This window comes from Sphingopyxis sp. EU05-FHT14B03 (assembly GCF_058790875.1).
On sequence record NZ_JBYTDC010000003.1, the window covers coordinates 497,102 to 552,327 of the forward strand.

At 66.5% G+C, this 55,226-nt stretch carries 56 protein-coding genes (1 of these 56 cut by a window edge); 27 read left to right on the plus strand and 29 right to left on the minus strand.

Annotation, left to right across the window (positions count from 1 at the left end; translation table 11 throughout):
- The 4 genes from AC3WS4_RS18955 to AC3WS4_RS18970 form a co-directional block, all read right to left on the minus strand.
- Positions 1-33 carry the beginning of a gamma carbonic anhydrase family protein gene (locus AC3WS4_RS18955; RefSeq protein WP_187142193.1) on the minus strand. It extends 525 nt beyond the left edge of the window, so 33 of the gene's 558 nt are visible here — the first part of the coding sequence; the start codon lies at positions 31-33; its stop codon lies beyond the left edge, outside the window.
- Positions 30-2,279 (minus strand): spermidine synthase, encoded by a 2,250-nt coding sequence (locus tag AC3WS4_RS18960; RefSeq protein WP_492737383.1) that lies wholly within the window; start codon positions 2,277-2,279, stop codon positions 30-32. Before AC3WS4_RS18960 ends, AC3WS4_RS18955 begins: the two co-directional genes overlap by 4 nt.
- A gap of 61 nt (positions 2,280-2,340) precedes the next feature.
- Positions 2,341-3,339 carry a porphobilinogen synthase gene (hemB, locus tag AC3WS4_RS18965; protein WP_492737385.1) on the minus strand — a complete coding sequence of 333 codons (999 nt, stop codon included), beginning with the start codon at positions 3,337-3,339 and terminating at the stop codon, positions 2,341-2,343.
- Positions 3,340-3,424: 85 nt separating this feature from the next.
- Positions 3,425-4,984 carry a M23 family metallopeptidase gene (locus tag AC3WS4_RS18970; protein WP_187142204.1) on the minus strand — a complete coding sequence of 520 codons (1,560 nt, stop codon included), beginning with the start codon at positions 4,982-4,984 and terminating at the stop codon, positions 3,425-3,427.
- A gap of 280 nt (positions 4,985-5,264) precedes the next feature.
- On the opposite strand from AC3WS4_RS18970, the gene AC3WS4_RS18975 reads away from it, so the two are divergent.
- From AC3WS4_RS18975 to AC3WS4_RS19000, 6 genes are all read left to right on the plus strand, one after another.
- Entirely contained in the window at positions 5,265-8,042 is a 2,778-nt protein-coding gene (locus AC3WS4_RS18975; protein ID WP_492737389.1) for a helicase-related protein, read from the plus strand.
- Positions 8,043-8,402 (plus strand): RNA-binding S4 domain-containing protein, encoded by a 360-nt coding sequence (locus AC3WS4_RS18980; protein WP_492737391.1) that lies wholly within the window; start codon positions 8,043-8,045, stop codon positions 8,400-8,402.
- Positions 8,403-8,513: 111 nt separating this feature from the next.
- Positions 8,514-8,852 (plus strand): ferredoxin FdxA, encoded by a 339-nt coding sequence (gene fdxA, locus AC3WS4_RS18985; protein WP_056345433.1) that lies wholly within the window; start codon positions 8,514-8,516, stop codon positions 8,850-8,852.
- Between the two features lie 137 nt (positions 8,853-8,989).
- On the plus strand, positions 8,990-9,640 hold the full coding sequence (clpP, locus tag AC3WS4_RS18990) for an ATP-dependent Clp endopeptidase proteolytic subunit ClpP (RefSeq protein WP_056345431.1): 651 nt from the start codon (positions 8,990-8,992) through the stop codon (positions 9,638-9,640).
- Positions 9,641-9,852: 212 nt separating this feature from the next.
- The gene (gene clpX / locus AC3WS4_RS18995) at positions 9,853-11,121 is read left to right on the plus strand and encodes an ATP-dependent Clp protease ATP-binding subunit ClpX (protein ID WP_056345428.1); all 1,269 of its coding nucleotides are present in this window, start codon (positions 9,853-9,855) and stop codon (positions 11,119-11,121) included.
- A gap of 269 nt (positions 11,122-11,390) precedes the next feature.
- On the plus strand, positions 11,391-14,888 hold the full coding sequence (locus tag AC3WS4_RS19000) for a TonB-dependent receptor (protein ID WP_492737395.1): 3,498 nt from the start codon (positions 11,391-11,393) through the stop codon (positions 14,886-14,888).
- A gap of 220 nt (positions 14,889-15,108) precedes the next feature.
- On the opposite strand, the gene AC3WS4_RS19005 is transcribed toward AC3WS4_RS19000, so the two are convergent.
- From AC3WS4_RS19005 to AC3WS4_RS19050, 10 genes are all read right to left on the minus strand, one after another.
- Complete coding sequence (locus tag AC3WS4_RS19005; protein ID WP_492737397.1) at positions 15,109-15,519, minus strand: SufE family protein; 411 nt, start codon at positions 15,517-15,519, stop codon at positions 15,109-15,111.
- A 153-nt stretch (positions 15,520-15,672) separates the two neighbouring features.
- On the minus strand, positions 15,673-15,918 hold the full coding sequence (locus AC3WS4_RS19010; protein WP_492737399.1) for a hypothetical protein: 246 nt from the start codon (positions 15,916-15,918) through the stop codon (positions 15,673-15,675).
- 38 nt (positions 15,919-15,956) lie between these two features.
- Positions 15,957-16,226, minus strand: coding sequence for a hypothetical protein (locus AC3WS4_RS19015; protein WP_492737401.1), 270 nt, complete (start codon positions 16,224-16,226; stop codon positions 15,957-15,959).
- A gap of 22 nt (positions 16,227-16,248) precedes the next feature.
- On the minus strand, positions 16,249-16,521 hold the full coding sequence (locus AC3WS4_RS19020; RefSeq protein WP_056345411.1) for a hypothetical protein: 273 nt from the start codon (positions 16,519-16,521) through the stop codon (positions 16,249-16,251).
- 11 nt (positions 16,522-16,532) lie between these two features.
- Complete coding sequence (locus AC3WS4_RS19025; RefSeq protein ID WP_056345408.1) at positions 16,533-16,850, minus strand: hypothetical protein; 318 nt, start codon at positions 16,848-16,850, stop codon at positions 16,533-16,535.
- Between the two features lie 11 nt (positions 16,851-16,861).
- Entirely contained in the window at positions 16,862-17,161 is a 300-nt protein-coding gene (locus AC3WS4_RS19030; protein ID WP_056345406.1) for a hypothetical protein, read from the minus strand.
- A 30-nt stretch (positions 17,162-17,191) separates the two neighbouring features.
- Positions 17,192-17,572, minus strand: coding sequence for an envelope stress response membrane protein PspC (pspC, locus tag AC3WS4_RS19035; RefSeq protein ID WP_492737403.1), 381 nt, complete (start codon positions 17,570-17,572; stop codon positions 17,192-17,194).
- A 1-nt stretch (position 17,573) separates the two neighbouring features.
- Positions 17,574-17,849 carry an envelope stress response membrane protein PspB gene (gene pspB / locus AC3WS4_RS19040; protein ID WP_056345400.1) on the minus strand — a complete coding sequence of 92 codons (276 nt, stop codon included), beginning with the start codon at positions 17,847-17,849 and terminating at the stop codon, positions 17,574-17,576.
- A 12-nt stretch (positions 17,850-17,861) separates the two neighbouring features.
- Positions 17,862-18,527, minus strand: coding sequence for a phage shock protein PspA (pspA, locus tag AC3WS4_RS19045; protein ID WP_056345397.1), 666 nt, complete (start codon positions 18,525-18,527; stop codon positions 17,862-17,864).
- Positions 18,528-18,620: 93 nt separating this feature from the next.
- On the minus strand, positions 18,621-18,794 hold the full coding sequence (locus AC3WS4_RS19050; RefSeq protein WP_156377605.1) for a hypothetical protein: 174 nt from the start codon (positions 18,792-18,794) through the stop codon (positions 18,621-18,623).
- 174 nt (positions 18,795-18,968) lie between these two features.
- On the opposite strand from AC3WS4_RS19050, the gene pspF reads away from it, so the two are divergent.
- The gene (gene pspF / locus AC3WS4_RS19055) at positions 18,969-19,997 is read left to right on the plus strand and encodes a phage shock protein operon transcriptional activator (RefSeq protein WP_492737406.1); all 1,029 of its coding nucleotides are present in this window, start codon (positions 18,969-18,971) and stop codon (positions 19,995-19,997) included.
- 44 nt (positions 19,998-20,041) lie between these two features.
- Here pspF and AC3WS4_RS19060 read toward each other — a convergent pair whose 3' ends face one another.
- Entirely contained in the window at positions 20,042-20,560 is a 519-nt protein-coding gene (locus tag AC3WS4_RS19060; RefSeq protein WP_492737408.1) for a hypothetical protein, read from the minus strand.
- 318 nt (positions 20,561-20,878) lie between these two features.
- Here AC3WS4_RS19060 and rplU point away from each other — a divergent pair, with 318 nt between their 5' ends.
- From rplU to AC3WS4_RS19075, 3 genes are all read left to right on the plus strand, one after another.
- A complete protein-coding gene (gene rplU, locus AC3WS4_RS19065; protein ID WP_056345388.1) occupies positions 20,879-21,340 on the plus strand; it encodes a 50S ribosomal protein L21 in 462 nt (153 codons plus the stop codon).
- A 48-nt stretch (positions 21,341-21,388) separates the two neighbouring features.
- Complete coding sequence (rpmA, locus tag AC3WS4_RS19070) at positions 21,389-21,658, plus strand: 50S ribosomal protein L27 (RefSeq protein WP_056345384.1); 270 nt, start codon at positions 21,389-21,391, stop codon at positions 21,656-21,658.
- 249 nt (positions 21,659-21,907) lie between these two features.
- The gene (locus tag AC3WS4_RS19075; protein WP_492737411.1) at positions 21,908-22,504 is read left to right on the plus strand and encodes a GNAT family N-acetyltransferase; all 597 of its coding nucleotides are present in this window, start codon (positions 21,908-21,910) and stop codon (positions 22,502-22,504) included.
- 39 nt (positions 22,505-22,543) lie between these two features.
- On the opposite strand, the gene AC3WS4_RS19080 is transcribed toward AC3WS4_RS19075, so the two are convergent.
- Positions 22,544-23,146, minus strand: coding sequence for a DUF937 domain-containing protein (locus tag AC3WS4_RS19080; protein WP_492737413.1), 603 nt, complete (start codon positions 23,144-23,146; stop codon positions 22,544-22,546).
- 179 nt (positions 23,147-23,325) lie between these two features.
- Between AC3WS4_RS19080 and AC3WS4_RS19085 the strand changes: the two genes are divergently transcribed.
- The 3 genes from AC3WS4_RS19085 (at position 23,326) to AC3WS4_RS19095 (ending at position 26,618) form a co-directional block, all read left to right on the plus strand.
- A complete protein-coding gene (locus AC3WS4_RS19085; RefSeq protein WP_492737415.1) occupies positions 23,326-23,721 on the plus strand; it encodes a DUF3597 domain-containing protein in 396 nt (131 codons plus the stop codon).
- A gap of 126 nt (positions 23,722-23,847) precedes the next feature.
- A complete protein-coding gene (locus AC3WS4_RS19090) occupies positions 23,848-25,701 on the plus strand; it encodes a DUF885 domain-containing protein (RefSeq protein WP_492737417.1) in 1,854 nt (617 codons plus the stop codon).
- A complete protein-coding gene (locus AC3WS4_RS19095) occupies positions 25,701-26,618 on the plus strand; it encodes a gliding motility protein GldB-related protein (protein WP_492737419.1) in 918 nt (305 codons plus the stop codon). The genes AC3WS4_RS19090 and AC3WS4_RS19095 overlap by 1 nt, the downstream gene beginning before the upstream one ends.
- A 15-nt stretch (positions 26,619-26,633) precedes the next feature.
- Here AC3WS4_RS19095 and AC3WS4_RS19100 read toward each other — a convergent pair whose 3' ends face one another.
- From AC3WS4_RS19100 to AC3WS4_RS19110, 3 genes are read right to left on the minus strand one after another with little or no spacing between them, the layout of a single operon-like run.
- Positions 26,634-26,990 carry a hypothetical protein gene (locus tag AC3WS4_RS19100; RefSeq protein WP_166943032.1) on the minus strand — a complete coding sequence of 119 codons (357 nt, stop codon included), beginning with the start codon at positions 26,988-26,990 and terminating at the stop codon, positions 26,634-26,636.
- A 38-nt stretch (positions 26,991-27,028) separates the two neighbouring features.
- Positions 27,029-27,481: a hypothetical protein gene (locus AC3WS4_RS19105; protein ID WP_492737421.1), complete on the minus strand. Its 453-nt coding sequence runs from the start codon at positions 27,479-27,481 to the stop codon at positions 27,029-27,031.
- Between the two features lie 48 nt (positions 27,482-27,529).
- A complete protein-coding gene (locus AC3WS4_RS19110; RefSeq protein ID WP_056345355.1) occupies positions 27,530-29,131 on the minus strand; it encodes a phosphoenolpyruvate carboxykinase in 1,602 nt (533 codons plus the stop codon).
- Between the two features lie 280 nt (positions 29,132-29,411).
- Here AC3WS4_RS19110 and AC3WS4_RS19115 point away from each other — a divergent pair, with 280 nt between their 5' ends.
- The 8 genes from AC3WS4_RS19115 to AC3WS4_RS19150 are packed head-to-tail and all read left to right on the plus strand — an operon-like array spanning position 29,412 to position 35,450.
- Positions 29,412-30,122 carry a response regulator transcription factor gene (locus AC3WS4_RS19115; RefSeq protein ID WP_056345351.1) on the plus strand — a complete coding sequence of 237 codons (711 nt, stop codon included), beginning with the start codon at positions 29,412-29,414 and terminating at the stop codon, positions 30,120-30,122.
- The gene (locus tag AC3WS4_RS19120; RefSeq protein WP_492737423.1) at positions 30,106-31,704 is read left to right on the plus strand and encodes a sensor histidine kinase; all 1,599 of its coding nucleotides are present in this window, start codon (positions 30,106-30,108) and stop codon (positions 31,702-31,704) included. The genes AC3WS4_RS19115 and AC3WS4_RS19120 overlap by 17 nt, the downstream gene beginning before the upstream one ends.
- Before the next feature lie 54 nt (positions 31,705-31,758).
- On the plus strand, positions 31,759-32,205 hold the full coding sequence (locus tag AC3WS4_RS19125) for an HPr kinase/phosphorylase (RefSeq protein WP_056345343.1): 447 nt from the start codon (positions 31,759-31,761) through the stop codon (positions 32,203-32,205).
- Complete coding sequence (rapZ, locus tag AC3WS4_RS19130; RefSeq protein WP_056345340.1) at positions 32,202-33,143, plus strand: RNase adapter RapZ; 942 nt, start codon at positions 32,202-32,204, stop codon at positions 33,141-33,143. The genes AC3WS4_RS19125 and rapZ overlap by 4 nt, the downstream gene beginning before the upstream one ends.
- A 38-nt stretch (positions 33,144-33,181) precedes the next feature.
- On the plus strand, positions 33,182-33,586 hold the full coding sequence (locus AC3WS4_RS19135) for a PTS sugar transporter subunit IIA (RefSeq protein ID WP_056347134.1): 405 nt from the start codon (positions 33,182-33,184) through the stop codon (positions 33,584-33,586).
- The gene (locus AC3WS4_RS19140; RefSeq protein WP_056345338.1) at positions 33,583-33,861 is read left to right on the plus strand and encodes an HPr family phosphocarrier protein; all 279 of its coding nucleotides are present in this window, start codon (positions 33,583-33,585) and stop codon (positions 33,859-33,861) included. The genes AC3WS4_RS19135 and AC3WS4_RS19140 overlap by 4 nt, the downstream gene beginning before the upstream one ends.
- Before the next feature lie 4 nt (positions 33,862-33,865).
- A complete protein-coding gene (locus AC3WS4_RS19145; protein ID WP_492737426.1) occupies positions 33,866-34,684 on the plus strand; it encodes a TrmH family RNA methyltransferase in 819 nt (272 codons plus the stop codon).
- Positions 34,685-34,736: 52 nt separating this feature from the next.
- The gene (locus AC3WS4_RS19150) at positions 34,737-35,450 is read left to right on the plus strand and encodes an META domain-containing protein (protein WP_492737428.1); all 714 of its coding nucleotides are present in this window, start codon (positions 34,737-34,739) and stop codon (positions 35,448-35,450) included.
- Positions 35,451-35,575: 125 nt separating this feature from the next.
- Here AC3WS4_RS19150 and AC3WS4_RS19155 read toward each other — a convergent pair whose 3' ends face one another.
- From AC3WS4_RS19155 to AC3WS4_RS19180, 6 genes are all read right to left on the minus strand, one after another.
- A complete protein-coding gene (locus AC3WS4_RS19155; protein ID WP_492737430.1) occupies positions 35,576-36,928 on the minus strand; it encodes a DNA recombination protein RmuC in 1,353 nt (450 codons plus the stop codon).
- Between the two features lie 33 nt (positions 36,929-36,961).
- On the minus strand, positions 36,962-37,381 hold the full coding sequence (locus AC3WS4_RS19160; RefSeq protein WP_492742928.1) for a hypothetical protein: 420 nt from the start codon (positions 37,379-37,381) through the stop codon (positions 36,962-36,964).
- A gap of 38 nt (positions 37,382-37,419) precedes the next feature.
- On the minus strand, positions 37,420-37,938 hold the full coding sequence (locus tag AC3WS4_RS19165) for a PH domain-containing protein (protein ID WP_492737434.1): 519 nt from the start codon (positions 37,936-37,938) through the stop codon (positions 37,420-37,422).
- A gap of 12 nt (positions 37,939-37,950) precedes the next feature.
- A complete protein-coding gene (locus tag AC3WS4_RS19170) occupies positions 37,951-38,523 on the minus strand; it encodes a hypothetical protein (protein WP_492737435.1) in 573 nt (190 codons plus the stop codon).
- Positions 38,520-39,008: a vgr related protein gene (locus AC3WS4_RS19175; RefSeq protein WP_492738072.1), complete on the minus strand. Its 489-nt coding sequence runs from the start codon at positions 39,006-39,008 to the stop codon at positions 38,520-38,522. The genes AC3WS4_RS19170 and AC3WS4_RS19175 overlap by 4 nt, the downstream gene beginning before the upstream one ends.
- A 128-nt stretch (positions 39,009-39,136) precedes the next feature.
- Positions 39,137-39,682, minus strand: coding sequence for a copper chaperone PCu(A)C (locus AC3WS4_RS19180; RefSeq protein ID WP_492737437.1), 546 nt, complete (start codon positions 39,680-39,682; stop codon positions 39,137-39,139).
- Between the two features lie 151 nt (positions 39,683-39,833).
- On the opposite strand from AC3WS4_RS19180, the gene dnaK reads away from it, so the two are divergent.
- Together dnaK and dnaJ are read left to right on the plus strand one after the other, a co-directional pair.
- A complete protein-coding gene (gene dnaK, locus AC3WS4_RS19185; RefSeq protein ID WP_056345316.1) occupies positions 39,834-41,738 on the plus strand; it encodes a molecular chaperone DnaK in 1,905 nt (634 codons plus the stop codon).
- A gap of 59 nt (positions 41,739-41,797) precedes the next feature.
- Positions 41,798-42,910, plus strand: coding sequence for a molecular chaperone DnaJ (dnaJ, locus tag AC3WS4_RS19190; protein WP_492737438.1), 1,113 nt, complete (start codon positions 41,798-41,800; stop codon positions 42,908-42,910).
- Between the two features lie 119 nt (positions 42,911-43,029).
- Here the strand turns inward: dnaJ and AC3WS4_RS19195 are convergent, their stop codons facing one another.
- Positions 43,030-45,342 carry a patatin-like protein gene (locus tag AC3WS4_RS19195; RefSeq protein ID WP_492737440.1) on the minus strand — a complete coding sequence of 771 codons (2,313 nt, stop codon included), beginning with the start codon at positions 45,340-45,342 and terminating at the stop codon, positions 43,030-43,032.
- A gap of 143 nt (positions 45,343-45,485) precedes the next feature.
- Here AC3WS4_RS19195 and AC3WS4_RS19200 point away from each other — a divergent pair, with 143 nt between their 5' ends.
- The 4 genes from AC3WS4_RS19200 to AC3WS4_RS19215 all read left to right on the plus strand — a co-directional run bounded on the left by AC3WS4_RS19200 (position 45,486) and on the right by AC3WS4_RS19215 (position 52,721).
- Complete coding sequence (locus AC3WS4_RS19200) at positions 45,486-47,693, plus strand: TonB-dependent receptor (protein ID WP_492737441.1); 2,208 nt, start codon at positions 45,486-45,488, stop codon at positions 47,691-47,693.
- 4 nt (positions 47,694-47,697) lie between these two features.
- Entirely contained in the window at positions 47,698-48,783 is a 1,086-nt protein-coding gene (locus AC3WS4_RS19205) for a PepSY-associated TM helix domain-containing protein (protein ID WP_492738074.1), read from the plus strand.
- 136 nt (positions 48,784-48,919) lie between these two features.
- Positions 48,920-51,088, plus strand: a complete 2,169-nt coding sequence (locus AC3WS4_RS19210; RefSeq protein WP_492737443.1) for a primosomal protein N' — start codon at positions 48,920-48,922, stop codon at positions 51,086-51,088.
- A gap of 73 nt (positions 51,089-51,161) precedes the next feature.
- Complete coding sequence (locus tag AC3WS4_RS19215; protein WP_492737445.1) at positions 51,162-52,721, plus strand: hypothetical protein; 1,560 nt, start codon at positions 51,162-51,164, stop codon at positions 52,719-52,721.
- Here the strand turns inward: AC3WS4_RS19215 and AC3WS4_RS19220 are convergent.
- From AC3WS4_RS19220 to AC3WS4_RS19230, 3 genes are read right to left on the minus strand one after another with little or no spacing between them, the layout of a single operon-like run.
- Positions 52,715-53,473 carry an isocitrate lyase/PEP mutase family protein gene (locus tag AC3WS4_RS19220; protein ID WP_492737447.1) on the minus strand — a complete coding sequence of 253 codons (759 nt, stop codon included), beginning with the start codon at positions 53,471-53,473 and terminating at the stop codon, positions 52,715-52,717. The genes AC3WS4_RS19215 and AC3WS4_RS19220 overlap by 7 nt on opposite strands.
- Positions 53,473-54,507: a bifunctional DNA-binding transcriptional regulator/O6-methylguanine-DNA methyltransferase Ada gene (gene ada / locus AC3WS4_RS19225; protein WP_492737449.1), complete on the minus strand. Its 1,035-nt coding sequence runs from the start codon at positions 54,505-54,507 to the stop codon at positions 53,473-53,475. Before ada ends, AC3WS4_RS19220 begins: the two co-directional genes overlap by 1 nt.
- A 2-nt stretch (positions 54,508-54,509) precedes the next feature.
- Entirely contained in the window at positions 54,510-54,974 is a 465-nt protein-coding gene (locus AC3WS4_RS19230) for a DUF1203 domain-containing protein (protein WP_492737451.1), read from the minus strand.
- Positions 54,975-55,226: the final 252 nt, after the last annotated feature.

The window sequence follows — 55,226 nt, forward strand, 5'->3', positions numbered from 1 at the left end:
GACCGTGATGATGCTGATGTCGGTTCGAGTCATTCGCTGCGGCCTCCGATGATATTCTTCCAGATCAGGATCGGCAGAGTCGAGGCATAATCATCGGTCCATCGCGCAAATCCCTCGCGTGCCTCGAGCGGTACCCAGACGCCGTTGTCGAACGCTTTTTCGCGCGGACGGATGCCCCCGGTCAACTGCACCATCCGCTGCGGCGTCGCGGTAAAGGCGACCCAGTTCGACCCCGTGAGCGCGCTCGTCGGATCGTCCTGCCCGGCGGTATCCATGCGAATCGCGGCGGTCCACCCCCGCGCCTTGGCTTCAGCCGCGAGCACGGGCTCCAGATCGAAGAACCGGTTCGAGATATGGATGAGCAGCACCCCGTCCGGTTTCAGCGCGCGGGCATAAATGCCGATCGCTTCCTCGGTCAGCAGATGGAGGGGGATCGCATCCGACGAGAAGGCGTCGATCACAAGGATATCGAACTGCGCCGGGGGCCGTTTTTCGATCTGCAGCCGCGCGTCACCGATGACGATCGGCGTGTCGCCCGCGCAGTTCGAAAGGAAGGTAAATTTCGACGGGTCGCGCGCGATGTCGACCATCACCGGGTCGATCTCGAAGATCGTCCATTGCTGGCCGGGCTTGCGATAGCAGGACAGCGTGCCCGCCCCCAGCCCGACGATGCCGACCGCGGCATCGGGGCCGGCAAGTTCGTTGGCCTTGTCGAGCGTCAGCCCGACCCCCGACTGATGGCCATAGTAAGTGGTGGGTTCGATCTCGCGTCCGGGCTCGGTTCGCTGAAGCCCGTGCAGCGTGGTGCCGTGCGCAAGGCGCCGCTGATGATTTTGCGGGTCGTCGGTGACCGTATAGACGCCGAAATAACTGCGCGTCCGCATGCCATGCTCGCCCTTTTCGAGCGTATCGACCCCGCCGACCCCCAGCATCAACAGCGCGAGCGCGGTGACATAGGCCCAGCGCCAGCCGATGACGAGCAGGCCGATGAGCAGGATCAGCCCCGCCCAAAGGCCATTGCTGCCCTGGAAGGTGCCATCCCAGCCCTGCGCCAGATTCCAGCAGGCGAAGGCGGCGACGAGCAGCATGACGATGACGAAGGGCAAAGGCCTCCGGACCTTCAGCCATTCGTTCCACGGCAGGAAGGCGGGCAGCGGCAGCAAGGCGGCCGCCGCGAGCACCAGCAAGGGATGTTCATAAACCCAGTCGAACAGCAACGGCGCAAACAGCGCCGCAAAGAGGCCGCCGACCACGCCGCCCGCCGACATGACGAGATAGAAGAGCGTCAGATGCTGCGGCGCGGGGCGCAGATGGTGGAGATAGTCGTGGAGCGCGGTGGCGACGACGAACAGCATGACGAGGCTCATCAGCGCGACGAGCATCGACCCGCCGCCGGTGCTGAGCAGCGCCTGTCCGCCCGCGATCAGCAGCACCGCGGGCGCGAGCACGCGGAAGGTCTGCTTGAGGGGATCGGCGTTGGAAAAGGCGACCACGAAGCTGAGCAGATAGAGGCCGAGCGGCAGCACCCACAGCAAGGGCATGGCGACGATGTCGGTGGTGAGGTGCGTCGTCGTCGACAGCATCAACCCCGACGGTACGGCGGCGATGAGCAGCCAGTGGAGCTGGCGCCGCAGCGTCGGGCGCGGTTCGTCGGCGACGGGCGCGGTATCGGCGGCCGCGACCGCATGGCTGCGCCAGCGCGCCGCCCCAGCGGCAGCGACGAGCCCGACAAGCAGTGCATAGCCTGCGGTCCAGCCCCAGCTTTGCGCCGCGAGCGGCAGATTGGGTTCGACGAGCGCGGGATAGGAGATCAGCCCCGCAAAGCTGCCGAGGTTCGAGGCGGCGTAGAGATAATAGGGATCGCCCGCACGGGTGTCCGCGGCGAACCAGCGCTGGATCAGCGGCGCCTGCGCCGAGACCGCGAAAAACACCGGGCCGATCGAGGCGAGCAGCAAGAGCGGCACCCACAGCGCCTCTTGCCCCGGCGCCGGCGGCGCGATGGCGGCGATGCCGATCGGCAGCCACAGCGCGGCGAGCAGCAGCAGCGCGACATGGATCATCGCCTGGCGCCGCACCTGGAAGCGACCGAGCCAATGCGCATAGGCATAGCCGCCGAGCAGCAGCGCCTGATAGACCAGCATCGCGCTGTTCCACACCGCCGGGGCGCCGCCCAATTTGGGCAGCACCATGCGCGCGACCATCGGCTGGACCTGGAAGAGAAGGAAGCTGCCGACCAGGATGGTCAGCACAAAAAGCCAGCGCCGCGGTGTTGCCGTCATTGTCGGGTCGGTCCCTTGTTCAAACGGAGAGGCTCAGTCGGAAAGGCCCAGGCGGAGCGGATCATGCGCCAAGCAGTCTCGCCGCGTGGAGCGCATGATAGGTCAGGATGCCCGAGGCGCCGGCGCGGCGAAAGGCGAGCAGGGTTTCGAGGACGAGCGCGTCGCGGTCGCCCGCGCCGGCCGCCGCCGCGGCCTCGATCATCGCATATTCGCCCGACACCTGATAGACGAAGACCGGGACTTCGAAGCGATCTTTCACCGCACGCACGATGTCGAGATAGGGCAGCCCGGGCTTGACCATCACGCTGTCGGCGCCCTCGGCAAGGTCCATTTCGACCTCGCGCAGCGCCTCTTCGGCGTTGGCGGGGTCCATCTGATAGCCCTTTTTGTCGCCCTTCAAGAGGCCGCGCGAGCCGACCGCGTCGCGGAACGGGCCGTAGAAGGCCGAGGCATATTTGGCGGCGTAGCTCATGATCTGGACATGGCCGAAACCCGCGCCCTCGAGGGCGGCGCGGATCGCGCCGATGCGGCCGTCCATCATATCGCTGGGGGCGATGATGTCGGCGCCGGCGCGCGCCTGATTGAGTGCCTGTCCGACAAGCACCTCGACCGTCTCGTCGTTGAGGACGCGGCCATCGTCGTCGACCAGCCCGTCCTGCCCATGGCTGGTATAGGGGTCGAGCGCGACGTCGGTGAGCACGCCGATGGCGTCGCCATGCGCCGCCTTGATCGCGCGCACCGCGCGGCACATGAGATTGTCGGGATTGAGCGCCTCGGCGCCATCCTCGCTGCGCCGGTCGGCCTCGGTATAGGGAAAGAGCGCGAGGCACGGGATACCCGCGGCGATGGCATCGCTTGCGCGTTCGACGATCAGGTCGACCGACCAGCGCGACACGCCGGGCAGGCTGGCGATCGGTTCCTCGACGTCCTCGCCGGCGCAAACGAACAGCGGCCAGATGAGGTTGGCGGGGGTGAGGTGATTTTCGCGCACCATGGCGCGGCTCCATGCGGTGCGGCGGGTCCGGCGCAGGCGGAGGTCGGGAAAGGTGGCGCGAGTCATGGCGCGTGCATAGCGGGGTGATGGCACAGGGCCAATGGATATTGGCTATTAAGGCCCCTCCCCTTCGGGGGGAGGGGTAAGCTGGTCAGATGCCGCCGCCGACGCGTTTCGATGCAACGTCGGACAGGCTCCCGAGCTTCGGCGCTTCGGCCTGCTTCGCTGCCACCGGGGTCAGCGCGGCGCCCGGAGTCACCGCGGTGAGCTGGCGGATACGGGCGCGGAAGTCGGCGAGCGCCTTGCCCTCGAGCTGCGCGCGGGTGACGAAGCTCGCAGTCGCGGGGTTCACCGCGACGCCGTTGCGATAGACTTCGAAATGGAGGTGCGGGCCGGTCGAGAGGCCGGTCGAACCGATATAGCCGATGACCTGGCCGCGGTTGACGCGCTGGCCGGGGCGGACCGCGATGCGGCTCATATGGCCGTAGCCGGTGCCGACGCCGCCGCCATGGCTGAGTTTGACGAAATTGCCGAAGCCGCCATGGCGTCCGGCGATCGAGACGACGCCGTCGCTGACCGCATAGATCGGCGCGCCATAGCCGCCGCCGAAATCGACGCCGCTGTGCATACGCTTGTAACCGAGGATCGGGTGGCGGCGCATGCCGAAGCCCGAGGTCTGGCGGCCGTTGGTCGGGCGGACCATGCCGCCGCGCGTCTCGCCGGCGCCCGATGCCTCAAACCATTGCACCCGGCCGTCGACATTCCATTCGATCATCGACAGCTTCTGCTTTCCGCCGCGCACGAGTCCGGCATAGAGCAATTTGCCGACTTCGCTCTCGCCGGTTTCGGCGCGGCGATAGTCGACGATGATGTCATATTCGTCGCCGGCACGGACATCGCTGGCGACCGAAATCTGTTTGCCGATGACGCGGAGATAGGCCTGGATCGCCTCGGGCGGGGCGCCGGCGGCGCGCGCCGAGCGATAGAGGCTGTCACCGACGCGGCCGCGGATGCGCAGCGGCGTCGCGTCGACCGCGATCGGAATGCGGCGCATGACGAGGCGGCCATCGACGCGCTCCATCTCGATACGCAGGTCGAAGCGTGCACGCATCGCGAGCGCGTCGACCGGGCGCGGCATGGTGCGCGCGGCGCGGCGGCCGAGGATCAGGTCGATGCGCGTGCCCGGTGCGATGTCGGCGAGCGGCACCGCGCCCGACACCTGGCTCGCGAGCGCCTGCGCATCGGCGCTGCCAACGCCCGAGCGTTCGAGCAGGCGCGCGAAGCTGTCGCCGCTGCCCAGCGTGGCGGTGAGTTCGATTTGCGGCCGTTCGGGGGTCTGGGTGAGCGGGCGGACGGCGTCGGTCGCCGCCATGTGCCGCCCGGTGTCGCCGCCGAGCGCGAGCGGTACGATCATCTGCGCCCGGGCTTCGTTGAAATCGGCGGCGGCGAGCGCCGGAGCGCCGCCGGCCTGCAGCGGCTGGATGCCGGGAAAGGTCGAAATGGCGGCGGCGCACAGCGCGGTCAGCGTCGCGAGCCCGCGCCACCATGTCCGCGACCCGATATCGTCGCCGAGGTCGGGCGCGAGGTCGAGATTGGCGAGCCGGTCGCGCCAGCCTTCATGCCATTTGAGGTCGGGGGCGGGGTCGACGACGCCGTTGCGTCCGAAGGATATCGCCTGCGTCATCGACAGCGCGGCGGCATTGCCGGTCATGCCCGCGATGGGTTCGTGACGCTGGAACAAGACTGCAACCCCCACTCGGATCGCCGCTCCCGCCTCCCGCGCGAACGCCGCCGATGTTGTTTCCGACTGCTCGTCTGTAAAGAAAGGTCGTTAAAGTCAATTTAATGGGCCGGGGCACGAAAGCGCTTGCGGCGAGCCGTGGCCGAGGTGGGATATGACGTGAAACAAAAGAAAATGACCTTTCGCGGCGCCATCCGTCGATCCGCTGTTGCACCGCAACGCGGGCCATGCCAGCTTGGCCATTAAGAAAATGTCGTCTCCCGCATCCAGCCCGGTCAAGGCCGTCCTTGGCCCCACCAACACCGGCAAAACCCATTTGGCGGTCGAGCGCCTGACCGCCCATTCGAGCGGCATGATCGGCTTTCCGCTTCGCCTGCTGGCGCGCGAGGTTTACGATCGCGTCGTCCACATCAAGGGGCCGAAGCAGGTCGCGCTGGTCACCGGCGAAGAGCGGATCATGCCGCCCGACGCGCGCTACCTGCTCGGCACGATGGAAGCGCTGCCCATCGAGCGCGACGTCGCCTTCGTCGGCATCGACGAGGCGCAACTTGGCGCCGACCCCGAACGCGGCCATGTCTTCACCGACCGGATGCTGCGCGCGCGCGGCCGCGAGGAGACGATGATCCTGGGGTCGGCGAGCATCCATGGCCTCGTCCGCGACCTGGTGCCCGAGGCCGAGATCATCACCCGGCCGCGTTTTTCGACCTTGAGCTATGCCGGGACGTGCAAGCTGTCGCGGCTGCCCAAACGCTCGGCGGTCGTCGCCTTCTCGGCCGAGGAGGTTTATGCGATCGCCGAGATGCTGCGCCGCTTTTCGGGCGGCGCCGCAGTGGTGATGGGGGCGCTGTCCCCGCGCACCCGCAACGCGCAGGTCGAAATGTTCCAGGCCGGCGAGGTCGACTACCTTGTCGCGACCGACGCGATCGGCATGGGGCTGAACCTCGACGTCCAGCATGTCGCCTTTGCGAGCCTGCAGAAATTCGACGGGCGGCGGCTGCGGCGGCTGACGGTGTCGGAAATGGCGCAGATCGCCGGGCGCGCCGGGCGGCACCAGCAGGACGGGACATTCGGGACCGTCGGCCTGCCGCAGGGCGGCTTCACCCCCGAGGAGATCCACGCGATCGAGGGGCATCATTTCCCGCCGCTGCAGAGCGTCTACTGGCGCGAGCCCAACCCGGGCTATGCGACGCTCGACCAGTTGCTCGCCGACCTCGCGCAGCCGCCGTCGCACCCCCGCCTGCGCGCGGCGCCCGAGGCGGTCGACCTGGCGGTGCTCAAGCATCTGGCGGGAGACATGGAGGTCCGTGCGCGCGGCGGCGATTTCGATGCGGTGGCGCGATTGTGGGACGCCTGCGGCCTGCCCGATTTCGAGCAATTGGGCGCCGAGCATCATAGCCGCACCGTGTTCAAGCTGTGGCAGTGGCGGACGAGCGGCGACGGGATGATCGACCCCGACTGGTTCGCGAAGAAGCTTGCCCGGCTCGACATCGTCGAGGGCGACATCGACCAGCTCGCGAGCCGGATCGCCGCGGTGCGCACGCTCTGTTTCATCGCTCAGCGCGGCGACTGGATCGCCGACGCGGCGGGCTGGACCGCGCAGACCCAAATGCTCGAGACGCGGCTGTCCGACGCGCTGCACGCCGCCCTAGCGCAGCGCTTCGTCGACCGGCGGCTCGCGCTGCTGATCCGCGATGCAGGGCAGCGCCACGCCGCGCTGCCGGTCGCGGTCGGCGCCGACGGCACCGTTGCGGTCGACGGCGAGGCGATCGGGACACTGAAAGGGTTTCAGTTCAAGGTCGATGCGCAGGCGCGTGCGAGCGACCATCGGCTGCTGCTCGCGGCGGCGGAAAAGCATCTGCGCGCCGAGATGGCGCGGCGGGCGACCGCGCTCGCCGAGGGCGAGGATGCGGCGCTGGCGCTGGTCAGCGTGGCGGGCGAGACGCCGCGAATCGCCTGGCACGGCGATGTCGTCGCGACGCTCGCCAAGGGGCCGACTTTGGTCCAGCCGGCGATCCTGATCGAACCGGCGTTGCGCCGGCTCGAAGTGCCGCAGGTGCAGGCGATCGTCGAGCGATTGCAGCGCTTCGTCGCGGCGCAGCTCGCACGCCACGCCGGCCCGCTTGCGGCGATGGGCGAAGCCGCCGGCGACCTGTTCACCCCGCCGCGCACGCGCGCGCTGTTGGCGGCGCTTGTGGATGGTGGCGGCTTTGTTGCGCGCACGGGCGTCGACGAGCAACTCGCCGCGATGAGCACCGAGGAACGCCCGTTGCTGCGCAAGATCGGGCTGACGATCGGCTCGCTCGATCTGTTCCACCCCTTGCTGCTGAAACCCGAGGCGGTGCGCTGGCGCGCCGCCTTGCTCGCCGCGCAGCAGGGTGGGCGCCTGCCCGTGCTGCCGCCGCATGGCGCGGTGTGGCAGAAGGACGGCCCCGTCGTCGGGCTCGGCATCGCGGGGTTCCGCCGCTGCGGCGAAGGCTGGCTGCGCATCGACATGGCCGAGCGCCTGGCGCGCCAGGCGCACGCGGCGCGATTGCAGGCCGAGGCCAAGCCGCCGGCACCGATCGCCGGTGGCGACGAGCATGACGAGAATCATGGCGGACACGAGGTCGCGTCGGCCCCGCCGCCCGCCGGCTTCGCGATCGACCCGGCGCTGGCGACCTCGCTGGGACTCGACACCGGCGCGCGGCGCGGGCTGCTCCAGGCCTTCGGCTTTCGCAGTGTCGGCGAGCCCGAACTCGACCGCTGGCGCTGGTCGGGACATCGCGGCCGCGACAAGAAGCCGCGCCGCAAGCAAGGCCGGCGCCCGCACCCGGCGCGGCCCGACGCGGCGGCGAAGACCGGCCAGCCCGTCGTGGCGCCCGCCAAGCCGCGCAAGGACAAGCGGCACAAGACGGGCAAACCGGGCGGCGCGCCGCCGCCCCCGCCGCCACGGCCGGATCGCCCCGACCGCCCGGCACGACGCGGACCGTCACCGCACAGCCCCTTCGCGGGCCTCGCCGCGATGCTGGCGGATGCGCGGAAGGATTGAATGACCCACCCGAGCGCCACGGGGAGCATCCGGCTCGACAAGCTGCTCTGGTATCTGCGCCTGGCGCGTTCACGCAGTCTGGCGCAAGCGATCGTCGCGGCGGGGCATATACGGCTCGACGGGCGGCGCGTGACGCGCGCCTCGTGCCCGGTCCACGCGGGGCAGGTCCTGGTGCTGCCGGTCGGCGAGCGGATCGAGGTGGTCCGCCTGCTCGCCCTCCCCGACCGCCGCGGCCCCGCATCCGAGGCGCAAGCCTGCTATGTGCGGCTGGGCAGCGACACGTCGGCTATCGGCAACCAATCTATCGACGCGACCAGAAAAGCTGTGCCGTCAAACGGCGGCGGCGCGCCTATCGAGTGAGAGTGATTCGCAACTACCCGAAAGCGTTGACGCGTCGCCGCCGCGCGGCATAGGAGGCGGGGAATCGCAACAAACAGGCGGCGCGATGCCGCCGACCGAGGGAGCCAACCCATGACCTATGTCGTCACCGACGCCTGCATCCGGTGCAAATATATGGACTGCGTCGAGGTGTGCCCCGTCGACTGCTTCTATGAAGGCGAGAATATGCTCGTCATCAACCCGAACGAGTGCATCGACTGCGGCGTGTGCGAACCCGAATGCCCCGCCGAAGCGATCCTGCCCGACACCGAGAGCGGGCTGGAAAAATGGCTGGAAATCAACACCAAGTTCAGCGCCGAATGGCCGAACATCACGGTCAAGAAGGACAGCCCCGCCGACGCCGACGAGTATAAGGGCGTCGAAGGCAAGTTCGAGAAGCTCTTCTCCGCCGAACCCGGCGAAGGCGACTGATTGCGATCCGGGGCGGCACGATGTCCGCCCCTTTTGCCCCCTTGAAACCGTCCTGCTTGGCGCCGATGTAAGGCAGCGGAGGGGCCAGCCCGTCGATTCCTGACGCGGCATCCCGAATAACGAAGGACGAATTTTCCATGATCGACCCGCTCGCCGCCCTGGTTCCCGTCGTCGTCGAGCAGACGAGCCGCGGCGAACGCAGCTTCGACATTTTCTCGCGCCTGCTGCGCGAACGGATCATCTTCGTCACCGGCGAGGTCGAGGATCAGATGGCCTCGCTGATCACCGCCCAGCTGTTGTTCCTCGAATCGGAAAATCCGAAGAAGGACATCTATATGTACATCAACTCGCCGGGCGGTGTGGTCACGGCGGGCATGGCGATTCACGACACGATGCAATATATCCGGCCGCGCGTCGGCACCGTGTGCGTCGGTCAGGCCGCATCGATGGGCAGCTTTCTGCTCGCTGCGGGCGAACCCGGCATGCGCGTCGCGCTGACCAACGCCCGCGTCATGATCCACCAGCCTTCGGGGGGGGCGCGCGGCATGGCGTCGGACATCGAGATCCAGGCCCGCGAGATCCTGCGCATCCGCAAGCGGATGAACGACCTGTATGTGAAGTACACCGGCAAGTCTTTGAAAGACATTGAAAAGGCGATGGACCGCGACACGTTCCTCGAGGCCGAAGAGGCCAAGGAATTCGGCCTCGTCGACCAGGTGTTCGACCGCCGTCCCGGCGCCCCGGGCGACGACGCGCCCAAGGAAGTGAGCGAAGGGCCGACGCCCTGAAATGACACAGGCGAACGGGCGGCAAGGACGTGGTAACCGCGTTTCTTGACGCCCCGTTCGCCGCCAGTCGCTAGCCGGGACATTGTGCCAATGTCACCCAATTGCCATATTGTAATTGGGTTGGCGGGGGCTAGGATGATCGGCGGCGCCTCCAGCGGGGGCGGCGCCAGCATGGGTTTTGCGGCGTTTCGCACGACCCCAAAAGGAATTTTATGACCAAGCTCTCTGGCTCCGACAGCAAGAGCACCCTCTATTGCTCCTTCTGCGGCAAATCGCAGCATGAAGTGCGCAAGCTGATCGCCGGGCCGACCGTCTTCATCTGCGACGAATGCGTCGAGCTGTGCAACGACATCATCCGCGAGGAGATCAAGGGCGGTGTCGCCGCGCGCAAGGACGGCGCGGTGCCGACCCCGCTCGAAATCTGTCAGCATCTCGACAATTATGTCATCGGCCAGAACACCGCCAAGCGCGTGCTGTCGGTCGCGGTGCACAATCACTACAAGCGCCTCGCCAATTCGGGCCGCGGCGACGAGGTCGAACTGGCGAAGTCGAATATCCTGCTCGTCGGTCCGACCGGCAGCGGTAAGACCCTGCTCGCGCAGACGCTCGCGCGCTTCCTCGACGTGCCCTTCACCATGGCCGATGCGACGACGCTGACCGAAGCCGGCTACGTCGGCGAGGATGTCGAGAACATCATCCTCAAGCTGCTCCAGTCGTCCGACTATAATGTCGAAAAGGCGCAGCGCGGCATCGTCTATATCGACGAGATCGACAAGATCAGCCGCAAGGCCGAGAATCCCTCGATCACCCGCGACGTGTCGGGCGAAGGCGTGCAGCAGGCGCTGCTCAAGCTGATGGAAGGCACGACCGCGTCGGTGCCGCCGCAGGGCGGACGCAAGCATCCGCAGCAGGAATTCCTGCAGGTCGACACGACGAACATCTTGTTCATCGCGGGCGGCGCGTTCAGCGGGCTTGAAAAGATCATCGGCGACCGCCTGCAGGGCAAGTCGATCGGTTTCGGCGCGCATGTCGCCGGCCCCGACGAGCGCCGCATGGGCGAAGTGCTGAAGAATATCGAACCCGAGGATCTGCTGAAATTCGGCCTGATCCCCGAATTCGTCGGCCGCCTGCCCGTCATCGCGACGCTCGAGGATCTCGACATCGACGCGCTGGTCAAGATTCTGGGCGAGCCCAAGAATGCGCTGGTGAAGCAGTATCGCAAGCTGTTCGACCTCGAAGAGGTCGTGCTGACCTTCACCGACGACGCGCTGGTCGCGGTCGCCAAAAAGGCGATCGAACGCAAGACCGGCGCGCGCGGGCTGCGCTCGATCGTCGAGGCGATCCTGCTCGACACGATGTTCGACCTGCCCGACCTGACCGACGTGGTCGAGATCGTCGTCGACAAGGATGTCGTCGAGGGCCGCAAGGACCCGGTTCGCGTCTATGCCGACAAAGCGAAAGAGGCCGGCGACGCCGCCTGAGTCGCGGCGCGCGCCGGATCGGCGCGCGCCGACGATGTTGCATTGCAGCAACAGTCACCCGGAAAAACGCACCGCCGCTTGTGGATAAGTCGGAGGGCGCGACGCAAATTAGCGCTTTTTCGTTGCCACGCCCCGCGGCCCGCCGCGCGCGGCTTGCACTGTCACATTTGCTGTCACAATCGTGCCACATGCGGGCTTCAGGGGCGCTCGCAGGTTGAGGCGCGCCCCAAGATCGTGCGCCTGCCGAATGCACACCAAAGGGGACTTTCATGAAACTTCGTTATTCGATCGCCGCTAGCCTGATGGCTATCAGCGTGGCGACCGTCGTCGCCGCGCCTGCGCAGGCGCAGCAGATCACGACCGGCATCCAGGGCCAGGTCAGCGACGACAACGGCGCGCCGGTCAGCGGCGCGACGGTCGTCATCACCGACACCCGCACCGGCGCCGCGCGCACCATCGTTGCCGGTTCGGACGGCCGCTTCACCGCAAGCGGCCTCGTCACCGGCGGACCTTACTCGGTTTCGGCCAATGCCGATGGCTTTGAAGGCCAGTCGCTGAGCGAAATCTATACCACCCTGCAGGGCAACACCGACCTTCGGTTCCAGCTGGCATCGGGCGGCGGCGAGATCGTCGTCACCGGCACCCGCGTCCGCGTGACCCAACTCGCGGTCGGCCCGGGCACCAGCTTCACCACCGAAGTCCTGCAAAGCGCGCCGTCGTTCAACCGCGACATCCGCGACATCATCCGCCTCGATCCGCGCGTCAGCCTCGACCGCGATGACGGCGGCTCGGGCCAGGATCGCGTCTCGTGCCTCGGTGGCAACGACCGCGGCAACGCCTTCACCGTCGACGGCATCAGCCAGGGCGACATCTACGGCCTGAACGACACCGGCTTCTCGTCGCGTTCGTCGACCCCGATCCCGTATGACGCGGTTCGCGAAACGCAGGTCCAGTTCGCCCCGTTCGACGTCGATTACGGCCAGTTCACCGGCTGCGCGATCAACGTCGTCACCAAGTCGGGTACCAACGACTATAAATTCGGCGGCTTCTTCGAATATTCCGACAACGGCATGCGTGGCGATTCACTGCCCGGCATCCCCAAGGTTGCACCGGTCAAGCCCGAGAAGCGCTGGGGCGCCTGGCTCGGCGGCCCGATCATCAAGGATCGCCTGTTCTTCTTCGGCGCCTATGAGCATCAGGAAGCCGGCCAGTCGCAGGACGATGGTCCGACCGGCGCGGGCTACGCCAATCCGCAGACCGGCATCTCGCTCGATCAGTTCAACGCCATCTCGGATGTCCTCAGCGACGTCTATGGCATCGAGACCGGCCCGCTGGTCACCAACCGCCCGTACAAGAACGATCGCTATTTCGGTCGCCTCGACTGGCAGATCAACGACAACCATCGTCTCGAGCTGACCTATCAGCGCCTCGAGGAAGGCTCGACCCGCCCCGACGACCTGTTCACCGGCTCGTCGCCGCAGGCGATCGGCCTGAACACCTTCTATACCAGCGGTACCAAGTCGAACTATTATTCGGGACGCCTCTATTCGCAGTGGACCGACGAATTCTCGACCGAACTGCGCTATTCGCGCTCGGAAGTCCGTGATCGCCAGGATCCGGTCGGCGGCGGCGAAGCCCAATCGGGCAGCCCGATCCCGCGCATCATCGTCGGCATCGACAATGCCACCGGCGCCGATGGCACCATTCTTGCCGGACCCGGCAACTCGCGTTCGGCGAACGACCTGCGCACCAACATCGACCAGTATCGCGCCGTTGCGAAGCTGGTGACCGGCGCGCACACGCTGAAGGTCGGGGCCGAACTCAACCGCGCCGACCTGTTCAACCTGTTCGTCCAGAATGCGACGGGCACGCTGGTGTTCCGCAACATCGACGACCTGCGTGCAGGCCTGCTCTCGCCGGGCGTCCGCCCTGCCGGCGCAAACCCGCTCTGCACGACCGCAACGACCTCGACCACCCCGGTCAACGTGGTCAACGGCTGTACCTTCGGGGCGTTCGGCAACTTCTCGGCCACCGGCGACGTCAACGACGCCGCCGCCCAGTTCACGCGCAGCAACTATTCGATCTTCGCGCAGGACGAATGGGAGATCAGCAGCCAGCTCAACGCCGTGCTCGGCGTGCGCATGGACTGGTACGACGGCGGCCGCCCGGCGCTGAACCCCGTGTTCCAGCAGCGGTACGGCATCCCCAACAACACCAGCTTCAGCAACCTGCCGCCGGTAATCATGCCGCGCCTCGCGCTGACCTATGACTTCGACGATTTCGCGGTGTTCGGCCGGCCGAAGCTGACCGGCGGCGTCGGCATCTTCTCGGGCGGCGACCCGGTCGTTTGGTTCGGCAACGCCTTCCAGAACGATGGCCGCGGCTTCGCGACCGGCACGACGGCCGATACGGCGTGCGGCCTCGCGCCGGGCCAGCAGCTCGACGTGGTCGTCAACGGCCAGTTCACCGGCGTCCCGACCTGCTTCCAGTCGTCGGCCTCGGCAAGCGCCGCGCGCGGTCTGGGCGACACCCAGTCGATCAACCCGAACATCAAGATGCCGACGGTGCTGCGCGCCAACATCGGCTTCACGTCGGAACTGAACCTTGCCCCCTCGGGCTTCTTCAGCGGCTGGAACCTGACGCTCGACTATATCTACAGCAAGTATCGCAATCCGTTCACCATCGTCGACCTGTCGCAGACGGTTAACCCGGCGCTCGGTATCAACGGCTACACGATCGACGGTCGCCCGCTCTATCGCGCGATTGACCCGAACGTCGCGGGCTGTACCGCGAAGCTCGTTGGCCTGAACCCGGGCCCCGTATATCAGAACGTCAACGCAGTCTGCTTCAACACCAGCCGCGACGACGAACTGATGCTGACCAACGCGGGCAGTTTCCGCAGCCATATCGCGTCGTTCATCCTGCAGAAGACCTTCGACGGCGGGCTGTTCACCGAGAACGGCAGTGTCGATTTCAACTTCGGCTACAGCTACACCGACTCGCAGGATCGGCGGAACATGTACAACTCGACGGCCGGGTCGAACTATGACCTGACCGCCGCGTTCGACCGCCAGAACCCCGCCGCATCGCGTGGCTTTTTCAACAGCAAGCACAATATCTCGACGCGCCTCGCGTTCCGCGAAGAATTCTTCGACGATCTGTCGACGCGCTTCGCGATCAGCTTCGTTGCGCGTTCGGGCCGTCCGTACAGCCTGACCTTCGGCGGCAGCGGTCTGTTCAACGACGCGGACTCGGGTTCTAACAACTCGCTGATCTATCTGCCGACGGGGATCAACGATCCGAACATCGCGCCGCAGGTCAGCAGCCCGACCGGAGCCTATGTCAGCGGATCGCGCAACTCGGCGGTTCAGGAACTGGTCGACCTTGCGAGCGGGCTCGGCTGCGCGAAGAAGTATCTCGGCAAGACGATCTCGCGGAACACTTGTTCGAACGACTGGTATTTCGACATGGACCTGTCCTTCTCGCAGGAAATCCCCGGTCCGGGTCGCCTGTTCGGCAAGAACGACAAGCTGAAGCTCTACGCCACGATGGACAACTTCCTGAACTTCCTCGACAACGGCTGGAACGTCCAGCATCGCCGGAACTTCTCGGGTCTGCAGGACATCGCCACGGTCAGCAGCATCGACTCGCAGGGCCGTTACGTTATCACCGGCGCCAACGGGGCGGCGGATTTCGCGGCCGACAACGGCATCAACGTGTCGTCGTCGGTGTGGCGCCTGAAGGTTGGCGTGTCGTACGAATTCTGATCGTACGACCAACGGGAAAAGATCGGGGCGCGGGAGGAAACTCCCGCGCCTTTTTCTTTGGGTGCTTTGCGGTGGAGAGAGGCCGGTCGGCCATTTCCGTTCCCCGGCGAAGGCCGGGGTCCAGAGCGGCGCAAAGGCAGCGTTGCATTATCACGCCCTGGACCCCGGCCTTCGCCGGGGAACGGGACGGATAGGTCCGCCCTCGCCCGCTACGGCTCGCTCAGGCGCCGGCGAGGCGGCGGGCGGTGTCCTGGACGAGCGCGATCATGTTGGGGACGCCCTGGGTGCGGTTCGACGACAGCTGGCGTGTCAGGTCGAAGCGAGCGAGCGCGGCGGTGACGTCCATCGCGGCGACCTCGCCTGCCGGCCGGTCCTGCACCGCGGCGAGGACGAGCGCGACGATGCCCTTGGTGATCGCGGCATTGCTGTCGGCAAGGAAGTGGAGGCGGCCGTCGTCGGAGGGTACGGGGTAGACCCAGACGCTTGCCGAGCAGCCGCGCACCAGCGTCGCGTCGGTCTTGAGGGCATCGGGCATCGCCTCGAGCATGCGGCCGAGGTCGATCAGCAGGCGATAGCGATCGTCGCCGTCGAGAAAGTCATATTCTTCGAAGATGTCGTCGAGGCTGCGCATGGCGGGCCAGTGACAGATTTGGGGAGGTCTGGGAAGGGTGCTTCCCGTCGCCCCCGCGAAGGCGGGGGCCGCAATCGGGCTTGCGCGACCTCTCCCGCCGGCCGTGTCGGGAGGCACGTGACTCCCGGCACCCTTCGCGGGGGCGACGGATCGTTAGAGGTCGACGCCCGCCGCGATCGCTTCGAGCTTGCGCAGCCGTTCCTTGAGGTCGGCGATCTCGATCCGCGATCCGGCGTGCGGGACATGTGCGTCCTGCGCCATCGGAGCGTGGCCGGCGGCGAGTTCCTCGCGCTTGAGCTGGATCCAGTCGCGCCAGCCGCGCAGCGTCACGATGCTGACGATGGTCAGGGCGGTGAGCGCAACCGCCGCAGCGGTGAGGTCGGGGGTGATGAAGGCCATGAGCTTGGCTCCTTTATCGGCGATCGGTTTTTTGGCGATCAGATTTGCGAGCGGTCGCGCAGCCGTTCGATTTCCTCGTCGAGGGTGGCGGCGCGGTTGTTGTCGGTGGCGATGCGTTCGAGCACCTGGATGCGGTCCTTGAGGGTGCGGATCTCGGCCTGCAGCGCCTTGGTCTCGGCGTCGTCCTTGGCACCGCCGACGAAATATTCATTGCCCCGATTGTCGCGGCGGATGCCGTGCTTGGCGCGAATGATGCTGCCGATCGTCACGATGAGGACGATGCCGATAACCATTTCAAAGGGGTTCATGGGGGGATCCTTTCGAATATTTTTAGTTGAGCGGCGCGTCGCGCAGCTTTTCGATTTCGTCCGAGACATCGACGCCCTTGTCGGTGACGATGCGCTCGAGGACGCGAACCCGCTGTTCCAGCCGTTCGGTGTGCGCGGCATATTGCGCCGCCTTTTCAGCCGTCTCGCTGGTGATCGCCTGGAGCTGGCGTTCCTTGAACTTCAGGTGGCGCTCATAGGCGGCAAAACCGATCCCGAAGATCACCGGCAGCCCGACGACGATGAAAAAGAAACCGAGGACAAATCCGCCGCTCATCGTTCAACTCCTCAATTCGCGGGGCGCCGCAGCGCCTCGATCTCGCTCGCCAGCCGACCGCTCTCGTCGGTGACGATGCGCTCGATCACCGCGAGCCGGTCCTTGACCGAACCCAGTTCGGCGCGGAGTTGGGCATTTTCCTGGCTGACCAGTTTGATGCGTTCCATCGCCTCGTCGCCGGTCCTGGGATAGACCGCCTTGCCCCAGCTGTTTTCGAGCGGATAACCGTTCTTGACGCGGAGCCAGGTGGTGAAGACCCAGCCGCCGACCGTCGTGATGCCGATGATGGCGGCGACGGGGGCGATGGCGTTGAGTACATCGAGATTCATGATTTTTCCCCTCAGCGCAGCCGGTCGATCTGATCGGCGAGTTGCGCCGACTGACCATTGGTTTCGGTTGCGATCCGTTCGAGGACCGAGATCCGGTCTTCGAGCCGGACGATCTTCTCGGCGAGCTTGGCATTGTCGCCTTCGAGCAGCGCGATTTTTCGATCAGCGTCGGGGTCGGTTCGATGAACCGTGCCACCCCATTCATTTTCAACCGGATAGCCGTGCTTGGCGCGGGTCCAGGTGGTGAACATCCAGCCGCCGATCGACAAGGCGATGATGGCGAGGACGAAACCGGTACCACCGAAATTCATCTGTCTTCTCCCTGTTGCCGACAATCGCGCTCAGCGCAGGCTGTCGATCTCGTCGGCGAGCCGACGGTTGTGGCTGGTGTAGTAGAGTTCGATGTCGGCGAGCCGGCGATCGATGTCGCGGAAGCGCGAGCGGATGTCGCGGGTCGACGCGGTCGGGTTCGAGCGCACGCCCTGCCAGAACTTCGCTTCCTCGTTCGAGCCATAGAGCGCGAAGGGTTTCGGCGTGCCCATCCAGGCGACCATCCAATATGCGATCAGCGTCCAGGGGAAGCCGCCCATCAGGGTGAGGAGGACGGCACCGACGCGGACCCAGAGGACATCGATCCCGCTGTAATCGGCGATCCCCGAACACACACCGCTCCATTTGGCGTTCTGCTTGTCGAGGTAGAATTTGGTGCGGCTGGCAGACATCTCAGTTCCTCCTGGTCGGGTTTTCGAGTTGCGCCAGATCTTCATCGCTGCGAACCGCGGGGCGGAAATCGGGATGGTCGGCGCTGATGATGCGTTCGACGGTGTGGAGCCGGTTTTCGAGCCGGCGGGCGGTGTCGTAGAGTTCGTCGAGCAGCTGCTCATCTTCTCCGGTCAGCGTCTTGGCCTGTTTCCACTTGGTCACATAGTGGAGGATCAGCCAGGGCAGACCGAGGAAGAGAGTGCCGATGACGATCGGGACGATAATCACTTCTTCCATCGGTCCGGCTCCTTAGTTCTTGCTGGCCTGGGCCGCCTTGAGCGCGGCGAGCTCGTCGGCGACCTTGTCGGCGGCCTGGAGTTCGGCGATCTCTTCGTCGAGCGACTTCTTGTAGCCGAGACCCAGCGCATCGGCACGGCCTTCGGCCTCGTCGACGCGGCGTTCGAGGATTTCGAAGCGCGAGAAGGCGTCTTCGACCCGGTCGCCGTTGGTCATCTCGCGCAGCTTGTAGCGATTCTCGGCGCTTTCGAGGCGGGTCGAGACGTTCGACTGGCGCGCACGCGCTTCGCTGAGCTTCTTCTGCAGCTTGGCGATGTCGTTCTCATAACCCTTGAGCGCGTCGTCGAGTACCGAAATTTCGCTCTTCAGCCGCTCGGCCATGTCGCCGGCCTTCTGCTTTTCGACGAGCGCGGCGGTGGCGAGGTCTTCGCGGTCCTTCGACAGCGCGAGTTCGGCCTTTTCCTTCCAGCTGTCCTGCAGGCTTTCGAGCTTGGTGATGTGGCGGCGCATTTCCTTTTGATCCGCGATGGTGCGGGCGGCGGAAGCGCGGACTTCGACGAGCGTCTCGTTCATCTCGAAGATGATCTGGCGGATCATCTTTTCGGGATCCTCCGCGCGGTCGAGCAGGTCGGTGACGTTGGCGGCGATGATGTCGCGGGTGCGTGAAAAAATACCCATGTGACTAAACTCCTGATCGAAACGTCTTGCGTGTTTAAAAATGCTGGTGCCGGGGCGGGGCAAGGGGGGAGAGTGCCCCGGCACCAGTGCCGGTCAAGCCATCTGGCTGACCGCCGGGGTTGCTGCAGCGGCCGCGATCGCCATCCCGCCCGGGGAAGCGGCGATGCCGAAGGCGACTTGGGGCTGGTCGATCACGCCGACGAGGATCGCCAGAGCGCCGAGCGCGCTGAGCGCGAAGGTGGCGGTTTGGGCAAAAATCGGCTTCATGATCGTCAGTCCCTTTTTCGCTGCACCGGTGCGAGTTGCGCCGGTTCGTATGATGTAATGCAGAGAGCGTGCCAATTGCGGCGAAGGGCGCAAAACAGCCCAACTTCACACTGAAATGCCCTTTCGCGCCGATTTGACTTGCCAATCAGCGGGAAATTTTGCCAATCATTGGGAATGGAACGCGAAAGCCAATTCATCGGCCAGTCGGCGGCCTTTCAGGACTCGGTCGAGCGCGCCAGCCTCGCCGCGTCGCTCGACCGCCCGGTGCTGGTGATCGGCGAGCGCGGTACCGGCAAGGAACTGATCGCCGAACGCCTCCACCGCCTGTCGACGCGGTGGGACAAGCCCTATGTGATCATGAACTGCGCCGCGATGCCCGAGACGCTGATCGAATCGGAGTTGTTCGGGCACGAGGCGGGCGCCTTCACCGGCGCGACGCGCACCCGCGCCGGACGCTTCGAGGAAGCCGACGGCGGCACGCTGTTTCTCGACGAACTCGCCACCTTGTCGATGGGCGCGCAGGAACGGTTGCTGCGCGCGGTCGAATATGGCGAGGTGACGCGTGTCGGATCGTCGCGCCCGCTTCGTGTCGACGTGCGCATCGTCGCGGCGACCAACGAACATCTGCCGGCACTGGTCGACGACAATCGGTTCCGCGCCGATTTGCTCGACCGGCTGTCGTTCGAGGTCATCACCCTGCCCCCGCTGCGCGCGCGCGAAGGCGATATCGAGGTGCTTGCGACCTATTTCGGACAGCGGATGGCGGCGGTGCTCGGCTGGGACGAATGGCCGGGCTTTGGTCCGCGCGCGCTTGCCGCGATGGAGGGACACGACTGGCCAGGCAATGTCCGCGAACTGCGCAACGTGATCGAGCGCGCCATCTATCGCTGGGCGGACCCCGAAAAGCCGGTCGACGCCTTGAGCTTCGATCCCTTCGCGAGCCCCTGGCAGCCGGCGGTGCGCAAGGTCGCGGCGAAAGCCGACTCGGCCGCGCCAACGTCGGGAACCGAAGCGGTCGCCGCCCCGTCCGCGCCGCCGTCGGGCACGGTCAGCGATTTGCGCGCGGCGGTCGACGCCTATGAAAAGCAGATATTGTCCGACACGATGGCGCGCTGCCGCTTCAACCAGAAGATCGCCGCCGAGGCGCTGGGGCTGAGCTACGACCAGATCCGCCATGCGCTGAAGAAGCATGGCTTGAATTGAGGAGCGATCCTCCCTGTGGCGCAGCCATGGGGAGGATTGTTCGCCTATTCCCCCGGCAGCTGTGCGTTCAGCGCCTCGATCACCGCATCCTGCGCCGACACCTGCTCCGACAACCGGTCGCGCAGGGCATAGATGTCGGGCAGGCCGTCGATCGCCTCGTCGATGCTGCGCTCGATATAGAGGCGTTCGATGTCGGCGAGCGCGCCGGTGATCGGCGCGCGCGCGGCGGTGAGGCGCGAGATCGCCTGTTCGGCAACGACCCAGCGCTCGCTCGCCACCGCGGCCCCCGCGGCGGCATTGACCAGCTGCGCCGTGGCATCGCGTTCGGCGGCGAAGGCCTGCTGTCCGGCGGCGCCATCCGATTCCCAGCGCGCGAGGCGGCCGGCGAGATCGGCGGGCAAGGGACCCGGCGGCGGCACCACGACAGGGGTCGGCGCGACGTTGAGCCGTCCCTCGACCGCGCGCTTGGCGAGCGACGGGGCGGCGGGCGCCTGCGCCGCGGCGCAGGCCGACAAGGCCAGCGGCGCCGCGGCGATCGAGAGCAAAAGAAGGAAGCGCTTCATCGCCGCCCCTGATATGGGGGCGGGCGCCGGGCGGCAAGGGGCGAATCGGCGAGTCATATTCTCCCCGGCTGACGCACCGGCCTGCTCCCCCACCCGGCCTCCCCGACGATAGTAGCCTATGGGAGGCCGGGTGGGGGAGCGGGCCGGCGCCGATTCTCGCGATAGCGAGAAAAACGCGCAAAAAGCACGGTAATATGCGGTTGACAGCTCGGGCTTGGCTCGTTAGTGGGCCTGACTTTCCCGCATGCCGGAAAAATCGCCTGCCTTGGCAGGGGACTGGTGCGCGGGTGATTTAGTTTTTTGATTGGATGGAAGACCATGTTCGCAATCGTGCGCACGGGCGGCAAGCAGTATCGCGTCGCCGCCGGAGACAAAATCGCCGTCGAGAAGATCGCCGGTGAAGCTGGCGACACCGTGTCGCTCGGCGACATCCTGCTGGCCGGTGACGGCGGCGAAGTGAAGAGCGCCGACGGCCTCGTCGTTTCGGCCGAGATCATCGCCCAGACGCGCGGCGAAAAGGTCATCGTCTTCAAGAAGCGCCGCCGGCACAACTACCGTCGCCGCAACGGCCACCGTCAGTCGCTGACGCTGCTGCGCATCCTCGCCGTCGGCGAAGCCAAGAAGGCCGCGCCGAAGAAGGAAGCCGCTCCGAAGGAAGAGGCTGCTCCCGCGAAGGACGCCGCGCCCAAGAAGGCTGCTGCCCCGAAGGCCGAAGCCGCTGCCGAAGCGCCCGCCAAGAAGCCCGCTGCCAAGAAGGCAGCCCCCAAGAAGGACGCCTGAGCGCGGCAACGCGGCTCGGCCTCTCGAACGAACTAAGGAGCATCAGTCATGGCACATAAAAAAGCAGGCGGTTCATCGCGCAACGGTCGCGACTCAGCCGGCCGCCGCCTTGGCGTGAAGAAGTTCGGCGGTCAGGAAGTGATCGGCGGCAACATCATCGTGCGTCAGCGCGGTACCCGCGTCTATCCGGGCGTCAACGTCGGTATGGGCAAGGATCACACCCTGTTCGCGACCGCCGAAGGCCATGTCCGATTCCATGATGGCAAGCTTGGCCGCAAATATGTGTCGGTCGACGCCATGGCGGAAGCCGCCGAATAAGGACGCTCTTCCAGGGTCGTCCACCAAGGGATGACCCGGAACGGTCCTTTCCGCGCCAGCGGAAACAAAGTTCGAAAAGAGGGAGACGGGTCACCCCCGGTCTCCCTTTTTTCTTGCCCGTTTTCCGGCGCATGGCGCCACCATCGGCGAACGGGCGCGAAAATCGGGCCGATCATCTCCCTCTTCATCGCCTGTCGTCAAAGCGTCACCATCTGGCGCCAGGGCGACAGGCAAATGGGAGTGAAGACGATGTTCGCAAGAACCGAAAGATTATTGCTGCGGCCCGGCTGGCAGGAAGATGCCCCGGCGCTCGCCAAGGCGATCGGCGAGGAAGGCGTGGTCCGCAACCTCGCCACCGCGCCCTGGCCGTACCGCGAGGAACAGGCGATGGAATTCCTTGCCAAGCCGATCAACCCTGCCGAGCCGCGTTTCCTGATCTTCAACCGCACGGGCGGGTCGCCGCGCCTCGTCGGCGGCTGCGGCATTTCGCCCGCGCCAGACGGCACGCTGGAAATGGGTTACTGGATCGCCCGCCCCTATTGGGGGCTGGGTTTCGCAACCGAGGCGGGGCGCCAGTTGATCCGCATCGCGCGCGCGATGAACCTGCCCCGGCTGACCGCCGGCCACTTCACCGACAATCCGGCGTCGGGCGCGGTGCTGCGCAAGCTCGGCTTCCGGCCGACCGGCCAGATCGCCCAGCGCTATAGCCTGGCGCGCGGCGGCGAATCCGCGTGTGCACTGTTCGAGGAAGGGGACGGCGACAGCGATGGCGCCGTCACCCCGATGCGAAGCCGCATCGGGGTGGACGAGGACTTTCGTCAGGAACTGCGCCTGATGGCGGCGTGAGCCTTGAGCCCCTCCCCTGAAGGGGAGAGGGCTTGAGCTTTAGCCCCTGAGCTTGCCGGCCATGCCGATGATGTCGTCGAGCGGGTTGCCGTCGCCATCGAGGTCGAGCAGGCTGCCAAGCCCGCCCAACGCGCCGCCGCTGCTACCCGAGGCAGGCGCCGCGCCACCACCCAATGCGCCACCCAGCACATTGCCGAGCATGCCGCCCAAACCGCCCGTCAGCCCGCCACCGCCTTCGTTGCCGCTCTGCTTCGCCATATAACCCGCGACGAGCATCGCGAGGATCGGCAGCATCTTTTTGAGCGTGCCCGCGTCGATGCCGGTCTTCGCCGCCGCGTCGCCCGCGACCGAGCGGCTGACATCCTTCGACCCGAAGATCTGGCCGAGCACGTCATTGCCCTGTTCGACCGGGGTCGCCTGCGGCGCGAGCACCGCGTCGAGCAGGCCTCCACCGCCAAGGCCGGCGAGCAGCCCACCGAGACCTTCAATCCCGCCGCCGCCCTGCGCCTGTTTCTTGAAACCGCCGAGGATCGCCGGGAGCAGCGCCTCCGCGCCCTGTTTCGCGAGTCCGGGCGGGACGCCCAATTCTTTCGCCATCGATTCGATGCCGCCGGCCTGGGCGAGGATATCGGTCAGATTCATGGTTTTATGCTCCCATAGCGGCGCGGGATCGAACTGCCCGCCCGCGCATTATCATAGCAGCGCGCGGGCGGAGGACGAGCCGTTCATTCGGCTGTCATTTCGCTGTGGCCAAGCTTAACCTGCGGCCGTGCGACTCCGCCCCCGGGGTCCGCATCGCCGCCACAAGTGGGAGCATAATCATGGGTATTTTCAGTTCGATCAAAGACGCGATTTTCGGCAAGAAGGCGGAGGCCGCCGTGCCTGCTCCCCCCGTCGCCGCAACCACCAGCGCCCCCGCGGCGCCGCAGCCCGTCCCTGCCGCCCCCGCGGCGATCAGCGACGTCGATGTCGTCGCGATCCTGACCGCGCAGGCCGCCAACGCCGGACAGGATCTCAACTGGCGCACCTCGATCGTCGATTTGATGAAGCTGCTCGACCTCGATCCGAGCCTGGCCAACCGCAAGGAACTGGCGACCGAGCTTGGCTATACCGGCGCGCTCGACGGCAGCGCCGAAATGAACATCTGGCTGATCAAGGCGGTCATGCGCGAACTCGCCGCGAACGGCGGCACCGTGCCCGCCGACCTCACCGACTGACAAACGCACCATAGTTTTCGACGGGGGTCGGGTGAGCCAACGGCTTTCCCGGCCCCTTTTCGTTGACCCCCGCGCGGCGCCGCCTAGACAGGTTTCAGAAGAAACAAAGTCGCAGGGAGCCGCCAAGTGCACGACAGTCTTTCCACCCCCGTCAGCCGCCGCCACACGCTCGCCGCGCTCGGTGCCGGTACCGCGAGCTTCGCCGTTGCCGGTTCCGCCGTCGCCGAAACGATCATCACCGGCCCGCGCCCGAGCGCGGCGGACGCGCTGCTGACCTCGATCGCGGACAATCTGCTCGCGCAGTCGCCCGAGGGCGCGACCTCGCTCGGCATCGACACCGGCGCGCGCGCCGCCGAACGCGGCAAGCTCGGCGACCGCTCGCCGACGGGGGTAAAGGCGCTCACCGAGACGCTGAAGGCCGACCTCGCGCGTGTCCGCGCTTTCGACAAGGCGGGCCTCGACCATAAGACACGCACCAGCCTGGCGGTTGTCGACAGCGCGTACAGCGTCGCGCTCGACGGCTTTGCCCTGCCCTATGGCGACGTCGCGGTCGGCGGCTGGCGCAACACCCCCTATGTCGTGATCCAGAATGTCGGTGCCTATCTCGACGTTCCCAAATTCCTCGACAGCGACCATCCGGTGAAGACCGCCGCCGATGCCGAGGCCTATCTGTCACGCCTGAACGCCTTTCAGGGCGTGCTCGATGGCGAGACCGAGCGGCTGAAATCGGCTGGCGGCCAGGGAATGATTGCCCCCGCCTTCCTGATCGACAAGGCGGTCAAGCAGATGGAGGCGAGCCTTGCTGATGCCAAGGCGGGCGGCGGCATGGTCGACAGCCTCGCCACCCGCACCCGCGATGCGAAGATCGCAGGCGACTGGGCGGGTCGGGCGCAGGCGATCGTCACCGGCCCCGTCGCCGCAGCGCTCGAACGCCAGCTGGCCGAGATGAAGGCGCAGCGGCCCAAGGCGACGATGGATGCGGGAATGTGGGCGCGGCCGGGCGGCGACGAATGGTATGCCTGGGGCCTGCGCGCCAGCACCACGACGCGGATGACCCCCGACGAGGTTCACGCGATGGGCCGCGACGAGCTCGCCGCGCTGCACGGTCAGATGGACCCGATCCTGCGCAAGATCGGCTATACGCAAGGCTCGGTCGGCGACCGCATGAACGCGCTCGCCAAGGACCCCAAATATAAATTCCCCGACAATGACGCGGGCCGCGCCGAGATCGTCGCCTATATCCAGACCTGGCTCGGCAAGATCCGCGCCGAACTGCCGCGTGCCTTCCGCACGCTGGTGAAGGGCAATGTCGAGGTCAAGCGACTGCCGCTCGCCGAGGAGCCGGGGGCACCGGCAGCCTATGGCGGCGCGGGGTCGATCGACGGCACGATCCCGGGGAAATTCTGGATCAATCTGCGCACCACCGAGTTGCACAGCAAATATTCGCTGCCCGACCTCGCGATGCACGAAGCGATCCCCGGCCACGCCTGGCAGGGCGAATATGCCAATCAGATGCCGCTGATCCGCACGATGCTGGCGTTCAACGCCTATAGCGAAGGCTGGGCGCTCTACGCCGAACAGCTCGCCGACGAACTCGGCCTCTACGACGATTTCGAGGTCGGGCGGCTCGGCTATCTCCAGTCGCTCGCCTTCCGCGCCTGCCGCCTCGTCGTCGATACCGGGCTGCACGCCAAGCGCTGGACACGCGAGCAGGGGGTCGAGTTTTTCGTCAAGGAGAATGGCTCGAACCCGCTCGAAGTATCGAGCGAGGTCGATCGCTATTGCAGCTGGGCCGGGCAGGCTTGCGGCTACAAGGTCGGGCATAGCGAGATCGTGCGCCAGCGCGGGCTGGCGCAAAAGGCGCTCGGTGCGAAATACGACCTGCGCGATTTCGACGATGTCGTGGTCAAAGGCGGCAATGTGCCGCTCGACGTGCTGGCGCAGAATGTCGCGGAATATGTGGCGGGGGCGAAAGGCTGATGCGCCGGACGGCCGCCGCCCTGGCGGCGCTACTGCTGGCGGGCGCGGCACAGGCCGCCGATGCCCCGCCGCCGCGGGTCGCGATTATCACATCGGACGTCGAGCGCTTTTTCGCGCTTTACGACGATCCCGCGATCGCCGGGCAGCCCGATCTGCTTGCGGCCCGCTACCTTGCCGAGCCGACGCCGGGGTTGGCCGAGTTTATGACGCTGCGCCGGATCACCCCCGAGCGGCTGGCGACGGCGTTGCGCGACAAGCGACAGGTCTTCGACGACGCGCGCGGCTGCGCGGCGAAGCTCGGCGGCGTCCGCCCGCGCCTCATCGCCGCAACCGACAGGCTCGCCGCGCTTTATCCGCAAGCGAAGTTTCCGCCCATCACCATCGCGATCGGCCGCGCATCGACCGCCGGGACCGCGAACGCCAACGGCCTCTACATCGGGCTGGAAGCCCTGTGTGCCGCAACATTCATCGAAGCCGACGACGAAGACCGCTTTGTCCACGTCATTGCGCATGAATATGTCCATGCGCAGCAACCTCTTGCGCAAGTCGAGGACCCCGAAGAAAAGGTGTTGCGGGCAGCGCTGGGCGAAGGGGTCGCCGAATTCGTCGGCGAGCTGATGTCCGGTTCGGTCGGCTATCCGCTGCTTCACCAATGGGCCAAGGGGCGCGAGAAGGCATTGGAGACCGCCTTCCTTGCCGAGAAGGACGAGAAAGCCATCGGGTCGCGCTGGCTCTATAACAAGCAAGGCAGCGATGGCTGGCCCGGCGACCTTGGCTATTGGGTCGGTTATCGAATCGTCAAAAGCTATTACAACCGCGCGCCCGACAAAGCGGCGGCGCTGCGCGAGATCATCGAGATGAAGGACCCGGCCGCCTTTCTCGCGGCGAGCGGCTGGACGCCGGGGATAGCCCTCTAACCCCGGCGCGCACCCTTATTTCTTCCCGAACAGCGACCCCGCGATGCCGCCGAGGTCGTTGAGCGGGTTGCCGTCGCCGTCGCGGTCGAGAGCGCCGAGGATGCCCGAAGCGCCGTCCTGCTGGAGCATCGTCGCGAAACGGCCGAGCGAACCTTCACCGCCGATATGGCCGACGATTTCCTGCAGTTTTTCGAGCGGCAAGCCGGTTGCTGCAGCGGCACCCTCGGCGGTGTCGCCCTGCATCGGGTGCTGCTTGGCGAGCGCCGCGATCGCCGATTCGACATGCTCGGGGGACAGGCCGACCTTCGCCGCAAGGTTGGTCACCGTGTCGTTGCCTGAAATCTGGCCGAGAATATTGTCCAAGATGCTCATGTCATGCGCTCCTATTTGGCAAAGCCGGTGCGACGCTATCACGCCGAAGGAAGCGACGCGAGGTCCGGTGTGACATATCCCCGCCGCGCAGGCACCGAAAAGAGCAGGTCGCGGCTGTAGAAGCGCAGCGGCCAGTCGCGCGCGCCCATCGGCGAAAGCAGCAGCGCGTTGACGCGCGCCGTCAGTCCCGTCTCCGCCGTCTCCGACAGGAACAGCCGTGCCCCCGCGACATAGGCGCGGGTGATGCTGTCGTGATAGCCCTGCGTGTCGTCGTTGACGCCGCCGACGCTGGTGTTGAAGCGGCGGATGATGCCGGCGATCTCGGCGTCGATGTCGATCTCGGGGCGTTCGGTCAGCAGCCACAGGCAGGCGCCCAGATGCGCCTCGTGCGTCCAGGCGGTGCGCGGCAGCGCGCAGGCGAGCAGCCCCTCGCCGAGCGCGTGTATGTCTTCGTCGCGCACGAAAAGGCGCGGCTTATAGTCGGTGGTCATCGGTCCGGTCCTTCCGGGTGAATGAGCACCCGGAAGTTTCCGGGTCAATTAGGCTGCGACAGCCGCCTGCGGTGCGGCCTGACGGACGCCTTCGTCGACATGCTCGGCAAATTGCGCGAAATTGTCGATGAACTGGCCGACGAGCGTTTGCGCCGTGCGGTCATAGGCCGCCTTGTCTGCCCACGCCTCGCGCGGATCGAGCAGACCCGAATCGACGCCCGGAACCGCAACCGGAACCATGAAGCCGAAATTGGGGTCCTTGCGGAACTCGACATCGTTCAGGCTGCCATCGAGCGCGGCGTTGAGCAGCGCGCGGGTCGCCTTGATCGGCATGCGCTTGATGCCGTCCATCGTCGCCATGCCACCGGTCCAGCCGGTGTTGACGAGCCAGCACTGAACGCCGCCCTTGGCGATGCGTTCCTTGAGCAGATTGCCGTAAACCGACGGGTGGCGCGGCATGAAGGGCGCGCCGAAGCAGGTCGAGAAGGTCGCCTCGGGCTCGGTCACGCCGATTTCGGTGCCGGCAACGCGCGCGGTATAGCCCGAGAGGAAGTGATACATCGCCTGGTCGGGGGTCAGCTTCGCGATCGGGGGCAACACGCCATAAGCGTCGGCGGTCAGCATGATGACCGTCTGCGGCACCGGACCCATGTTCTTTTCCGAGGTGTTCGGAATGAAATCGATCGGGTAGCTGCCGCGGCTGTTTTCGGCGAGGGTCGCATCGTCGAAGTCGAGTTCACGCGTCGCGGGGTCCATCACGACATTTTCGAGCACCGTGCCGAAGCGCTTGGTGGTCGCGAAAATCTCGGGCTCGGCCTCGGGCGAGAGGCGGATCATCTTGGCATAGCAGCCGCCCTCGAAGTTGAAGACCGCCGTGTCCGACCAGCCATGCTCGTCGTCGCCGATCAGCGTGCGCGAAGCGTCGGCCGACAGCGTCGTCTTGCCGGTACCGCTGAGGCCGAAGAAGACCGCGGTGTCGCCGTTCGGACCGATGTTCGCCGAACAATGCATCGGCATCACGCCCTTCACCGGGAGCAGATAGTTGAGGATGCCGAACACCGACTTCTTCATCTCGCCGGCGTACGCCGTGCCGCCGATCAGCACGAGCTTTTCGGAGAAATTGACCGCGACGACGGTTTCCGTGCGCGTGCCATGCTTCGCCGGATCGGCGCGGAAGCTCGGCAGGTCGATGATCGTATATTCGCTCGCGAAGGCCGCCAGTTCGTCGGCGGTCGGGCGGACGAGCAGGGTGCGGATGAACTGGCTGTGCCAGGCGAATTCGGTGACGACCTGGACCGCGACGCGATGTTCGGGCTGCGAACCGCCGAACAGCTGCTGGCGGAACAGGCGGGGACGATCGGCGAGATGCGCGAAGAAATCGGCCTTGAGCGCCGCGAAATGATCGGGGGTCATCGGCACATTGGTCTTGCCCCACCAGATGGTGTCGCGCGTTTCGTCGTCCTGGACGATGAACTTGTCCTTGGCGCTGCGCCCGGTGTGCTTGCCGGTGGCGACGACCAGCGGGCCGTCCTTGGCGAGCAGGCCTTCGCCATGACGGATGGCATCCTCGATCAGCGCCGACGTGCCCCAGTTTTCGGCAACCGCGGCCTGCGTTTCAACGGCGCCATTGCCGATGATGATCTTCGTCATGTTCTTGCCTTTCCCAACCGCGCCGCAGCCCCACTGCATAGGTATGCAAGGCCTGCCGAGCATAAGGGGAGGCCCGCATTTTCATGGGTGCCGACGTGACGCCGATTCCGTAAATTCCCGGCCGCGTTAGCGAGGATGAAGGATGAGGTCAAAAGATTAAAGCTGGGTATCGGCGGCGCCGCCATGCCGGTGCCGTTACGGAACCCGAGCGCCGCCGCCGCGGTTGTGGCCAGGCCACGGATCGGCTAGTTGCCGGGACGCCCGCCCATATGGAAAGAGCATGACGGCAACCATCGCGCTGGTCGACGACGACCGCAACATCCTGCAATCCCTGTCGATCGCGCTGCAGGCCGAGGGTTTTGTCACGCGCGTCTATTCGGACGGCGAGGCGGCGCTGAAGCCGCTGATCGACAATCCACCCGACCTCGCCGTCTTCGACGTCAAGATGCCGCGCATGGACGGACTCGAACTGCTGCGCCGGCTGCGCGAAAAGAGCCAGCTGCCCGTCATCTTCCTGACCAGCAAGGACGACGAGATCGACGAGGCGCTCGGCCTCGCGATGGGCGCCGACGACTATATCGCCAAGCCCTTCTCGCAGCGGCTGGTGATCGCGCGCATCCGCGCCATCCTGCGCCGCGTCGAGCTCAACAAGAACGCGCCGGGCGACGAGGACGAGCCCGTCGCCGACCCGATCACCCGCGGCCGCCTGCGCATGGACCCGGCGCGCCACAAGGTCGAATGGGACGGCAAGGACGTGACGCTGACCGTCACCGAATTTTTGATCCTCGAAACGCTGGCGGCCCGCCCCGGCATCGTGCGCAGCCGCAACCAGTTGATGGACGCCGCCTATCAGGACGATGTCTATATCGATGACCGCACGATCGACAGCCACATCAAAAGGCTGCGGCGCAAGTTCCGCGAGGTCGACCCCGAGTTCGACGCGATCGCGACGCTTTACGGCGCGGGATACCGGTTTGCCGACGAAAGCTGATCCCGCGCGCGACGCCGAGGACCAGCCGCTCGTCTGGTCGGCGCGCTGGTCGCTGACGACGCGCATCCTGGCGGTCAATATCGTCGCGATCGCGCTGCTCGCGGGCGGCTTCTTCTATCTCGACACCTATCGCAGCCGGCTGGTCGATACGCGAATCGAGGTGATGAAGGAGCAGCTCGCGATGCTCGACGAGGCGCTGGAGGCGGCACGCCCCGACCAGCGCCGGCACCTGATCGACGAATTCACGCGTGCGACCGAATCGCGGCTGCGCTTCTATGCGCGCGGCGGCGACCGGCTCGACGACAGTTTTGATCATGGTCCGCCGACCTATACGCTGCGCGATCCCGACCTGCAGCCATGGAAACGCGACGCCGCGCGCGCGATGGACCGCGGCATCGACTGGATCGTCGGTGCACCCAATTATCCCGATTTCGAAGAACCCGCGACCGACCGTGGCCCATCCTGGCCCGAGGTCGTCGAGACGATACGAAGCGGCCAGGCCACCACCCGCTTCCGCTACGCCCCCGAACGCACGCCCTTGCTCAGCGCGACGCGGATCGTCGACCTCGACACCCCGCAGGTCATGCTGATGACGTTGAACGCGCGCGACATCACGCGCACCGTGCGCGCCGAACGTTTCCGGCTCGCAGTCGTGGTCGCGCTGGTGCTGATGACCTCGATCCTGCTCTCGCTCTTCCTCGCGCGCACGATCGTCCGCCCGCTGCGCAAGCTCGCGCGCGCCGCGGTCCGCGTTCGCCTGGGCCGCGCGCGCGAGGTCGTAGTGCCGCGCCTGCCGAGCCGCCGCGACGAGATCGGGACGCTGGCGCGCGCGCTGAGCGACATGACGCAGGCGCTGCGCGAACGCATCGACGCCGGCGAGCATTTCGCCGCCGACGTGACGCACGAGCTCAAGAACCCGATCGCCTCGGTACGCTCGGCGGTCGAGGGGCTGCGGCGCGTCCAGACCGACGAGCAACGCGCCCAGCTTCTAGCAATCGCCGACGAGGATGTCCGGCGGCTCGACCGGCTGGTCACCGACATCAGCGACGCGAGCCGCATCGATGCGCAATTGTCGCGCACCAATTTCGAACCGATCGACCTGGGGCTGATGATCGAATCGATGCTCGCGTCGCGGGCGGCCAGGGCGGAGGGCACCGACCTGCCGCATCCGCGCATCGCCTTCGCCCGCCCGCGCAAGGGCGCGACGCTGGTGATGGGCGACGGCCATCGGCTCGAGCGCGTGATCGACAATGTCATCGACAATGCGATCAGCTTTTCGCCCCCCGGCGGCCTCGTCTGCGTGCGCGCGACGCGGCTGGGCAACGACGTCCATATCGGGGTCGACGACGACGGCCCGGGCATCGAACCGTCACAGCGCGAGGCCATTTTCCGCCGGTTCCACAGCGAGCGCCCCGACGGCGAGGCGTTCGGGCGCCACAGCGGACTGGGCCTCGCGATCGCGCGGACGATCGTCGAGGGGCATAGCGGACATATCGCCGCGCGCGACCGCGACGACGGCCAGCCGGGCGCGAGCCTGCTGATCACCCTTCCCGCCGCCGAGGGCAACGACGACGCGGCGTAAGCCCCGACCCAATCGCCTTGCCCCGCCGCTGACACGCCGGTAAGCCTGCGCCCCATGTTGCCGCGCCGGACCGCTCCCCAGATCGTCAATATCCACGCGAGTTGCGTCGCGGCGGGGAGTCGCGGCATTTTGATCCTCGGCCATTCGGGACAGGGCAAGTCCGACCTCGCGCTGCGGCTGATCGATCGCGGCGCGCGGCTGGTCGCCGACGACCGCTGCGACATCTGGTTCGACCGCGGCCGCCTGTGGTGCCGCCCGCCCGCGATCCTCGCCGGCAAGCTGGAGGTGCGCGGCATCGGCATCGTCGAGCAGCCCTTCACCGGCCCGGTTCCGCTCGCGATCGCGGTGCGCCTGTCCGAACGGCCCGAGCGGATGCCGCCCGCGAACCAGGTCGAGGTCGTCGCGGGGGTCGAATTGCCCGCAGTGCTGATTTCGGGATTCGAGGCATCGGCACCGATCAAGATCCTGATGGCGCTTGACCGGCTGGGGGTCGGGGCATGAAGGAGACGCGCGACCCGCGCCTGTTGCTCGTCACCGGCCTGTCTGGGGCGGGCAAGTCGACGGTGCTGAAAGTGCTCGAGGACCTCGGCTGGGAGGTCGTCGACAACCTGCCCGTCGCGCTGCTCGACGCGCTGCTCGACGCCCCTGCCGGGCAAGGCCGTGAAGGCCGTCCGCTCGCGGTCGGCATCGACAGCCGCAGCCGCGGGTTCAAACCCGCGCCGCTGGTCAAACGGATGAAGCAACTCCGCGAAGCGGGCGGGCGCGACATCGACACTTTGTTCCTCGATTGCGCCGGGGCCGAACTCGAACGCCGTTTTTCGGAGACGCGCCGCCGCCACCCGATGGCCGAGGACCGCCCCGCCGCCGACGGCATCGCGCGCGAACGCGAGATGATGGAGCCGCTGCGCCGCTGGGCCGAGCATGTCGTCGACACCACCAATTACAGCAGCAACGACCTGCAACAGGAAATCCGCCAGCGTTTCGGCGACAGCGGCGAGGATGAGCCGGTGCTGAGCGTGCTGAGCTTCGGCTTCGCGCGCGGATTGCCGCGCAACGCCGACCTGGTGTTCGACATGCGCTATCTGCGCAACCCGCATTGGGACCCGAAACTGAAACCCGGTACGGGACTCGACGCCGATGTCGCCGCTTATGTCATGGCCGATCCCGCCTATGAGGCGACCGTCGGCCAGATCGAGGCACTGTTGCTGGCGCTGCTGCCGCGCTACCGCGCCGAGGGCAAAAGCTATGTCACCATCGCCTTCGGTTGCACCGGAGGGCGCCACCGATCGGTCCATGTCGCCGAACGTGTTGCCCAGACGCTACGGTCGGCGGGTCATGCGCCGACGGTCACCCACCGCAACCTTGACTCCGCCCCGCAAGATGGGCTTGAGGGCAAGCCCCCGTCCGCATCTCCCGCGTCCGGCGGCAAACAAGCATAAGGGTCTCGCACTTCATGCCCACTGACAAAGCATTGCCGCTGCTCGGGATGGTCCTCGTGACCCATGGCCGGCTCGCCGAGGAAATGGTGACCGCGATGGAGCATGTCGTCGGCCCGCAGCGCGCGATCGCCACCGTGTGCATCGGTCCCAACGACAATATGGAGATGCGGCGCAAGGAAATCGCCGACGCGATCCGCAAGGTTGACGAGGGCCGCGGCGTCATCATGCTGACCGACCTGTTCGGCGGCACCCCGTCGAACCTCGCGATCAGCCTGCTCGAGCCCGGACGCACCGAAGTGATCGCCGGGGTCAACCTGCCGATGCTGATCCGGCTGGAAAGCGCGCGCAAGACCATGGACATCCGCCCGGCGGTGATCGCCGCAAAAGAGGCGGGCCAGAAATATATCTCCGTCGCATCCGAAATGCTGGGGGTTGGTTCATGAACGAAAACAGCGAGACGGTCGAAATCACCAACCAGCGCGGTCTGCACGCGCGCGCCAGCGCCAAGTTCGTCACCTTCGTCAGCCGCCTGCCCGAGACCGTGTCGGTCGAGGTCGAAAAGGGCGGCAGCCGCGTCAACGGCACCTCGATCATGGGGCTGATGATGCTGGGCGCCGCCAAGGGCGATTCGATCACCATCCACACCAGCGGCGACGGCGCCGACGCGGCGCTGCTCAAGCTCGTCGGGCTGGTCAAGGACAGCTTCGGCGAGGATTGACGGCATGACCCAAGCGGGCCGCCGTTCCAGCATAGAAAGCCTGTCCAATCCGCTGGTCAAGCGGATGCGGCTGCTGCGCGAAAAGCGCCATCGCCGTGCCGAAGGATTGTTCCTCGCCGAAGGGCTGCGCATCGCGACCGAGGCGCGCGACGCCGGAATCCTGCCGCTTTGGCTGTTCCTCGGCCCCGAGGGTGCGGCGCATCCGCTGGCGCAGGCGCTGATCGATGCGACGCTGGCGGGCGGCGGCGAGGTGGTCGACACCACGCCGGCGATCCTGTCGAAACTGTCGGGCAAGGATAATCCGCAGGCGATCGTCGCGATCTACGCCGAGCCGAAGACGTCGCTGGCCGATATCGACCGCGGCGCGGCGCCGATCTGGCTCGTCGCCGAACGGCTGCGCGATCCGGGCAATCTCGGCACCATGCTGCGCACCGGCGACGCGGTCGGCGCGGGCGGGTTGATCCTGCTCGACGAGAGCACCGATCCCTATGCGGTCGAGGCGGTGCGCGCGAGCATGGGGGCGATCTTTACCCAGCAACTGGTGCAGGCGCGGTGGGACGAGTTCCTGCCCTGGCTGCGTGGTGGGCCCGGGCAGCTGGTCGCGACCTGGCTCGACGGAGCGGAGGATTATCAGGCGGTGCGCTATGCGGCGCCGACCTTCATCCTGATCGGCAATGAATCGCAGGGGATGCCGGCGGACTATGCCGCGGCCGCCGACGTGCGGGTGAAAATGCCGATGCTCGGCAAGGCCGATAGTTTGAACGCCGCGGTCGCGGCGGCGGTCATGGCCTATGAGGTATTGAACCAGCGGCGAAACCGATAGCGGGCGGTTCTCATTCATCGGTCGATCAGCCCGATCGGTCCAGGAGGTCCCCATGACCAAGATCACCCTGCCCGCCCTCGCCCCGCTTTTACTTCTCACCGCCTGCGTGCCCGCCGCCGAGGCACCGCAGGGACCCGGCGCTCCGCCGGCCGCCGCCTATTTCGCGCTTGGTACCGAGCCCGGCTGGACGCTCGAGATTACGCCGGGCATGCTCAACTACGACGGCGATTACGGCGACACCAAGATTGTCGTCGCCAATCCCGGCGCGCGGCCGAGCTTCAACGGCGAGCGCTATGTCACGCCGCGGCTGACCGTCGATATCACCCATGGCGAATGCAGCGACGGGATGAGCGACCGGCGCTATCGCGACACGGTGACGCTGACCGCCGAGGGCAAAACGGTGAAGGGCTGCGGCGGTGGGGTGCTGCCGCCGGCCGCGCTGGCGGGGACAAGCTGGACCTTCGTCTCGATCGGCGGCGTCGCGGTCGCGGGCGACCGGCCGACATCGCTGGCGTTCGAGGGAGCAAGGCTGAGCGGCAGCGCGGGCTGCAACCGCTTTTCGGGCGGTTATAAACGCGACGGACAGACACTGACCGCCGGTCCGCTGATGGCGACCGAAATGGCGTGTCCCGGCGCGGCCACGACGCAGGAGAACGCCTTCTTCGATCTGATGCGCGGGCCGGTGAGTTTGAGCTTTCCATCCGACGGCACGCTGATTTTGACCGGCGCCGAGGGGCGGACGGTGGTGCTCAAGCGGGTGATCTAGAACCGCAAACTCTACCCCCGTTTGTGTCGAGCGAAGTCGAGACACCCATCTGCAGCGCTCTACTTCGGGGTGTCTCGACTTCGCTCGACACAAACGGAATTTGAGGTGGGTGCGCGAAAGCCGTCTTATTCGCCGTCGTTGACCGCCGCCGGAGCGCTCGCCAGTTTCGCGAGCGGGCGGGCCGATTGTTCGGCGACCGGCAGCGACGGAATTTCCTTGTCGCCCGTCTCGATATCGAGCGCCTCGAAGCGCCGCGCCTGGGTCAGCACCTGCGATTCAAAGCTGCCGACGAAGCTGTTGTACGCACCTGTTGCCTGATCAAGATTCCGCCCGACCTTGGCGATATGCGAGCCCATCACCGACATGCGCGCATAAAGCTCCTTGCCGAGCGCAGCGATCTCGCGCGCCTGGTTGGCGAGCTTTTCCTGCCGCCACACCGCCGCGACGGTGCGCGCGATCGCGATCAGGTTCGTCGGGGTCGCGAGCAGCACCTTGCGCTCGAACGCATAGTCCCACAGCGCCGGATCCTGATCGAGCGCCGCCGCAAGGAAATGTTCGCCGGGGACGAACATCACGACGAAATCGGGGGTGTCGTCGAACTGGTTCCAATAGGATTTGGCGCCGAGGGTGTTGACATGCGCCTTCATCGCGGCGGCGTGCGCGGCAAGATGCAGCGCCTTCTCACCCTCGTCGACCGCGCCGAAGGCGTCCTGATAGGCGTTGAGCGAGACCTTTGCATCGATGACGAGATTCTGGCCGCCGGGCACGCGCACGACGATGTCGGGGCGCAACCTTCCGCCGTCGCCATCGGTGACGCTGACCTCGGTCTGAAAATCGGCATGTTCGGACAGGCCGCAGCTTTCGAGCACGTTGCGCAATTGCTGTTCGCCCCAGCGCCCCCGCGCCTTGGGGGCGTTGCGCAGCGCGTTGACCAGTTTTGCGGCCTCGCTCGACACGCGTTCGGTGCCCGCGCGCATCGATTCGATCTGGCCGTGGAGCAGGCCGAAGGCGTTCTGGCGCTCCGCCTCGACCTTGGCGACCGCCTGCTCATATTTTTCGAGCCGTTCGTGGACCGGGTTGAGCAGCCCTTGCAGCCGCTGCCCCGTGGTCGCCTCGCTCTCCTTGAAGCGCGCGTCGGCGCGTTCGAGGAACGTCTTTTGCGCGCCATCGAGCATCGCCTGCCCGACCTCGCGGAACTGCGCGGTGAGCGCGGCCTGCGCGTCCTTCAATTGCGCGATCTGCGCATCATGCGCCACATCGCGCGCGCGCTGTTCGCTGACCAGCCCAGCGAGTTGCAGGTCGGCGGCCTTGCGCGCCTCGGCCTCGGCCGCGAGATCGGTCACCGCAATCCTAAAGCGCTCCGAAAGCCCGTCGCGCTCGGCCTTCAGCGCCCCCGCCTGCCGCCCGGCGAACAGCCAGCCGATCAGCCCCCCGAGGATGAGAGCGACAAGGGCAACGAGCAACGAAACGATATCCATATGTGGAACATAGGACGAACAGCGCGCGCTTGGCTAGAGGCTTCTACCTTCGGGCCCCGGTTTCTTTTCGAAAGGATTGGTCACCGACGTCAGGATCCGGTCGATCATTTTCGACAGGCCGATCGTCCGCTCCCTCGTTGGTGTATCGGGGAGATCATTGGCGGGGGTCACGCAATGGGTCCGGACCAGCGTCTCGTCGCGGCCCGCATCGCCCGGCGTCATCTGGGTAAAGCAGTTATATTCCCATTTTCCATCGAAGTGGATGCGCCAGACGATCATCCGGGCATCGAGGAGCTTTGTTTCGACCTGCCAGCCCGGCATGCCTTCGATACTGCCGGGGACATAGTTGCGGTTGAGCAGATGGTCGCGCAGCTCGCCGATCGGCAGCGGATAGCTCTTCTCCTCGCTGTATCCGTCCGGCGCGCAGGCCGCCAAAACGGCGACGAGCAGCACCGGGGCGGCGCGCAGGATCGTCCGGAGAGAAGGCAAGGTCAGAGCAGGTCGCTCGCGACGTCGAGTTCGCGGACGCGGCGCTTCTGGCGCGCGGCGTCGACCAGACGGCGCAGTTCCTCGCGCCGCTCGGCGGCGCGTTCGACGTGCGGGATCACCAGCGGGCCGTCGCGCGTCGTCTCGTCGCTCGAATCGAGGCCGATGGTGCCGATCCCGGCCCATTGGTTGACGAGGGTGAAGTCCATGCGGACATTCTTCACACGGTAGAGTTCGATCTCGTCGATGCTCTTCACGAAAATGCCCTTGCGCAGGATCAGCCGGTCCTCGGTCAGTTCGTATGTGACCATCAGGTTGCGCACATATAGAACGACGACCGCGATTGCCGCGACATACATCAATATTTGCGCGTATATGAACCAGCCCGGCGCCGTGCTGTCGAGCAGGCGCCAGAGCGTCAATATGCCGCCCGCCAGCAGCATCAACCAGATCAGCCAGCCGAGCAGGGTACCGCGCAGCCAGCCCGAGGTCGAGGAGCGAAAGCGGTCAAGGACTTCGGGCATCGGCGGCTCTCCTTACAACAGATAGACGATGACATAGCGCGCGACGAGCAGCGACAGGACGGCGACGCTCGCGCGCACGCTTTTGACCCACATCGCCGCGACCATCAGCCCGGCGAGGATGAAGGTCAGCCCCCACACCAGCGGGTGTTTGAACGCGGCGACGAGCACCGGATGCGACAGATAGAAGGCAAGCTGCGCGCCGAGCAGCACCAGCAGCAGCGCGAGGACGATGCGGCGGACGCGGAAATAATGGGTGTCGAGATTGGCGAACCCCTCGGGCTGTGACGGAAAGACGAGCCGCGCGGCGAGGAAATAGAGGCTGGCGAAGGTGGCGACCGCCATCAGCGTGCGACCCGACACCGCGATACTCTCCCGCACCGTCCACGCCGCCTGCCAGAAGGACAGCAGGTCGAGCATCACGAAGACCGCGAGCAAAGGGGTGAGCCAGCCGATCGCGAATTTCGCGCGGCTTTCCTCGGCGGCGAAGCGGGTTTCGAGCGCGCGGCCGAGGCCGCTGAGCAGCTCGACCATCGAGAGGCCGAGGAGCAGACTATAGAGCGCAAAGACGAATTCGAAATCGCTCACACGATCGCCTTCCATGCGGCGGGCAATATCGCGTGATACGCCTCGACCCCCGGCGCGCCGCCGATCGTCATGCCCTCGCTCAGCATCCAGTAATGGCGCACGATCTCCGCCTGTTGTTCAAGCCCGTAGCGATGCAGCGGCCAGCCGGGCTTGAGGCTGTAGTCATAGGTCGCGAAGGGGTGGCGCATGAAGACGAGGTACCAGCGCCCGCGCTGCTGCGCCTGCCAGACATGCGTCATTTCGTGGATGAATAGCCCCTTGGCGCGCGTCGCATCACTGACGGGACAGGAAAAATCGTCGCAATAGACGTCGCCGCGCGGGTGGAAATGCAGATGCCCCATCGGCGCCATCACGATCTGGCGCGGCTGGAAGAAGATCCATTTGCGGTGCCGGATGCGCACCGCGTCATAATCGATCGCATCGCCGAACACGCTGCGCGCGAGCGCGACCTCTCCCTCCGTCAGCCGGCGCCCGGCGCGCTCCATCATCTTTCCTCCGTCATTGCGAGGAGTCCCGGACTTGATCCGGGGCGACGCGGCAATCCAGAGTGGCGCAAACCGCTCTGGATTGCTTCGCTCCGCTCGCAATGACGACGTGAGGGACGAACCACCTGCTACTTCTTGGCCGCTTCAGCCTTGCCGGCATCATCGCCGCCATGATCCATCGCGCCATGGTCCATCGCCGCGCCGTCGCCCGCGGTCGCGGTCGAGGCGTTCTTGATCGGCAGGTCGACGATGATGCGGTCGTTGTTGGTGAACATGAAGACGAGCGACAATTTGCCCGCGCGCACCGCGGCGGGGTTGACGTTCCAGATCATCAGATGCTTGCCGCCCTGCTTGAATTCCAGCGTGCCGCGCGCCGGGACCGGGGCACGTTCGATCGACTTCATCGTCATCATGCCGTTTTCGCGGACACTCTCGTGCATCTCGATGCGCTGCGCGAGGTCGGCGGACACCGCGACCAGTTCGACCGGCGCGTCGCCGCCCTTCACCGTGAAATAACCGACCGCCGGCCGGTCAGGGGTCGCCCCCATTTCGACATAACCGCCCGAAATGTGGAGCACCGGCCCCTTGCCCATATTCTCCTCGCACGCGGCCAGCGTGAGCGCGGTGGCGGCAAGGGTGGCTCCGAGGAAGAGACGGCGGGCAAAGAACTTCATCGGGGGTCTCCGTAAACAGGGGCAATTTCCTGTCCCCGATAAGGCCAATGAGTCCTTGTGCCAAGGATTAGCGCACCTATATCGCGGCCAGAAACCTATCCAGGCGTGCCTGTTCAGGGCGCCAATGAGACAATGAAGGACGTGTAAGACTATGGCCAAAGTGATCGGGATCGACCTCGGCACCACCAACAGCTGCGTGGCGGTGATGGAGGGTGGCAAACCCAAGGTGATCGAAAATGTGGAAGGCACGCGCACGACGCCGTCGATCGTCGCCTTCGCCAAGGACGGCGAACGGCTGATCGGCCAGCCCGCGAAGCGCCAGGCGGTCACCAATCCCGAAAACACCATTTACGCGGTGAAGCGCCTGATCGGCCGCCGTTTCGACGATCCGATGACCAAGAAGGACATGGAACTCGTCCCCTATGCGATCGCCAAGGGTCCGACCGGCGATGCGTGGGTCAAAGCGGGCGGCGAGGATTATTCGCCGTCGCAGATCAGCGCGTTCATCCTGCAGAAGATGAAGGAAACCGCCGAGGCCTATCTGGGCGAAAAGGTCGAGCAGGCGGTGATCACCGTGCCCGCTTATTTCAACGATGCCCAGCGCCAGGCGACCAAGGACGCCGGCAAGATCGCCGGCCTCGAAGTGCTGCGCATCATCAACGAGCCGACCGCGGCGGCGCTGGCCTATGGTCTCGACAAGTCCGAGAACAAGACGATCGCGGTCTATGACCTTGGCGGCGGGACCTTTGACATCTCGATCCTGGAGGTCGGCGATGGCGTGTTCGAGGTGAAGTCGACCAACGGCGACACCTTCCTCGGCGGCGAAGATTTCGACTCGAAGGTCGTCGCCTTCCTCGCCGACACCTTCAAGAAGGACGAAGGCATCGACCTGCGCGGCGACAAGCTGGCGCTGCAACGGTTGAAGGAAGCCGCCGAAAAGGCGAAGATCGAACTGTCGTCGGCCGCGACGACCGAGGTCAACCTACCCTTCATCACCGCCGATGCCAGCGGTCCGAAGCATCTGGTCAAGACGATCACCCGCGCCGACCTCGAGAAGCTGGTCGAAGACCTCGTCAAGCGCACCCTCGAGCCGTGCAAGAAGGCGATCAAGGACGCCGGCGTCGATCCCAAGGAGATCGACGAAATCGTCCTCGTCGGCGGCATGACGCGCATGCCGCGCGTGCGCGAAGTCGTGAAGGATTTCTTCGGCAAGGAACCGCACACCGGCGTGAACCCCGATGAAGTCGTCGCGATCGGCGCCGCGATCCAGGCGGGCGTGCTGCAGGGCGACGTCAAGGACGTGCTGCTGCTCGACGTCACCCCGCTGAGCCTCGGCATCGAGACGCTGGGCGGCGTGTTCACGCGCATGATCGACCGCAACACCACGATCCCGACCAAGAAGTCGCAGGTCTATTCGACCGCCGACGACAATCAGTCGGCGGTGACGATCCGCGTGTTCCAGGGCGAGCGCGAAATGGCCGCCGACAACAAGGCGCTGGGTCAGTTCGACCTGGTCGGCATCCCGCCGGCGCCGCGCGGCGTGCCGCAGATCGAGGTGACCTTCGACATCGACGCCAACGGCATCGTGTCGGTCCACGCCAAGGACAAGGGCACCGGCAAGGAACAGCAGATCAAGATCCAGGCGTCGGGCGGCCTGTCGGACGCCGACATCGACCAGATGGTCAAGGATGCCGAGCAGTTCGCCGAGGAAGACAAGGTGCGCCGCGAGGCCGCCGAGGCGAAGAACAACGCCGAAAGCCTGATCCACTCGACCGAGAGCCAGCTGCGCGAACATGGCGACAAGGTCGACGCGAGCCTGAAGGCCGAGATCGAGGCGGCGGTTGCCGAAGCCAAGACCGCGGTCGAAGGCGGCGACGCCACCGCGATGACTGAAAAGTCGGCGGCACTCGCGCAGGTCGCGATGAAGCTCGGCCAGGCGATCTATGAGCAGGAGCAGCAGGCTGCGGCGTCCCCCAGCGCCGATGGCGACGCTCCGAAAGCCGACGAAGATGTCGTCGACGCCGAATTCTCGGAAGTCGAAGACGACAAGAAGTAAGAAGAAACTCTCCCCGCCGCGCGCCAGACGCGCGGCGGGGCTGAGGGGGCATTTGGGTTATGTCGCTCGACATCGATTATTACGAACTGCTCGAATGCGAGCGCACCGCCGACGACGCGACGCTGAAGGCGAGTTATCGCAAGCTCGCGATGAAATATCACCCCGACAAGAATCCGGGGTGCGGCGACAGCGAGGCGCGCTTCAAAGCGATCAGCGAGGCCTATGACTGCCTGCGCGATCCGCAGAAGCGCGCCGCCTATGACCGGTTCGGCAAGAGCATGCCGCATGGCGCGGGCGGCAATGCCGATTTCGGCGATATCGGCGACATTTTCGAATCGATCTTTGGTTCGGCCTTCGGCGGCGGGCGCCAGCAACGCGGCCCCGCGCGCGGCGCCGACCTGCGTTACGACATGGAAATCCGGCTCGAGGATGCCTTCACCGGCGTCACCCGCGATATCCAGGTCGATGTTGCGGCGCGCTGCGACAGCTGCGACGGATCGGGCGCCAAGCCCGGCACCCAGACCAACCGCTGCACCACCTGCGCCGGCCACGGCAAGGTCCGCGCGCAGCAAGGCTTTTTCATGGTCGAGCGCACCTGCCCCAATTGCCAGGGCGCGGGCGAAGTCATCGCCGATCCCTGCAACACCTGCCATGGCGAAGGCCGTGTCGATCGGCGCAAGACGCTGACCGTCAACGTCCCCGCCGGGGTCGACGAAGGCACGCGCATCCGCCTGTCGGGCGAAGGCGAGAGCGGCGCGCGCGGCGCGGCGCCGGGTGACCTCTACATCTTCCTCCACATGGCGCGGCACAAGGTCTTCGAACGCGAGGGCACGACGCTGTTCACGCGCGCGCCGATCAGCTTCACCACCGCGGCGCTCGGCGGCGAGATCAGCATCCCCGGACTCGACGGCGCCAAGCATGACATCCGCATCCCGGCGGGCATCCAGTCGGGCAAGCAATTGCGCCAGCGCGGCGCCGGCATGCCGGTGCTCAACGGGCGCGGCCATGGCGACCTGGTCGTCCAGATCGACGTCGAGACGCCGACCAAGCTGACCGCGCGGCAGAAGGAATTGCTCGCCGAATTCCGCGAAACCGAGACCGGCGACGAATGCCCCGCGAGCCAGGGCTTTTTCGGGCGGATCAAGGAAATGTGGGACGATCTGACGGATTGATCGCGCCGCGGTCGCCGCGAATGTCATAACATTGTCATTCCCGCGAAAGCGGGAACCTAGGGGTGAAGAAAGCCGAATCACGCACTGGGTCCCCGCTTTCGCGGGGATGACATTTGTGGTCAGCCGATTTCTTTCCGCAATTCCGCGATCAGCGCCGCCACCTTGGGCAACCGCTCCTCCTCCTCGTCGAGAATCGCGTGGAACGCGCGGTGCTTGATCGCCTTCAGTTCGTCGGCGGGCAGCGCTGCATCGCCTGTTACGCTCGACGCGACGATGTCGATCAGCCGGTCGGCGCCGTGGAGGCGGCCCCAGAGATAGTCGTTCTCGCGATAGGCGCGGCTGAAGAAGGCGCCGAAGCTGTTGAACTCGATCCCTTTGAGCATCGCCGCCGCGCCGCCGCTACGGATCGCGGTCGCGTCCGACGGCGAGATGCGGTCGATCTTGATCGGATCGAACTCGTCGAACCCCTCGCCCTGGAGCAGCGGCAGCGTCGCGATGTCGTAGAAGGGGTAGCCGAGATAGGCGAGCAGCAGTGCACGCCGGTCGTCCTTGGGCAAGGCGCCGAGGCCTTCGGCGATCAGCGCGTCGGCGGCAGCGTCGGCGCCGATCAGGTCGCGGCGCGCGGCGATGGCGTCGATCCACTGGCCGGCATCGGCGTCGGCCGAGATATCGAGATCGGCGAACCAGCTGTCTCCCTCGCGCTCCAGATAGACGCCGAGTGCGTCGTAGATGGTGTCGCGCATCGCGTCGCACGCGGGGTCGCGCGTATCGCGCTGCGCCTCGACCACCCGGTCGAGCTCGCGCGCGAGGAAGCGCAGGCGGCGCACGCGGAAACCGAGATCGTGTGTGCGGAAGAAGGTGACGGCGTCATTGCTCGCCCCCGCGCCGCGCCTGCCCGAAATACGGTCGAGCCCGCGTGCGCGCACCTCGTCCCAGAGCTGCTGGCGGCGATTGCGGCGATGGATGTCGCCTTCGGGCGGGGCGAGGCGATCGACGATGCCGACCAGGTCCTCGACCATCGCCGACAGCTTGAGATGGCCATAGGGCGAGAAGGCGAAGCCCGCGCGTTCGGCCGCCTGTTCCTGCGCCTTGGCGCGCCATTTGGCGAGCCGGGCGGTGGTCGGGGTGTCGAGGAAGAAGGTGGTGCCGAAAAGCGCGGCCACTTGCTCTTCGACCTCGACCTTCATCGCGTCGAGGATATGTTGCATCCGGCGGATGCGGCGCGACATGCCCTCGATCGCCTCGACATTGTCGCGGATCGGCTGTTCGCGGGGGATTTCCGACATCGCGCCGAGGATCGTCGGCAGGAAACCGGGCAGGCGCGGGGCATCGCCCTCCGCGGTTTCGCCGGGCTTGCCGAAGCTGATCGAGCGATAATCGGGTTTCGGGTCGATATAGATGAAGCGGCGATCGATCTCGCGCCGCGCCGGGCGCTGTTTAAGCGCGGCGATCGCGGGGCGGAAGGGCGCGTTGGCGAGCACTGAGCCGTCGATCAGCACGCGGTCGGCGGGATCGGCCTCGCCGCCTGCGGGCAGCTGCGCGCGGATGAAGCCGTCGCGGCCGGGCCAGGCGATCCCGCGCTTGTCGAGTACGCTGTCGAGTTCGCGCAGGGTGAAGGGCGGGAAGGCGCCCGGAAAGCTCGCGGTCGCGCGCGCCGCGGCAGCGAGGCCGGGGACGTCGTCGAGCGCCTTGCCGGCACGGCTGTCCTGACGGAAATGGAGAATCAGGCGATGCTCGTCCTCGGTCACGCGCGGCGGGCTGTTGAGCGACAGCGAGACGCGGTGGCCGGCAAAATCGGTGACCGAAACGAACAGGTCGACGGGCTGCCCCGCCGGCACCAGCGCGGGTCCGCGCGGCCCTTGGTCCATCGCGTCGAAGGCATCGAGGAGCAGGTTCGAAAAGGTCTCGCCACCGAAGGGCGGTTCGAACCAGCGCGCCCGCACGAAGCGCGACAGCTTCGCGCGCACCTCGTCCTGCGCGCCTTCGCCCACCGTGCGGTCGATGACATTGCCGCGCTTTTTCATCATCCAACCGGCGATCGGCACCGCCCAGAATTTGGTCGCCGCCGACAAAGGCCGCGCGTCGGGGTCGATCAGATGATCGACGTCGGCATCGTCGAGCCACAGGTCGGTGAGCGGGTCGAGCGACTGGCCGGTGGCGAGCGCGCGGGCGAGAAAGATGCCGTTGATCCCGCCCGCGCTGGCGCCCGCGACGATGTCAGCGAGCACGCGCAGGCGGATGGTGCTGCGTTCGGCGATGGACGCGAGCAGGTCGCGATAGACAGTCCCGACGCCGCTGAGCGCACCGCCGTCGTGGAAGGCGCGCGACGCCGCGGCGAGTCGCCACACCTCCTTGGTGATGCCGTGCATATAGACGGCGAGGCTGATGCCGCCGTAGCAAATCAGGGCGAAACGCAGTTCCTTCTCGCGCATGGTCAGGCTGATAGCGCGCTTTCCCTGGTGTGGCCAATTTTCCACAGCCCCGTGACAAAGCCGCCTGCCAAGCGATTCTTCGGGCTTTTCTCTTGCCTATGCAAATCATTCGCATTAGCGGCCCTTGCAAACAGGAGCCGAGAATGAATCGCAAATTTGCCGTCGCCATGCTGGCTTGCACCATGCTGTCGTCCCCCGCCATCGCACAGGACGACACCGCGACCGACAAGGGGACCGGTGAAGACACGATCGTCGTCACGGCGGCGCGCACCATCTTGCCGCCGAACGCCCTGCCGCTGACCATCGACATCATCGGCAAGGACACGCTCGACCAGCAGATCGCGATATCGGGATCGATCACCGACGCGGTGTCGAGCCTGACCCCCAGTTTCTCGCCCACGCGCCAGAAGCTCTCGGGCGCGGGCGAGACGCTGCGCGGCCGCTCGCCGCTCTATGCGATCAACGGCATCCCGCAGTCGACCCCGATGCGCGACGGCAGCCGCGACGGCTTCACCATCGACGGCTTCTTCATCGACCGCGTCGAGCTGATCTATGGGTCGAACGCGCTGCAAGGGGTCGGCGGCACCGGCGGTATCGTCAACCAGGTCACCGTCGGCGCGCCGAGAACCGAGGGTCTCGGTGGTCGCTTCCTGCTGCAGGGCACGGCCGACGATGGCTTCAGCAAGGACGGGCTGGGCGGCAAGGTCGCGGGCCTCGTCCAGTATAAGGCCGGGCGCTTCGATGCGACCGTCGGCGCCGCATTCGAAAGGCGCGGGGCCTTTTACGACGGCGACGGCCGCCGTATCGGTATCAACCTGACGCAAGGCGAGACGCAGGATTCGCAAACGCTCTCGCTGTTCGCGCGCCTCGGCTACGAACTTTCGTCCACGGCGCGTCTTGACCTGACCGCCAGTCGTTTCGAGCTCAAGGGCGACGGCGACTATGTCGCGCTCGCCGGCAACCGCCTGACCGGCGTGCCGACCAGCGCGGTGCGCGGCACCCCGCCGGGCGAAGCGGCGCAGAACCGCACCGAAAGCGTCGCGCTGTCGCTGACCGATACCGACCTTGGCGGCGGCAATTTCGTCAGCCAGATCTTCTTCAACCGCAGCCGCGACACCTTCGGCGGCGAGGTGAATACACAGGCGACCTTCCAGGACCCCGCGCTCGCCCCCGTCGGCACGCTGTTCGACCAGTCGCAGAACCGCAGCCGCAAACTGGGCGCCAAGCTCAGTTATGAACGTGCGGTCCCGGGCTTCGAGGACCTGACCGTCACGGTCGGTTTCGACGCGCTCGTCGACAAGACCGAGCAGGCGCTGATCGCCACGGGCCGCGTCTGGGTACCGCCGAGCGATTTCCGCAGCCTCGCGCCCTTCGGCCAGGCGAACCTCAAATTGTTCGACGGTCTCGTCCGCCTCGCGGGCGGGGTGCGCTGGGAAAATGTGAAGATCGAAATCGACGATTATCACACACTCGCCTCGACCACCTTCGTCGCCTGCTCGGCGACCGTCACCACCAACTGCGGCACCGCAACCTATGGCGGCGTCGACGTCGCGGGCGGCAAGCCCAAGTTCCAGGACCTGCTGATCAACGGCGGCCTGATCGTCGAGCCATGGGCGGGCATCCGCGCCTATGCGAGCTACGCCGAAGGCTTCACCGTGCCCGACATCGGTCGCATCACCCGCGCGGTGAACCGCACCGGGGTCGACCTCGACAGCTTCCTCGACATCTCGCCGATCGTGTCGAACAACCGCGAGATCGGCATCGAGTTGAAGCGCGGCCCGCTCGATGCCAGCGCGACCTATTTCTGGTCGTCGAGCGACAAGGGCCAGCTGCTCATCGCGCGGCCCGACCGCATCTTCGACGTCCAGCGCCAACGCGTCGAAATCGAGGGGCTCGAACTCAACCTGCGCGTCGCGATGCCGATCGACGGGCTGAAGCTTGGCGTCGGCTATGCGCATCTGCAGGGCCGGTATGACAGCGACAGCGCGAACCCCGATGGGATCGTCGACACCGACCTCGATGGCACCAACATCTCGCCCGACCGCCTGAACCTCAACGCGAGCTACAACAAGGGGCCTCTCTCGGCGCTGGTGCAGACGCAATTCTTCCTGTCCAAGAGCTTCCACGGCAAGGCGAACCCCGACCAGCGCAACAATTTCGGCGGCTACAACCTCACCGATGCCAGCATCCGTTACCAGACCGGCTTTGGCGGACTCAGCCTGAGCGTCCAGAACCTGTTCGACAAATTCTACATCGACTATTCGAGCGACACGCGGCTGCCGACCGACAATCTCGCCTTCTTTGCGGGACGCGGGCGAACCTTCGCGCTTGGCTGGGACTATCGCTTCTAACATGATGGCGCTGCTCGACACCCTCCATCGCTGGGCCGGGGGCCTGCTCGGCCTCGTCCTCGCGCTGCTCGGGCTGTCGGGCACGATCCTGCTCTATGAGCATCTGTGGATCGGGCTGCCGGGCACCGGCGACGCGCTGCGCGGCGACCTGCCCACGGTCGCCGCGACGACCGAGCGACTGATGGCGATGCCCGGCGCACAGGGCATCATCTATGCCGACGAGCGCTTCGGGCTCCACCAGCTCCGCCTCGGCAAGGAGGCGGGCGCCTATGCCAGCCAGTCGGGCGAGGTCGTCACACGCTGGGCGAGCCAGTGGGAGCGACCCGAACTGTGGATCTTTGATTTCCATCATCATCTGTTCGCGGGCGACAGCGGCGAATGGGTGATCGGCATCGCCGGGCTGGCCGGCCTGTTCTTCGTGATTTCAGGCGTCGTCCTGTGGTGGCGGACGCGAAAGACCTTCAGGCTGCGGCTGTGGCCGAAGCGGATGAGCCGCCCCGCGATCGTGATGCAGCATCGCGACCTGGGCGTGGTCGTGGCGCCGCTGTTGCTGATCTCGGTCGTCACCGGCACGATGATGATCTTCCGTCCCTTCGCGATGGTGATGATCGCCCCCTTCGGATCGCCGGCCGAGGCCGCCAGGGCGATCGAGCCGCCGAAATACAGCGGCGGCCCGCTCGCCGCGAAGCCCGATTACGCCGCGATGCTGACCGAAGCGCGGCGGCGCTTTCCCGATGCCGAGTTCCGCATCCTGTCGCTGCCGCGCAAGCCCGGCGACGCGATCATGCTGCGGATGCGCCAGCAGGCCGAATGGTTGCCCAACGGCCGTTCGACATTGTGGTTCGACGCCGCGACGGGCGAAGTGCTCGGCGCGCGCGATGCGCTGGCGATGCCCGGCGGCGCGCGGGCGTTCAACATGGCCTTCCCGATCCATGCGTCGAAGGTCGGCGGCTGGAGTTGGCGGATATTGATGACGCTCTCCGGCCTCGCGATGACGATGCTCGGCAGCTTCGCGGTGTGGAGCTTCTGGTTCAGGCGTCCGAAGCCTGTAAAACGGACGGCGAAGAAAGCCGCGCTGGCGTCCACTTAACTCGTCGCCCCCGCGAAGGCGGGGGTCGCTGGAAATGTTGCGCAAGGCCGATAGCGGCCCCCGCCTTCGCGGGGGCGACGGTTCTCGACGCGCCGCTTTCCTATTTTACCCGCCGCCCTATATCCTGCCCAGTCCCATGACCCGCGCCCGCGTCCTCCTGCTTACCGCCGCCCTCGGCCCGCTCGACTACCGGGTGCCCTATGGCATGGAGGCCGAACTCGGCAGCGTCGTCGTCGCGCCGCTCGGACCACGCAAGCTCGGCGGGGTGATGTGGGAAGACCAAAGTTTCGGATCGCCGGAAGCCGTCGGCGACAACCGGTTGCGTAACCTGTTCGAGGTCGTGCCGGTGCCGCCAATCCAGGCGCCGCTCCGCCGTCTCGTCGAATGGACGAGCGACTATTACCTCGCGCCGCCGGGGTCGGTGCTGCGCATGGTGCTGCCCGGGGTCGCCTTCGCCGATGCACGGCGCCCGATCATCGAATATCGCGCGACGGGTGAGCTGCCCAAGCGGATGACGCCGCAGCGGACGGTCGCGCTCGACATGATCGGACGCTCACAAGGAACGGTGCGCGAACTCGCTGCGCTTGCCGAGGTCAGCGAGGCGGTGGTGCGCGGGCTGGTGAACACCGGCGCGCTCGAGGCGGTCGCGGTTTCGGCCGACGCGCCTTATCCCGCTCCCGATCCGGCCTTCGCGCCGCCCGACCTATCGGACGAACAGACCGCGGCGGCGGCGCGGCTGATCGCGGCGGTGGCAGCCGAAAAATTCGAGACCCTGCTGCTCGACGGGGTCACCGGGTCGGGCAAGACCGAAGTCTATATGGAGGCGATCGCCGCCGCGATCGACGCGGGCAAGCAGGCGCTGGTGCTACTCCCCGAAATCGCGCTGACCGAGCCGATGTTGACGCGCTTTGCGGCGCGCTTCGGCTGCGAGCCGGTTGGGTGGCATTCAGGCCTCCGCTCGGCCGAGCGCCGCCGCGCCTGGCATGCCATCGCGAACGGTGACGCGCGCATCGTCATCGGCGCGCGCTCGGCACTGTTCCTGCCCTATGCACGGCTCGGCGTGATCGTCGTCGACGAAGCGCATGAAACAAGCTTCAAGCAGGAAGACGGCGTCCATTATCACGCGCGCGATGTCGCGGTGATGCGCGGGCATTTCGAAGGGCTGCCGGTGGTCCTCGCGAGTGCGACCCCCGCGCTCGAAAGCCTCGCGATGGTCGAGGCGGGGCGCTACCGCCATATCCAGCTGCCCGCGCGCTTCGGCGGCGCCACTTTGCCCGATCTCGCGGCGATCGACATGCGGCAGGACCCGCCCGACCGCGGTACCTGGCTCGCGCCGCCGCTGGTCAACGCGCTCGCCGACCGGCTTGCCAAGGGCGAGCAGAGCCTGCTCTTTTTAAACCGCCGCGGCTTTGCCCCGCTGACCTTGTGCCGCACCTGCGGCCACCGCATCCAGTGCCCGAACTGCACCGCGTGGATGGTCGAGCACCGGCTGGTCCACCGGCTCGCCTGCCACCATTGCGGCCATGTCATGCCGCCGCCGCGGCTGTGCCCCGAATGCGAGGATGAGGACAGCCTCGTCGCCTGCGGACCCGGCGTCGAACGCGTCGCTGACGAGGTGCGCCTGCGTTTCCCTGAGGCACGCGTCGCGATCGTCACCAGCGATACGCTCTGGTCGCCCGCGAAAGCCGCAGAATTCGTCGACAATGTGGAGGGCGGGCTGGTCGACATCATCATCGGGACGCAACTCGTCACCAAGGGCTATCATTTCCCCAACCTCACCCTCGTCGGCGTGGTCGACGCCGACCTCGGGCTCGACGGCGGCGACCTGCGCGCGTCCGAACGCACCTTCCAGCAGATCGCGCAGGTCGCGGGGCGCGCCGGGCGCGGCGTGAAGCCCGGCGAAGTGCTGATCCAGACGCGTGTGCCCGACGCGCCGGTGATGGCGGCGCTGGTCGCGAACGACCGCGACGGTTTCTATGCCGCCGAGGCCGCGGCGCGAAAGCACGCCGGCGCCCCGCCCTATGGCCGCTTCGCCGCGCTGGTGATTTCGTCGGAGGATATCGAAGTCGCGCGCGGCGTCGCGCAGCGGCTGGGGCAGAAAGCCCCGGTCGCCGAGGGTCTTGCCGTCTATGGCCCCGCCCCGGCCCCGCTCGCGATGCTGCGCGGACGCCACCGTTTCCGCCTGTTGCTCCACGCGCCGCGCAGCTTCGACCTGCAAGGCACAATCCGCGAGTGGGTCGGCCAGATCGACTGGCCGTCGAAGGCGCGGCTGGCGATCGACATCGACCCCTATAGTTTCGTTTGACGGGTCAGGGCTTTACAGCCCGCCGCCTGCTTGGCAGCATGGCCGGGCAGAGGGGTGTGCCGGGGGATGAGACATGCATAAGGGGGCAATGGCGGCGCTGGCGCTGATCGCGGCGCTGGCGGCGACGGGCGCACAGGCCAAATGGCTGCGCGCCGACACCGACAATTTCATCATCTACAGCGAGGGCAATGAGCGGTCGCTGCGCGATTTCGCGGAGAATCTGCAACGCTTCGATGCGACGCTGCGCTTTCGCTTCAAGGTGCCGGGGGGCAAGGAGCCGAACCGGCTGACCATCTACCTCCTGCCCCGTGCCGAGGATGCCGGGCGACTGATGTCGGGCAAGCGCGGTTCGTCGATCGCCGGTTTTTACAGCCCCGACCCCGAAGGCAGCTTTGCCGTGTCGCATCGCGAGGATCTGGGCGGCGGCCTGGGCACCCCGCAATCGCAGCAGACCCTGTTTCACGAATATGGCCATCATTTCATGAAACGCTATGTCCATGCGGCCTTCCCCGCGTGGTTCATCGAGGGCTTCGCCGAATATTATTCGACCGTCGATTTCAACCGCGAGGGCAAGGCCGAAATCGGCCGGCCAGCCTATGGCCGCGCCTATGGCCTGCTCGAAATGCCGAAGATACCGGCCGAGAAACTGCTGTTCGTCCAGCCCGGCGCGATGCGCAATTCGGGCCAGGTCGACGTCTATTACGGACGCTCGTGGATCCTGACGCACATGCTCTACAACGACGCGTCGCGCGCCGGGCAGCTCACCAAATATATCGAAGCGATCAATCGCGGCGAGGAGGCGAAGAAGGCGGCGGTCGAGGCGTTCGGCGATCTCGCGCAGCTCGACAAGGATCTCAATCGCTACACCCTGCGCCCGCTCACCTATCGCACCTCGCTCGAACCGATCGCTATCCCCGGCAATATCGCGATCACGCCGCTGGTGGCGGCCGAAGATGCGCTGATCGATCTGCGGCTCGAACGGATGAGCGCGAGCCGCGACAAGGAACGCCTTGCCAGGGTGCGCGACCAGTTGCGGGGGCTGACCGCACTGCACCCCGGCCATGCCAATGCCTGGTTCGAGCTGGCGATGGCCGAATGGGAGATCGATGAGGAAGAGCGCGATCTGGCCGCCGTGCGGGCGGCGACCGACAAGGCGCTGGCGCTCGACGCCGATCATGTCCGCGCCAATGTCCTGCTCGGCCGGCTGCTGGCGCTCGACATGGACAAGAAGAATGATTTCACCGCCGCCGCCTGGCGCGAGGTGCGCAAGCCGATCGCGCATGCCAATCGCACCAATCCCGACGACCCGGTACCGCTCTACGCCTATTTCCGAAGCTTCGTCGATCAGGGCGTAATGCCGCCCGACATCGCCATCCAGGGGCTTGCGCAGGCCTTTTCGCTGGCGCCCGAGGATATCCAGCTGCGCATGGAATATGCCTTTTCTCTCGCCAACAAGGGCGATTTCGAACCGGCCATCAAGCTGGCAAAGTCGGTCGCCTTCGACCCACACGGCGGCGGCGGCGAGGACTTACTGAACCAGCTCGAAGCGATGCGCGATCGCCGCGCCGGTGGATCCGGCGCGGCGGCCGAGGAGGCAGCGTCGCCCGAAGCGACGGATCAGCCGCGTCAATAATCGGGTTCGGCGCCGCCCAATACCTGCTGCGCCTGCGCGGTGAGCCACGCCATCGCCGCCGCCCATGGCTGGTGCCCATGGCTGATCCGCGCGACGCCGAGGCCGGCGAGGTCCGTGTGCGTCGGACCGCCCTTGCCGCGCAGGATGTTCACCGGCAGCGGCGAAGCGTCGCAGATCGCGCCGATGCATTTCGGATCGAGCAGGAAGGGCACGAACAGCGATCCCGCGCCGGCATCGGCATAAGCGCGCGCGCGTTCGAGCGTTGCGGCGACCAGCGCATCGCCATCCTGCGCGACATCGGCGCCGCGAAAGGTGTCGCAGCGCGCGTTGACGAAAATGCCGGTGTCGGCGGCAGCGCGGTAGCGCGCGGTGGCCTCCGCGATCGGTAGCAGGGCGGTCTCGCCGGGCAACCGGTCCTCCATGTTGATCCCCGCCGCGCCAGCTTCGCGCGCGCGAGCGACCGAGACGCCGACTGCCGCGGGGTCGGCGCCATAGCCCGATTCCATGTCGATCGTGACCGGCAGGTCGGTGACCGACAGGATGCGCGCCAGATTTTCGAACACATCTTCGAGCGGGAAATCCTCGCCATCGGCGCGGCCCTGCGCCCCCGCGACGCCGTAACTGCCCGTCGCGATCGCCTTGGCGCCCGCCGCGGCGACCGCCTTCGCGCTCCCCGCGTCCCAGATGTTGACGAGGATCAGCGGGTCGCCGGGGATGTGGAGCGCCTTGAAAGCCGCAATCTTGTCAGACATCAGAAACTCTCCCGCTTGAGCAATTCTTCCTTGATCGGCAGGCCATAGGCATAGCCGCCGAGCGTTCCGTCGCTGCGTAGCACACGGTGGCATGGAATGAGCACCGCGACATTATTCGCACCATTGGCGCTGCCCGCCGCGCGCACCGCCTTCGGCTTGCCGACCGCCGCCGCGATGTCGGCATAGCTGCGCGTCTCGCCCGCCGGAATCGTCCTGAGCTCGCGCCACACCGCTTCCTGGAACGCGGTGCCCTTCACGTCGAGCGGGATATGATCGAAGCCGTTCACCGGCGCCTCGACCGCGTCGATGACCTGTTTGAGCAGCGCGGCGAAATCGCTGCCGCCTTCGATCAGCTTGGCGGCGGGGAAACGCTCCTCGAGCGCTTCGCGCCCTTCGGCGAAGCTCAACCGGCACACACCCTTCTCAGTCGCCGCGACGAGCATCTCGCCGAGGCTGGTCGGCACCACCGCCCAGTGGATCGTCGCGCCCTTGCCGCCGTTGACCCAAGCCGACGCCGTCATGCCCATGCGTCCCTCCATATTGTCATAGAAACGCGACGGCCCCGAAAAGCCCGCATCGTAGATCGCGTCGGTCACCCGGGCGCCCTCGCTGAGCGCCTGCCGCGCGCGTTCCTCGCGCAGCGCGCGCGCGTAAGCGGCGGGCGACAGGCCGGTGTGGCGGGTGAAGACGCGCTGGAAATGGGTCGGCGAATAGCCGGTGCGCGCGGCGAGATCGGCGAGTGCGAGCGGCTCCTCGCTGCCCTTGATCGCGGCGATCGCCTTGATCACCGCACCCTCGTCACGCGCGACGTCGTCGGGCAGGCAACGCTTGCACGGGCGCAGGCCGGTCGCCCTCGCCGCGGCGCCATCGGCGAAGAAGCGGACGTTCTGGCGCAGGGGATGGCGCGCGGCGCAGCTCGGGCGGCAATAGATGCCGGTGGTGAGCACCCCGGTGATGAAGCGGCCGTCATAGGCCTTGTCGCGCGCCTGCACCGCGTCCCAGCGCTCGTCATCGGTCATGGTGGAGAAGGCCATGGTCAGTTCCTCTCGATCCGCGCGGCGAAGCAGCCGTGCGCGGCATTATGCGCGTCGATATAGGCGATGGCATCGCCCGCCAACAGGTCGCGGATCGCCGCGTCGGCCTCGCCCGGTCCCGCGAGCCGCGCGTCCTGCAGCATGCCGCCAGCGTCGAAGGCGCGGAGCGCGAGCGGACGGCCTTCGAATACCGGCGGCGTGGTATCGACGTAAGTCGCCGCTTCGACGCCGGGCCGCACATAGATGGCATAAGCGCTGCGGTACGGCGTCGCGACATCGTGGCTGACATGGTGGAGCAGGATCAGCCCCTCGCCAGCGCGCGCATCCTGCAGGCTGATGCGGCACGGGAAGCCGCGGTCGGCGCCCGCGGTGACGCGGCGGGCGCCGTGCACCGCCAGTTCGGCATCGTCCATCGCGAAATAGGGCACGAAGGGATCGGGGCTGAGCCCGGTGATCTGATAGGTCATGGGGGTCCTTTCACTGCGTTGAAACCCCTATGCCCGCGTGCCGCGAAGCCTGCGTCCCGATGCTTGCGTTCAAACATCGCAGCGGGCGTCGGATGAGTGGAGGGGGTAGTTTTGGGGCGGATTTCTGCCGCCGTTGCCCCCTCCTCCGTCATCCCGGACTTGACCCGGGACCCGCCTTTTCTTCAAGATCAGGCAGGCCCCGGGTCAAGCCGGGGGTGACGGTTGTGGAACAGGCGAACATCGCCTTTCCAA

Coding starts and splice junctions, on each gene's coding strand:
- AC3WS4_RS18960 (WP_492737383.1), bottom strand. CDS start 2,279: ATGACGGCAACACCGCGGCGCTGGCTTTTTGTGCTGACCATCCTGGTC.
- hemB (WP_492737385.1), bottom strand. CDS start 3,339: ATGACTCGCGCCACCTTTCCCGACCTCCGCCTGCGCCGGACCCGCCGC.
- AC3WS4_RS18970 (WP_187142204.1), bottom strand. CDS start 4,984: ATGACCGGCAATGCCGCCGCGCTGTCGATGACGCAGGCGATATCCTTC.
- AC3WS4_RS18975 (WP_492737389.1), top strand. CDS start 5,265: ATGTCGTCTCCCGCATCCAGCCCGGTCAAGGCCGTCCTTGGCCCCACC.
- AC3WS4_RS18980 (WP_492737391.1), top strand. CDS start 8,043: ATGACCCACCCGAGCGCCACGGGGAGCATCCGGCTCGACAAGCTGCTC.
- fdxA (WP_056345433.1), top strand. CDS start 8,514: ATGACCTATGTCGTCACCGACGCCTGCATCCGGTGCAAATATATGGAC.
- clpP (WP_056345431.1), top strand. CDS start 8,990: ATGATCGACCCGCTCGCCGCCCTGGTTCCCGTCGTCGTCGAGCAGACG.
- clpX (WP_056345428.1), top strand. CDS start 9,853: ATGACCAAGCTCTCTGGCTCCGACAGCAAGAGCACCCTCTATTGCTCC.
- AC3WS4_RS19000 (WP_492737395.1), top strand. CDS start 11,391: ATGAAACTTCGTTATTCGATCGCCGCTAGCCTGATGGCTATCAGCGTG.
- AC3WS4_RS19005 (WP_492737397.1), bottom strand. CDS start 15,519: ATGCGCAGCCTCGACGACATCTTCGAAGAATATGACTTTCTCGACGGC.
- AC3WS4_RS19010 (WP_492737399.1), bottom strand. CDS start 15,918: ATGGCCTTCATCACCCCCGACCTCACCGCTGCGGCGGTTGCGCTCACC.
- AC3WS4_RS19015 (WP_492737401.1), bottom strand. CDS start 16,226: ATGAACCCCTTTGAAATGGTTATCGGCATCGTCCTCATCGTGACGATC.
- AC3WS4_RS19020 (WP_056345411.1), bottom strand. CDS start 16,521: ATGAGCGGCGGATTTGTCCTCGGTTTCTTTTTCATCGTCGTCGGGCTG.
- AC3WS4_RS19025 (WP_056345408.1), bottom strand. CDS start 16,850: ATGAATCTCGATGTACTCAACGCCATCGCCCCCGTCGCCGCCATCATC.
- AC3WS4_RS19030 (WP_056345406.1), bottom strand. CDS start 17,161: ATGAATTTCGGTGGTACCGGTTTCGTCCTCGCCATCATCGCCTTGTCG.
- pspC (WP_492737403.1), bottom strand. CDS start 17,572: ATGTCTGCCAGCCGCACCAAATTCTACCTCGACAAGCAGAACGCCAAA.
- pspB (WP_056345400.1), bottom strand. CDS start 17,849: ATGGAAGAAGTGATTATCGTCCCGATCGTCATCGGCACTCTCTTCCTC.
- pspA (WP_056345397.1), bottom strand. CDS start 18,527: ATGGGTATTTTTTCACGCACCCGCGACATCATCGCCGCCAACGTCACC.
- AC3WS4_RS19050 (WP_156377605.1), bottom strand. CDS start 18,794: ATGAAGCCGATTTTTGCCCAAACCGCCACCTTCGCGCTCAGCGCGCTC.
- pspF (WP_492737406.1), top strand. CDS start 18,969: ATGGAACGCGAAAGCCAATTCATCGGCCAGTCGGCGGCCTTTCAGGAC.
- AC3WS4_RS19060 (WP_492737408.1), bottom strand. CDS start 20,560: ATGAAGCGCTTCCTTCTTTTGCTCTCGATCGCCGCGGCGCCGCTGGCC.
- rplU (WP_056345388.1), top strand. CDS start 20,879: ATGTTCGCAATCGTGCGCACGGGCGGCAAGCAGTATCGCGTCGCCGCC.
- rpmA (WP_056345384.1), top strand. CDS start 21,389: ATGGCACATAAAAAAGCAGGCGGTTCATCGCGCAACGGTCGCGACTCA.
- AC3WS4_RS19075 (WP_492737411.1), top strand. CDS start 21,908: ATGTTCGCAAGAACCGAAAGATTATTGCTGCGGCCCGGCTGGCAGGAA.
- AC3WS4_RS19080 (WP_492737413.1), bottom strand. CDS start 23,146: ATGAATCTGACCGATATCCTCGCCCAGGCCGGCGGCATCGAATCGATG.
- AC3WS4_RS19085 (WP_492737415.1), top strand. CDS start 23,326: ATGGGTATTTTCAGTTCGATCAAAGACGCGATTTTCGGCAAGAAGGCG.
- AC3WS4_RS19095 (WP_492737419.1), top strand. CDS start 25,701: ATGCGCCGGACGGCCGCCGCCCTGGCGGCGCTACTGCTGGCGGGCGCG.
- AC3WS4_RS19100 (WP_166943032.1), bottom strand. CDS start 26,990: ATGAGCATCTTGGACAATATTCTCGGCCAGATTTCAGGCAACGACACG.
- AC3WS4_RS19105 (WP_492737421.1), bottom strand. CDS start 27,481: ATGACCACCGACTATAAGCCGCGCCTTTTCGTGCGCGACGAAGACATA.
- AC3WS4_RS19110 (WP_056345355.1), bottom strand. CDS start 29,131: ATGACGAAGATCATCATCGGCAATGGCGCCGTTGAAACGCAGGCCGCG.
- AC3WS4_RS19115 (WP_056345351.1), top strand. CDS start 29,412: ATGACGGCAACCATCGCGCTGGTCGACGACGACCGCAACATCCTGCAA.
- AC3WS4_RS19125 (WP_056345343.1), top strand. CDS start 31,759: ATGTTGCCGCGCCGGACCGCTCCCCAGATCGTCAATATCCACGCGAGT.
- rapZ (WP_056345340.1), top strand. CDS start 32,202: ATGAAGGAGACGCGCGACCCGCGCCTGTTGCTCGTCACCGGCCTGTCT.
- AC3WS4_RS19140 (WP_056345338.1), top strand. CDS start 33,583: ATGAACGAAAACAGCGAGACGGTCGAAATCACCAACCAGCGCGGTCTG.
- AC3WS4_RS19145 (WP_492737426.1), top strand. CDS start 33,866: ATGACCCAAGCGGGCCGCCGTTCCAGCATAGAAAGCCTGTCCAATCCG.
- AC3WS4_RS19150 (WP_492737428.1), top strand. CDS start 34,737: ATGACCAAGATCACCCTGCCCGCCCTCGCCCCGCTTTTACTTCTCACC.
- AC3WS4_RS19155 (WP_492737430.1), bottom strand. CDS start 36,928: ATGGATATCGTTTCGTTGCTCGTTGCCCTTGTCGCTCTCATCCTCGGG.
- AC3WS4_RS19165 (WP_492737434.1), bottom strand. CDS start 37,938: ATGCCCGAAGTCCTTGACCGCTTTCGCTCCTCGACCTCGGGCTGGCTG.
- AC3WS4_RS19175 (WP_492738072.1), bottom strand. CDS start 39,008: ATGGAGCGCGCCGGGCGCCGGCTGACGGAGGGAGAGGTCGCGCTCGCG.
- AC3WS4_RS19180 (WP_492737437.1), bottom strand. CDS start 39,682: ATGAAGTTCTTTGCCCGCCGTCTCTTCCTCGGAGCCACCCTTGCCGCC.
- dnaK (WP_056345316.1), top strand. CDS start 39,834: ATGGCCAAAGTGATCGGGATCGACCTCGGCACCACCAACAGCTGCGTG.
- dnaJ (WP_492737438.1), top strand. CDS start 41,798: ATGTCGCTCGACATCGATTATTACGAACTGCTCGAATGCGAGCGCACC.
- AC3WS4_RS19195 (WP_492737440.1), bottom strand. CDS start 45,342: ATGCGCGAGAAGGAACTGCGTTTCGCCCTGATTTGCTACGGCGGCATC.
- AC3WS4_RS19200 (WP_492737441.1), top strand. CDS start 45,486: ATGAATCGCAAATTTGCCGTCGCCATGCTGGCTTGCACCATGCTGTCG.
- AC3WS4_RS19205 (WP_492738074.1), top strand. CDS start 47,698: ATGGCGCTGCTCGACACCCTCCATCGCTGGGCCGGGGGCCTGCTCGGC.
- AC3WS4_RS19210 (WP_492737443.1), top strand. CDS start 48,920: ATGACCCGCGCCCGCGTCCTCCTGCTTACCGCCGCCCTCGGCCCGCTC.
- AC3WS4_RS19215 (WP_492737445.1), top strand. CDS start 51,162: ATGCATAAGGGGGCAATGGCGGCGCTGGCGCTGATCGCGGCGCTGGCG.
- AC3WS4_RS19220 (WP_492737447.1), bottom strand. CDS start 53,473: ATGTCTGACAAGATTGCGGCTTTCAAGGCGCTCCACATCCCCGGCGAC.
- ada (WP_492737449.1), bottom strand. CDS start 54,507: ATGGCCTTCTCCACCATGACCGATGACGAGCGCTGGGACGCGGTGCAG.
- AC3WS4_RS19230 (WP_492737451.1), bottom strand. CDS start 54,974: ATGACCTATCAGATCACCGGGCTCAGCCCCGATCCCTTCGTGCCCTAT.